The sequence below is a fragment of the Vibrio sp. S11_S32 genome (assembly GCF_014694465.1).
GTDB lineage: Bacteria > Pseudomonadota > Gammaproteobacteria > Enterobacterales > Vibrionaceae > Vibrio > Vibrio algicola.
In genome coordinates this window covers 57672-115342 of record NZ_JAAUWS010000003.1, presented here as the reverse complement: position 1 = coordinate 115342, position 57671 = coordinate 57672, and the positions used below count along the sequence as shown (strand labels likewise).

The 57671-nt window shown below is 42.9% G+C and carries 47 protein-coding genes and 1 pseudogene (2 of these 48 cut by a window edge); 34 read left to right on the top strand and 14 right to left on the bottom strand.

Annotated features, from left to right (window positions below; translation table 11 throughout):
* Positions 1–228: the 5' end (the start) of a methionine--tRNA ligase gene (metG, locus tag HC723_RS03315; RefSeq protein WP_153447375.1), read on the bottom strand. It extends 1836 nt beyond the left edge of the window; the window shows 228 of its 2064 coding nt (coding positions 1–228); the start codon lies at positions 226–228; the stop codon falls past the left edge of the window.
* Positions 229–475: 247 nt separating this feature from the next.
* On the opposite strand from metG, the gene apbC reads away from it, so the two are divergent.
* The 4 genes from apbC to HC723_RS03295 all read left to right on the top strand — a co-directional run bounded on the left by apbC (position 476) and on the right by HC723_RS03295 (position 5458).
* Positions 476–1576, top strand: a complete 1101-nt coding sequence (apbC, locus tag HC723_RS03310) for an iron-sulfur cluster carrier protein ApbC (protein WP_190338204.1) — start codon at positions 476–478, stop codon at positions 1574–1576.
* Between the two features lie 237 nt (positions 1577–1813).
* Positions 1814–2455, top strand: coding sequence for a uridine kinase (gene udk / locus HC723_RS03305; protein WP_153448181.1), 642 nt, complete (start codon positions 1814–1816; stop codon positions 2453–2455).
* A gap of 49 nt (positions 2456–2504) precedes the next feature.
* Positions 2505–3086 (top strand): dCTP deaminase, encoded by a 582-nt coding sequence (gene dcd / locus HC723_RS03300; protein ID WP_153447373.1) that lies wholly within the window; start codon positions 2505–2507, stop codon positions 3084–3086.
* A gap of 167 nt (positions 3087–3253) precedes the next feature.
* Entirely contained in the window at positions 3254–5458 is a 2205-nt protein-coding gene (locus HC723_RS03295; protein WP_190338203.1) for an AsmA family protein, read from the top strand.
* A gap of 249 nt (positions 5459–5707) precedes the next feature.
* Here HC723_RS03295 and cobO read toward each other — a convergent pair whose 3' ends face one another.
* The 3 genes from cobO to rne form a co-directional block, all read right to left on the bottom strand.
* The gene (cobO, locus tag HC723_RS03290) at positions 5708–6307 is read right to left on the bottom strand and encodes a cob(I)yrinic acid a,c-diamide adenosyltransferase (RefSeq protein ID WP_153447371.1); all 600 of its coding nucleotides are present in this window, start codon (positions 6305–6307) and stop codon (positions 5708–5710) included.
* Between the two features lie 128 nt (positions 6308–6435).
* A complete protein-coding gene (locus tag HC723_RS03285; protein WP_190338202.1) occupies positions 6436–7995 on the bottom strand; it encodes a SulP family inorganic anion transporter in 1560 nt (519 codons plus the stop codon).
* Between the two features lie 465 nt (positions 7996–8460).
* Positions 8461–11538 carry a ribonuclease E gene (gene rne / locus HC723_RS03280; RefSeq protein WP_190338201.1) on the bottom strand — a complete coding sequence of 1026 codons (3078 nt, stop codon included), beginning with the start codon at positions 11536–11538 and terminating at the stop codon, positions 8461–8463.
* A 595-nt stretch (positions 11539–12133) separates the two neighbouring features.
* On the opposite strand from rne, the gene rluC reads away from it, so the two are divergent.
* Positions 12134–13078 (top strand): 23S rRNA pseudouridine(955/2504/2580) synthase RluC, encoded by a 945-nt coding sequence (rluC, locus tag HC723_RS03275; protein ID WP_153447368.1) that lies wholly within the window; start codon positions 12134–12136, stop codon positions 13076–13078.
* Positions 13079–13088: 10 nt separating this feature from the next.
* Here rluC and HC723_RS03270 read toward each other — a convergent pair whose 3' ends face one another.
* A complete protein-coding gene (locus HC723_RS03270) occupies positions 13089–13676 on the bottom strand; it encodes a Maf family protein (RefSeq protein WP_190338200.1) in 588 nt (195 codons plus the stop codon).
* Between the two features lie 209 nt (positions 13677–13885).
* Here HC723_RS03270 and yceD point away from each other — a divergent pair, with 209 nt between their 5' ends.
* The 15 genes from yceD to HC723_RS03195 all read left to right on the top strand — a co-directional run bounded on the left by yceD (position 13886) and on the right by HC723_RS03195 (position 27079).
* Positions 13886–14410, top strand: coding sequence for a 23S rRNA accumulation protein YceD (gene yceD / locus HC723_RS03265; RefSeq protein WP_153447366.1), 525 nt, complete (start codon positions 13886–13888; stop codon positions 14408–14410).
* Positions 14411–14454: 44 nt separating this feature from the next.
* A complete protein-coding gene (gene rpmF / locus HC723_RS03260) occupies positions 14455–14625 on the top strand; it encodes a 50S ribosomal protein L32 (RefSeq protein WP_153447365.1) in 171 nt (56 codons plus the stop codon).
* 9 nt (positions 14626–14634) lie between these two features.
* A complete protein-coding gene (gene plsX, locus HC723_RS03255) occupies positions 14635–15660 on the top strand; it encodes a phosphate acyltransferase PlsX (RefSeq protein WP_153447364.1) in 1026 nt (341 codons plus the stop codon).
* Between the two features lie 5 nt (positions 15661–15665).
* Positions 15666–16616 (top strand): beta-ketoacyl-ACP synthase III, encoded by a 951-nt coding sequence (locus HC723_RS03250; RefSeq protein ID WP_153447363.1) that lies wholly within the window; start codon positions 15666–15668, stop codon positions 16614–16616.
* Between the two features lie 75 nt (positions 16617–16691).
* Complete coding sequence (gene fabD, locus HC723_RS03245; RefSeq protein WP_153447362.1) at positions 16692–17618, top strand: ACP S-malonyltransferase; 927 nt, start codon at positions 16692–16694, stop codon at positions 17616–17618.
* Between the two features lie 102 nt (positions 17619–17720).
* On the top strand, positions 17721–18455 hold the full coding sequence (gene fabG / locus HC723_RS03240; RefSeq protein WP_153447361.1) for a 3-oxoacyl-ACP reductase FabG: 735 nt from the start codon (positions 17721–17723) through the stop codon (positions 18453–18455).
* 181 nt (positions 18456–18636) lie between these two features.
* Positions 18637–18870: an acyl carrier protein gene (gene acpP / locus HC723_RS03235; RefSeq protein ID WP_153447360.1), complete on the top strand. Its 234-nt coding sequence runs from the start codon at positions 18637–18639 to the stop codon at positions 18868–18870.
* 106 nt (positions 18871–18976) lie between these two features.
* Entirely contained in the window at positions 18977–20221 is a 1245-nt protein-coding gene (fabF, locus tag HC723_RS03230; RefSeq protein WP_153447359.1) for a beta-ketoacyl-ACP synthase II, read from the top strand.
* A gap of 99 nt (positions 20222–20320) precedes the next feature.
* Entirely contained in the window at positions 20321–21187 is an 867-nt protein-coding gene (pabC, locus tag HC723_RS03225; RefSeq protein WP_190338199.1) for an aminodeoxychorismate lyase, read from the top strand.
* Positions 21184–22203, top strand: a complete 1020-nt coding sequence (gene mltG / locus HC723_RS03220) for an endolytic transglycosylase MltG (protein ID WP_190338198.1) — start codon at positions 21184–21186, stop codon at positions 22201–22203. Before pabC ends, mltG begins: the two co-directional genes overlap by 4 nt.
* Before the next feature lie 3 nt (positions 22204–22206).
* Positions 22207–22851, top strand: coding sequence for a dTMP kinase (tmk, locus tag HC723_RS03215; protein ID WP_190338197.1), 645 nt, complete (start codon positions 22207–22209; stop codon positions 22849–22851).
* A 12-nt stretch (positions 22852–22863) separates the two neighbouring features.
* A complete protein-coding gene (locus HC723_RS03210; protein WP_153447355.1) occupies positions 22864–23829 on the top strand; it encodes a DNA polymerase III subunit delta' C-terminal domain-containing protein in 966 nt (321 codons plus the stop codon).
* A gap of 129 nt (positions 23830–23958) precedes the next feature.
* Complete coding sequence (locus HC723_RS03205) at positions 23959–24732, top strand: TatD family hydrolase (RefSeq protein ID WP_153447354.1); 774 nt, start codon at positions 23959–23961, stop codon at positions 24730–24732.
* Positions 24733–24988: 256 nt separating this feature from the next.
* The gene (locus tag HC723_RS03200) at positions 24989–26608 is read left to right on the top strand and encodes a PTS transporter subunit EIIC (protein WP_153447353.1); all 1620 of its coding nucleotides are present in this window, start codon (positions 24989–24991) and stop codon (positions 26606–26608) included.
* A 3-nt stretch (positions 26609–26611) separates the two neighbouring features.
* Positions 26612–27079, top strand: coding sequence for an RDD family protein (locus HC723_RS03195; RefSeq protein WP_153447352.1), 468 nt, complete (start codon positions 26612–26614; stop codon positions 27077–27079).
* Between the two features lie 105 nt (positions 27080–27184).
* Here HC723_RS03195 and HC723_RS03190 read toward each other — a convergent pair whose 3' ends face one another.
* Entirely contained in the window at positions 27185–27286 is a 102-nt protein-coding gene (locus HC723_RS03190) for a MetS family NSS transporter small subunit (RefSeq protein WP_153447351.1), read from the bottom strand.
* A 1-nt stretch (position 27287) separates the two neighbouring features.
* Complete coding sequence (locus HC723_RS03185) at positions 27288–28760, bottom strand: sodium-dependent transporter (protein ID WP_190338196.1); 1473 nt, start codon at positions 28758–28760, stop codon at positions 27288–27290.
* Positions 28761–29401: 641 nt separating this feature from the next.
* On the opposite strand from HC723_RS03185, the gene HC723_RS03180 reads away from it, so the two are divergent.
* Together HC723_RS03180 and tagH are read left to right on the top strand one after the other, a co-directional pair.
* Positions 29402–30595: a patatin-like phospholipase family protein gene (locus HC723_RS03180; RefSeq protein ID WP_153447349.1), complete on the top strand. Its 1194-nt coding sequence runs from the start codon at positions 29402–29404 to the stop codon at positions 30593–30595.
* A gap of 239 nt (positions 30596–30834) precedes the next feature.
* Positions 30835–31965, top strand: a complete 1131-nt coding sequence (gene tagH, locus HC723_RS03175) for a type VI secretion system-associated FHA domain protein TagH (RefSeq protein WP_190338195.1) — start codon at positions 30835–30837, stop codon at positions 31963–31965.
* 101 nt (positions 31966–32066) lie between these two features.
* On the opposite strand, the gene pyk is transcribed toward tagH, so the two are convergent.
* Positions 32067–33512, bottom strand: coding sequence for a pyruvate kinase (gene pyk / locus HC723_RS03170; RefSeq protein WP_190338194.1), 1446 nt, complete (start codon positions 33510–33512; stop codon positions 32067–32069).
* A gap of 426 nt (positions 33513–33938) precedes the next feature.
* On the opposite strand from pyk, the gene mlc reads away from it, so the two are divergent.
* Positions 33939–35153: a sugar metabolism global transcriptional regulator Mlc gene (gene mlc, locus HC723_RS03165; protein WP_190338193.1), complete on the top strand. Its 1215-nt coding sequence runs from the start codon at positions 33939–33941 to the stop codon at positions 35151–35153.
* Between the two features lie 124 nt (positions 35154–35277).
* Here the strand turns inward: mlc and HC723_RS03160 are convergent, their stop codons facing one another.
* Positions 35278–36018: a YciK family oxidoreductase gene (locus tag HC723_RS03160; RefSeq protein WP_153447345.1), complete on the bottom strand. Its 741-nt coding sequence runs from the start codon at positions 36016–36018 to the stop codon at positions 35278–35280.
* Positions 36019–36199: 181 nt separating this feature from the next.
* On the opposite strand from HC723_RS03160, the gene sohB reads away from it, so the two are divergent.
* Positions 36200–37261 (top strand): protease SohB, encoded by a 1062-nt coding sequence (gene sohB / locus HC723_RS03155; RefSeq protein ID WP_153448180.1) that lies wholly within the window; start codon positions 36200–36202, stop codon positions 37259–37261.
* A 294-nt stretch (positions 37262–37555) separates the two neighbouring features.
* On the top strand, positions 37556–38404 hold the full coding sequence (gene focA / locus HC723_RS03150) for a formate transporter FocA (protein WP_153447344.1): 849 nt from the start codon (positions 37556–37558) through the stop codon (positions 38402–38404).
* A gap of 390 nt (positions 38405–38794) precedes the next feature.
* On the opposite strand, the gene HC723_RS03145 is transcribed toward focA, so the two are convergent.
* Entirely contained in the window at positions 38795–39052 is a 258-nt protein-coding gene (locus HC723_RS03145; protein WP_190338192.1) for a DUF2498 family protein, read from the bottom strand.
* Between the two features lie 372 nt (positions 39053–39424).
* Between HC723_RS03145 and topA the strand changes: the two genes are divergently transcribed.
* Positions 39425–42067, top strand: coding sequence for a type I DNA topoisomerase (gene topA, locus HC723_RS03140; protein WP_190338191.1), 2643 nt, complete (start codon positions 39425–39427; stop codon positions 42065–42067).
* A gap of 88 nt (positions 42068–42155) precedes the next feature.
* On the opposite strand, the gene HC723_RS03135 is transcribed toward topA, so the two are convergent.
* Both HC723_RS03135 and miaE read right to left on the bottom strand, forming a co-directional pair.
* Positions 42156–43124: a LysR substrate-binding domain-containing protein gene (locus HC723_RS03135; RefSeq protein ID WP_190338190.1), complete on the bottom strand. Its 969-nt coding sequence runs from the start codon at positions 43122–43124 to the stop codon at positions 42156–42158.
* 147 nt (positions 43125–43271) lie between these two features.
* Positions 43272–44030: a tRNA isopentenyl-2-thiomethyl-A-37 hydroxylase MiaE gene (gene miaE, locus HC723_RS03130; RefSeq protein ID WP_153448179.1), complete on the bottom strand. Its 759-nt coding sequence runs from the start codon at positions 44028–44030 to the stop codon at positions 43272–43274.
* Between the two features lie 232 nt (positions 44031–44262).
* Between miaE and HC723_RS03125 the strand changes: the two genes are divergently transcribed.
* The 6 genes from HC723_RS03125 (at position 44263) to serS (ending at position 53284) form a co-directional block, all read left to right on the top strand.
* Positions 44263–45501, top strand: a complete 1239-nt coding sequence (locus HC723_RS03125) for a methyltransferase (protein WP_407701699.1) — start codon at positions 44263–44265, stop codon at positions 45499–45501.
* 213 nt (positions 45502–45714) lie between these two features.
* Positions 45715–46209: a leucine-responsive transcriptional regulator Lrp gene (lrp, locus tag HC723_RS03120; protein ID WP_153447339.1), complete on the top strand. Its 495-nt coding sequence runs from the start codon at positions 45715–45717 to the stop codon at positions 46207–46209.
* A 192-nt stretch (positions 46210–46401) separates the two neighbouring features.
* On the top strand, positions 46402–49668 hold the full coding sequence (locus tag HC723_RS03115) for a DNA translocase FtsK 4TM domain-containing protein (protein ID WP_190338248.1): 3267 nt from the start codon (positions 46402–46404) through the stop codon (positions 49666–49668).
* Between the two features lie 121 nt (positions 49669–49789).
* Entirely contained in the window at positions 49790–50401 is a 612-nt protein-coding gene (gene lolA, locus HC723_RS03110; RefSeq protein ID WP_153447338.1) for an outer membrane lipoprotein chaperone LolA, read from the top strand.
* A 44-nt stretch (positions 50402–50445) separates the two neighbouring features.
* On the top strand, positions 50446–51795 hold the full coding sequence (locus HC723_RS03105) for a replication-associated recombination protein A (RefSeq protein WP_190338189.1): 1350 nt from the start codon (positions 50446–50448) through the stop codon (positions 51793–51795).
* A 178-nt stretch (positions 51796–51973) separates the two neighbouring features.
* Complete coding sequence (gene serS / locus HC723_RS03100; protein ID WP_153447336.1) at positions 51974–53284, top strand: serine--tRNA ligase; 1311 nt, start codon at positions 51974–51976, stop codon at positions 53282–53284.
* A gap of 84 nt (positions 53285–53368) precedes the next feature.
* On the opposite strand, the gene HC723_RS03095 is transcribed toward serS, so the two are convergent.
* The gene (locus tag HC723_RS03095; RefSeq protein WP_190338188.1) at positions 53369–53941 is read right to left on the bottom strand and encodes an ATP-dependent zinc protease family protein; all 573 of its coding nucleotides are present in this window, start codon (positions 53939–53941) and stop codon (positions 53369–53371) included.
* 235 nt (positions 53942–54176) lie between these two features.
* A complete protein-coding gene (gene bioA / locus HC723_RS03090; protein ID WP_190338247.1) occupies positions 54177–55499 on the bottom strand; it encodes an adenosylmethionine--8-amino-7-oxononanoate transaminase in 1323 nt (440 codons plus the stop codon).
* A 173-nt stretch (positions 55500–55672) separates the two neighbouring features.
* Between bioA and bioB the strand changes: the two genes are divergently transcribed.
* Entirely contained in the window at positions 55673–56719 is a 1047-nt protein-coding gene (bioB, locus tag HC723_RS03085; RefSeq protein WP_190338187.1) for a biotin synthase BioB, read from the top strand.
* Between the two features lie 31 nt (positions 56720–56750).
* Positions 56751–57671, top strand: a pseudogene (gene bioF / locus HC723_RS03080) (8-amino-7-oxononanoate synthase) (its annotated part continues 234 nt past the right edge of the window); the annotation flags it as partial.

Genomic DNA, 57671 nt, shown 5'->3' with positions numbered 1-57671 from the left:
TGCGGCGATCATTTCTTCTGGTTTAATACCCAGTTGTTGAGATTTCAACATGATTGGTGTGCCGTGGGCATCATCGGCGCAAATAAAGTTAATGGTGTTACCACGTAGGCGCTGATAGCGAACCCAAACATCCGCTTGAATATGTTCTAACATGTGGCCAAGGTGAATTGAGCCATTAGCATAAGGAAGGGCACAGGTTACGAGAATTTTTCTTGGGTCAGTCGCCATTATTATTCACTTCTTAATTCTTTGATAGGAGGCTATAAATTCGTATTTTAGGGTTAACTAAGTCGAACTCGCCATAAACTTGTTAAGATTCTACCTTATGCAAGCCATGACTCCAAGAAACCCGTCCGGTAAACGATGATATTTTTCTATTTTGGTAACGAATTTTATTGCGACTCAAACTGCAACTGGCGGTAACTTGGGTATATACTGCTAGGATATTCAATTCATCAACTGAGTTCGAGGTCGCATGTCTTTATTTTCTTCAAAGTCTTCATCAAGTGAGCCGTTATTGCCATCCGTATTAAGCCAATGGTTAAATCAATTTGAACATCCTCAACTTATACCTCAATGGGCTGATACGGCAGGTTTAATTGCGTTAAAACCCGATGAAAGTGTTGTGGTCACACTGCCTTTTTATGCTCAAGGGCTACAAAGCCAATTAAAAGCATGGATTGAAGAGCAAAAAGTACAACATGATGATTTGCCTGTGATCGAGGTGGTCACGAAAGTGAAAACCATGAAAGCCACCAATGCCACGCCAGTTAAAGGCGTTAAAAATATTATTGCGATCACATCGGGCAAAGGTGGGGTGGGTAAATCGACCACAGCGGTTAATTTTGCGCTGGCACTGCATAAATTGGGCGCAAAAGTTGGCTTGCTCGATGCTGATATTTACGGTCCATCGGTGCCATTAATGCTTGGCACGCAAGGCAAAAAACCGGCGGTTGTGGATAATAAATGGATGCAACCAGTAGAAGCGCATGGTTTATACACTAACTCGGTGGGGTATTTAGTGGCGCAAGATGATGCGGCAGTTTGGCGTGGCCCAATGGCGTCAAAAGCATTAGCCCAAATTTTAAATGAAACCCAATGGCCCGAGTTGGATTACTTAGTGATCGACATGCCACCAGGCACTGGTGATATCCAACTAACTCTCTCTCAACAGATACCTGTGACTTCTGCGTTAGTTGTTACCACTCCTCAAGATCTAGCATTAGCCGATGCCGTCAAAGGGGTCGCGATGTTTGATAAAGTCGGCGTTCCTGTGTTGGGCGTGATTGAGAATATGAGTTATCACATTTGCTCAAACTGTGGTCATCATGAAGCGTTATTTGGTCAAGATGGTGCCAAGAAAATGGCGCAAGATATGGATCTCGCGTTATTGGCACAAGTACCGCTGCATATTGATTTACGCAGTGATATCGATAATGGTTGCCCAACCGTTGCCGCCAAACCAAGCAGTGAACATGCGCAGATTTATATTGAATTGGCGGCGCAAGTGAGTTGTCGATTATTTTGGCAAGGCGATCCTGCGCCAGAAGCGATTTTATTCACCGAAGTAAAATAATAAACATAAAGAAATGAAAGCACCTAGATAGGTGCTTATTTTTTATTCTTTTTTCCCTCACTTAAACCATTTCGTCGTTAAAGAGGATATTTTGCGAGCATCGAGCTGGAGTTTTTTGCCAATACATGGCGAGCGACGCTGCCTTTTTAATGAAATCAGTATATAATCAAACGGTTTATTTGCCCTTAGGGGTTCCGTTATCATTGACCTTGGGTGCTTTACATGTCAGAACAACAAATACCTGAAACAAACAAATGTGTCATCGTCGGAATTGCCGGCGCGTCAGCTTCAGGGAAGAGCTTAATTGCTAGCACCATTTATAAAGAATTACGAGCCAAGGTTGGCGATCATCAAATTGGAGTGATCACAGAAGATTGCTACTACCGTGACCAAAGCCATTTGAGCATGGAAGAACGTGTTAAAACTAACTACGATCATCCCAGCGCGCTAGACCACGATTTGCTATGCGAACAATTACAACTATTGATGGCTGGTAGTGCAGTAGACATTCCAGAGTACAGCTATTCAGAGCATACTCGCACAAAAAACACCACTACCATGACACCTAAAAAAGTGATTATTTTAGAAGGAATTTTATTGCTGACTGAACCTCGTTTGCGTGACTTGATGCACGCGTCGGTATTTATGGATACGCCACTCGATATTTGTCTACTACGCCGCGTAAAACGTGATGTAGAAGAACGTGGCCGAACCATGGATTCAGTGTTAAAGCAATATCAAAAAACAGTCCGTCCGATGTTTATGCAATTTATCGAACCATCGAAACAACACGCGGATATCATCGTACCGCGCGGCGGAAAAAACCGTATCGCGATTGATGTTTTAAAAGCGCATATTGCCCGTTTATTAAAAGCTTAATTCATTATTTACGTCGTACCGATTGGCGTGAAACCAGGAGATAAAATCTGTGAGATTGTGTGATAGGGATATAAAGAAATACATGGCGGAAGGTAAAATCACCATGACGCCAGCCCCATCTGAAGATAGCATTAGTGGTTTAACAGTCGATGTTCGTTTAGGACATAAATTTAGAGTGTTTAATGACCATTGTGCGCCATACATTGATCTCTCAGGCAAGAAAGAACAAGTTACGGCTCAGCTTGAAAAAGTGATGAGTGATGAAATTGAAATCCCTGATGATGGTGAGTTCTTCTTGCACCCTGGCCAATTGGCACTTGCGGTGACTTATGAATCGGTCGATTTGCCGGCGAATATCGTGGGTTGGCTCGATGGTCGTTCTTCATTAGCTCGTTTAGGCTTAATGGTTCATGTGACGGCGCATCGGATTGATCCCGGTTGGTCTGGTCGTATTGTACTGGAATTTTACAACTCAGGCCGCTTGCCGTTAGCTTTAAAACCTATGATGCCAATCGGCGCATTGAGCTTTGAAGTATTATCAGGTGAAGCAGAAAAACCTTATAACAAGCGTGAAAATGCCAAATACAAGAATCAACAAGGCGCTGATGCGAGCCGTATCAACCAAGATTGATCCGAGTCCATTTAGAGTCACTTTAATTGTTTAAAAATTAATTGTTTAAAAATGGACTGCGGGATATGCAGCCATTTTGCTTAGCATTCATTATCATGCTCTGGCTTTCATCATGATAATGGACTGTCTTTGTCAGTCTTTTCATTTGTACTGTGTGAGGGATCTCCATGAAAAAAGTACTCATTTTCTTATCTGTTCCTATTATCGCCATTGGTATTGCCGTTCTGGCATTAGTTGTGTTCGTTAATCCTAATCAATTCAAACCTCTCATTATTGAACAGACCAAAGCGCAAACTGGTTTTGATCTTGTTATCGATGGTGATATTGAGTGGTCTTTCTTTCCGCATTTGGGTTTTACTATTGGCAAAACAGAATTACTTAATCCAAATGGCTTTAAGCGCCCGCAAATTGTCAAAATTGATTCAGTCGGTTTAGATGTATCTGTTCTACCATTGCTTGAACGCCGCTTAGATATTGGTGATATTAATCTTACTGGCGCTGATATTTTTATTCAGACTAAAAAAGATGGCAGTTCAAATCTTGATATCGCCAAGCAGTCTCTTGAACATAATGCTCAAGAAGAAAGTGGGCAACAAAATGAAACGCAGCAAGATTCGGAAAGTGGACCAACGCCAGACTCACCTGCCTCAGATCAAATAGGAAGTCAATGGACAGTAAGCCTCGCAGGTATTACGGTAAATAATGCAAAATTGGAAATGCTTGATCAACAAAAAGGCACCGAAATTGCGTTGTCTAATGTGAATTTTGCGTTATCGCAGTTTGCTTTTGATGAGTGGAGCCAAGCTGAATTTAGTTTGTCTGGCCGTAATAATAAGCAAACTTTTTCTGCGGCGGGCAAAACAGAATTCAAGCTTTCGCAAGACTTAAAAAATTATGAGCTACGCAATTTGGATACCCAGGCCTCGTTTAAAGACGGAGCGACCGATATCAAGAAGATTTCTTTACAACTGGCGACATTCAAATTTGATCAAGCCAATGAATTGAAGTTAGCGGTGCAAGGTAGCGCTTCTGGTATGAATATCGATATGACGCACAGTGCCAAATTGACGGTCAATAAAGCGATGTCGTTGGTTCGTTTAGATGATATGGATCTTAAAGCGAAGCTGGATGGAAAAACACTGCCACTAAGCCCGATGACGATTGCGATGAAATCATCACTCAGTTTTGATCTCAATAAGCAATATTTAGACTTGAAGTTAAATAAACTCACCGCCAATGATTTAGTCTTTGATGGTTCGACTCAAGTATCGTTAGCCGCCAGTATTCCTAAAATTGTGTTTGCTTTGCATAGCCCTGAGATTAATGTTGATGCATTATTAAAGCAAATGGAAGCGCCGCAACCAGCGGCAACAAAAACCGCTTCGGTTGATAGTAAAGACAAGACGTCTAAACAATCGACCTCTAAACAACAAGCACCTAAGCAACAGACAGCGACAAAATCGACATCGGCCACCGAACCCGATTTGAGTGCCACGCGGACGTTAGATGTCACAGGTAAAGTCACGATTGATAAATTGGTGGCCAGTAATGCAAAAATGCAAAATGTTGCCACTCAATTTAAAGTTAACCGTGGCGTGATTGACCTGCAACGCTTTGCAGCCAATTTATACCAAGGTTCTGTCTTAGCGACTGCGCACATTGATGCTCGTAAGTCGGTTGCCAGTTATAAAGTGCATAAGGTTGTTAAAGGTGTGCAAGTTCAACCGTTACTTGCCGATGTGTCAGAGATGGATTTTGTGTCAGGTACCGGCAATATCAATGTCGATGTGAGTGGTAAAAGCTTGATCCCCGACACCTTGAAAAAGAACCTTGCTGGCACAGTTAAAATAAGCTTCCAAGATGGTTCTTTATATGGTGTTAACTTACCGTATGAGTTCCGCAATGCCAAAGCGAAGCTAAAAGGTGAAACTATCGCAGCGGATAAAGTTAAGAAAACGGACTTTAGTGCATTAACTGCAACAATGAAGTTGTCAAAAGGGGTGATGACCACCAATAACCTGACGATGCAATCACCACTCTTACGTATTTTAGGCAGTGGACATGCCAACTATGTGAATGAGACGCTCGACTTCTTAGTCAAAACCTCGGTGGTTGGCAGCATGAAAGGTCAAGGCGGTAAAGATCTGGATGATCTTAAAGATCTGACTATTCCGGTCACGTTAAAAGGGTCGTGGGCCGCGCCAAGTGTCGGGATTGATCTTAAGTCTATGTTCAGTTCAGAGAGCAAACAAAAAGCGCAAAAAGAAATCAATAAAGGCATTGATAAGCTTTTAGGCTCTGATAAAGACTCCGATAAAAATAAAGAACTAAAAGAAGCCGCTGGTGGCTTGCTGAATAGCTTATTTAAATAAGCGGTAGTTGCCTTAGTTTAAAAGATAAAGCCCAGTTTGATCTTAATGAGCAAACTGGGCTTTTTATTGTTTATTAGTCCAATTCCATAAATTTAATGATCGTTCAAATTGAGTACAGAGAAAAGTGTCAAAGGCCATGGATGGCCTTTTCTCAAGCGACCAAGGACGGATCTGCGTCTTTTCGGCGTATTCAAACTGATCAAATATTAAATAGCATTGGTATTAGTATGATTTTAAGATACTGAACGCCTACCAATCTATCCCTTTACGAGCTTTAATGCCAGATTCGAAAGCATGTTTGACATTGCGCACCTCTGAGACGGTATCGGCAATTTCAATTAAGCGGCGATGGGCGGCGCGACCTGTGATGATCACCGATTGCATGGCAGGGCGGCTCTCAATCGCTGCGACAATCTCTTCAAGTTCAATATAACCATAAGTGACCATGTAGGTTATCTCATCTAATAACACCACATCTAGGAGGCTATCTTGCAGCATGCGTTGGCATTGTTTCCATATTTCTTGGGCGGCAAGTGTATCGGCGTTTTTATCTTGTGTTTCCCAGGTAAAACCGGTCGCCATTACATGAAATTCTACCCCTAGTTGTTCAAGTAGATTTTTTTCACCGTTATCCCAAGTGCCTTTAATAAACTGGGCAACGCCGCATTGTTGTTGATGGCCGACCGCGCGAGCCACCATTCCAAATCCAGACGTCGTTTTGCCTTTGCCGTTTCCTGTGATGACTAACACTAAGCCTTTTTCTTGTTTCGCGGCATCGATACGTGCATCCACCGCTTGTTTAAGCTTTTGTTGGCGCAGCTTATGTTGTTGGGTATTTTGATTAGGCATAAAGTCGTCCGTGAATAAATGATTGGGCAATGATAAAGCAAATCATCGTTTATAAAAATGTTTCAGCGATATAAAAATAAACCCAGCACAATGGCTGGGTTTGAATGAATTAGCAGAGATACCCGATATTAATCGGCGAGTAAATCAGTGATCACTTTATAAGTTGGATCTTCTTTTACGTTAATTTCCACTAAGCTGCCGGCTTTATGCAGCAAGGTGTGGCAATCTTGGCTTAGGTGACGTAAATGTAGAGTTTTACCTTGTTTAGAGTAACGCTCGGCAATGGTTTCAATCGCTTCAATTGCTGAATGATCCGCTACGCGTGACTGAGCAAAATCGACAATAACATCTTGTGGATCGTTTTGTGCGTCAAACAGATCGGTAAAATGTGAGGCAGAACCAAAGAAGATTGGACCGTTTATTTTATAAACTTTTGAGCCGTCTTTATCAATCGAAGAAACGGCATTGATGTGTTTCGCGTGTTGCCATGCAAACATTAATGCAGAAGCAACGACACCAACACCAACCGCAACCGCAAGGTCTGTCATCACGGTTACGGTAGTCACTAAGATAATGATAAAGAAATCTTGTTTTGGTACGCGACGAGCCAGTTTAAAGGTTGCCCATTCAAATGTGCCAATGACCACCATAAACATGACGCCAACTAATGCTGCTAATGGGATCATTTCAATCCACTTAGCAGTAAATAAAATAAAGCACAGTAGAGCAACCGCGCCAACAAAACCAGATAAACGACCACGTCCACCTGAGTTAATGTTGATCATCGATTGACCAATCATAGCGCAACCACCCATAGCGCCAAACACTGAACAAGTTAAGTTACCAATACCTTGACCGATACACTCACGGTTACCTTTACCACGAGTATTGGTCATTTCATCAACCACAGTTAATGTCAGTAGTGATTCAATCAGACCAATTGAGGCGATAATTAAGGCATAAGGGAAAATAATTTTCAGTGTTTCAAAAGTAAATGGTACAGCCGGAATGGCAAATTTCGGTAAATCACCCGCAAGTGTCGAGCTTGGATCGCCAGACATGGTACGTAAGAAATCGACCACAGTACGAGTATCAAAGTTAAACACTTGGGCAATCGCAGTTACCACAACAATCGCCACTAGGGACGAAGGGATAGCTTTGGTTAATTTAGGTAAAAAATGAATAATTGCCATAGTTAATGCAACAAGGCCCAACATGATCATCATTTGACCTTGTGGTAACCAAGTCATGATGCCATTGATATCAGGTGCTTTGAATTGACCTAATTGAGCGGTAAAGATCACAATCGCTAAGCCGTTAACAAACCCGATCATAACTGGGTGCGGTACGATACGGATAAATTTGCCCAGTTTTAAAATGCCGGCAGCAATTTGCAGTATGCCGACTAATAACACTGCGGCAAATAAATATTGTACGCCATGAACAGCGACTAAGCTGACCATAACAACAGCGGTTGCACCGGTTGCGCCTGAGATCATTCCAGGACGACCACCGAAGATGGATGTCATTAAACCCATAATGAAGGCGGCGTATAAACCAACCATAGGGTCAACGCCAGCAACAAAGGCGAAAGCGACAGCTTCAGGGACCAATGCTAAGGCGACGGTTAAACCAGATAGAACATCATTTTTGATAGATTGAGTAGAAATTTGTGGAAATTCGAACATGTATTCTCAGTTTTAGGTAAGGGAATAGCCACGTCATTAAACTGCAGAAACTGAGTGTTAAAAGATTACAGTTAACTCGGTGGGTGATTATACCAATCGTAGTAACTATCTGCTCATCCTTGCTGGTTAAAAATCTCGATAACTACGTTGTAAATTTTGATTGTAGAATACTACTAATCGAAAATTTACGCTTTGTTCTCAAGCTTTTTTCCTACGCAATATCTGATCATCTAATTACTTTAATTGGTATTAATTGCATGCGAATGTTACAGAATGGTTGAAATAACTGCAACATCTTCTGTAAGTGTGATCCTTATTTCCCATTAATGAAACAGATTGAAGAGGTTAATAATAGAGGTCAGTTTAAGTGTCAGTATCAATGATTGTGTTGTTTATATTCAATAATAAAAAAGACCACACGAGGTGGTCTTTATATTATTAATTTACCAAGTGGGTAATTAAGTATTACTCACTGAGTGTTTTCGACATTGCTGCTGATGCTTGTCCTGCCGCACTGTTACTACCGGCAACTTTGCCCGTGTAAGTTGAGGTGCGGAAAGGCGCTGCCACGACAGTGATGTCTTTTAGTTCACCAGAACCCGATGCTTTTGCCATTGGTGCGCTAATGTGAGTTTTCACTTTAACGTCGCTCGGCGCTGTCGCGGGTGCTTGAGCTGCTTTTGCAACTGGCTTGACTTCAGTTTCAACTTTAACCGCTGAAGTTTCGGCTGTAGCTTGTGCCATAACTTTATCTTCAACTGGCGTGGTAGCAACCGCAACAGGAGCTTCAACCACTGGTGTGACTTCTGGTGTGGTTACCACAGGCGCTGCAACTGGCTCGACTTTAGCCGTTGGTGCCGGCTTAGCTGTAGGCTCAATTGGCGCTTGAACTTGTTGCTCGATAGCTTTTGGACGGTAGATAACCACTTTGCCCATCGACATTTCAGGACAAGCAACGCCACCAAAGCTTACTTTAGCTTCAACGGTATTGGTTGTTTGAACGTCTGCTACTTGCTCTTGAGCTAGCGCGATATCTTGTACCACAGGTGTTTGTGCATGGTGTTGTGGTTTGTTTGGCGTATATTGCGGCCAAACTTTACCCATTGCCATCTCAGGAGAGGCAACACCACCAGAACGTAAGCGGTATGGATTAGGACGACGGTCACGAGTACGGCGACGACGTTGACCGCTAGCACGAAGGTGACGAGGTGAACGGCGATTACGACGTTGCTGACCGTCTTCTTTTTGCTCAACCTTCGCTTCGGTGTTGGTCGCAGTTGTTTCAGTCGAAACAGCTTCTGTCGATACGGTTTCAGTCGCTACAACAGCATTGGCATCAGAAGTTGCTACCGCAGTGACGGTTTCTTCTTCTTTGGCCGGTTGATTAACACGAACTTTTTTCTTCATCTGACGACGTTGACGACGCTGTTTCACTTGCGTGGTTTTTTCTTCGTGAGATGTGGTTACGTTCGCTTGAGCATCTGCCGCTATTTGCTGACCTTGTTCTGCCAGTTTACTGGTGTCTTTAGTCTGCGCTGCAGATTTTCTGTCTTGCTTAGGTTTGCGTTTTCTTTCTTGACGAACTTCTTGCTCAACTTTGGTATCAAGTGGTTGTACTTGTTCATCTTCACGAGGTTTACGACGCTTATTGCGCTGCTCGTTATTACGCGAATCATTATTGCGGTCGTTACGATTATTACGATCGTTACGGTCACGATAATTATTATTACGGTTACGGTTATTACCTTGCTCATTACGCTTGTTGCGTGGCTGAACTTTTGGTTTTTCCACTTCTTTCGGTGCTTCTTCTTTCGCGGGCTCACTTGAACCTAAGAAGAAGTTGGCAATGGCTTTAAAGAAACCGCCCGATTTTTCTGCTTTTGGCGCAGTGGTGGCAACGGGGGTTACTGGCGCAGCAGTTGGCGCTGGAGCCGGTTCCGATGCAGCAAAACCTTTTAGCACAGGTTCTTCAATACGACGAGGCTTAATGGTTGCCACAGGTTCACGGCTTTCTGCTTCTTTAATCGCTTCAACACGTTGAGGCAATAAGTAAGACAAAATCTTGTGTTCTTCGCCATCACGTAAACGAACGACATCAAAGTGTGGCGTTTCCATGTCTGCATTTGGCACAACAATAATGTTAACTTGCTGGTTTTTCTCGATATGTTGAATCGATTTGCGTTTTTCATTCAATAAGTAAGACGCAATAGGCACAGGGACAACCGCAAGCACTTGCGAACTGTTGTCTTTTAGCGATTCTTCTTCAATTAAACGTAATACCGATAATGCTAATGATTCATTGTCACGCACGACACCGGTACCGGTACAGCGAGGGCAAATATGATGGCTCGCTTCAGCAAGAGATGGACTCAAGCGTTGACGAGACATTTCAAGCAAACCGAAGCGAGAAATACGACCGATTTGAACACGAGCACGATCCATACGAACCGCGTCACGCATGCGAGTTTCTACTTCACGCTGATGACGAACTGGGGTCATATCGATAAAGTCGATCACCACTAAACCACCTAAGTCGCGTAGACGCAATTGACGAGCAATTTCATCTGCAGCTTCAAGGTTAGTATTTAATGCGGTTTCTTCGATGTCGCTGCCTTTGGTGGCGCGCGCTGAGTTGATATCAATCGAAGTCAATGCTTCAGTAGGATCAATAACGATTGAACCACCAGAAGGTAGACGAACTTCTCGTTGGAAAGCCGATTCGATTTGAGTTTCAATTTGGTAGTGAGTAAATAGAGGGATCTCACCATCGTATTTTTTGACACGAGAAACGAAATCTGGACGAACCACTTCGATATGTTCTTTAGCGCGTTCATAAATGGTGTTGCTATCGATAAGGATTTCACCGATATCACGACGTAGATAATCACGAATTGCGCGAACAATAACGTTACTTTCTTGGTGAATTAAGAACGGGGCAGGAGCGGTATCCGCTGCGCCTTTAACCGCAGTCCATTGCTTTAATAGGAATTTAAGATCCCATTCAAGCTCTTCTGCTGTTTTACCTACGCCAGCGGTACGAACAATCAGTCCCATGCCGTGTGGTAATTCTAAAGTGCTTAATGCGGCTTTTAATTGGGTGCGCTCATCACCTTCGATGCGACGAGAAATACCGCCGGCACGAGGGTTATTAGGCATAAGAACTAAATAGCTGCCTGCTAAAGAAATGAAGGTGGTTAAGGCTGCGCCTTTTTGACCGCGTTCTTCTTTCTCAACTTGTACAATTACTTCTTGACCTTCTTTTAGCACTTCTTTAATGCTAGGGCGGCCTTGGTAAGTGTAACCAGCAGGGAAATATTCTTTGGCAATTTCTTTAAGGGGAAGGAAACCGTGGCGATCTGCTCCGTAGTCTACAAATGCAGCCTCTAAGCTTGGTTCTACGCGTGTAATACGGCCTTTATAAATATTTGCTTTCTTAGATTCATGGCCTGGGCTTTCGATATCTAAATCAAATAGCTTTTGACCATCAACTAATGCGACGCGCAACTCTTCTTTTTGAGTTGCGTTGATCAACATTCTTTTCATTGTGTTTTTTCTCGTTGTTTTTCTTCGTGATAATTGCTTATCGCTTTAGTCGTCCAAAGGTGCCAGATCCCATGGCTTTGGCTTCAGCCTCACGGCTGTAAAGGGGATGCTCTGGGGCACAATAGTCACCAGACAATATAAGACTGCCTGGTCCGATTCGAGTCGGTATTACTTCTGCATTGGTTACGTGAGTAGGCGATAAGTTGATCTTCTTAGTGTTATGTCTTACGCCAAATGCAGCACGCACATAAGAAGCTTTCTACTCAAAATTGCAAATGAGCGGGATGAAATTGTATAGGAAATATTCAATCTACCATTTGCAGGTGTGAACTATAGCAGCGCCAAGAAATATCGGCAATCAGCTTTGTTGTAAAGTGAGTAAATAAATAGGAAAACCTGTGATTAACTTTAAACAATGCACTTAGGATAGTGATTTGTATTATGGATAATAACGTTATAAATCAGTTTTTTAGCCTGTATATGTGTTGTTTTTTGAACAATTACAGTGCAATGACTAGTCAACGGGATAAAATAGTAATAATGGTTTGGTTATTATTGTGACACATGTCGCCATTTGAGTGGTAGAATACGCGCTATGAACGAAATTAAAACTGAAATAAAATTTGTCGAGATTGATGCCGATATGGCAGGGCAAAGAATTGATAATTTTTTGCGCAATCAACTTAAACAAATCCCAAAAAGCATGATTTATCGAATTTTGCGTAAGGGAGAGGTCCGAGTAAATAAAAAACGGATTAAAGCCGAATATAAATTACAAGCGGGTGACTCGGTGCGCATTCCTCCGGTGAGGATCACGTTAGAAGAAGATGCTCCACAGTTGAGTACTAAGCTTGATAAAGTGTCGCAACTTGAAAACTGTATTATTTTTGAAGATGACAGCCTACTTATTCTAAATAAACCTTCTGGTACTGCGGTACATGGTGGGAGCGGTTTGAAATTTGGTGCAATTGAGGCATTACGTGCGTTGCGCCCCGATGCGCGCTTTTTAGAATTAGTCCACCGTATTGACCGTGATACGTCGGGCATATTGTTGGTGGCAAAAAAGCGTTCGGCGCTGCGTCATCTGCAAGCTCAGTTTCGCGAAAAGACGGTACAGAAATATTATTTCGCGTTGGTAATGGGGCAATGGAAGCCAAGCTGTAAATCAGTTAAAGCACCATTACTTAAAAACGAAGTCAATAGTATTGTACGTGTGAACCCAAATGGTAAGCCATCTGAAACTCGCTTTAAAGTATTAGAAAAATTTGAGCATGCGACCTTGGTTCAAGCGAGTCCTATTACTGGACGCACCCATCAGATCCGTGTGCATTGCCAATATGTTGGTCACCCGATTGCTTGGGATGATCGCTATGGTGATCGCCGTTTTGATGCTTACACCGCCAAAGTGGGCATGAAACGCTTATTTCTGCATGCGGCTAATATTAAATTTACGCATCCCGCGACGGAAGACAAATTTGAAATATCAGCGCCAATGGAAGCCAAGCTTGAAGCCGCGTTAACGAAATTACGCGGCCAATAAACAAGCTGGTTTAAAGTACGTCGAACCCTTGTCGCGCTAACATGTCGGTTAACGTGATAAGTGGCAGGCCGATTAAACTATTGGGATCGATGCCTTCTAAGCGTTGAAACAGGGCAATGCCTAAGCCTTCACTTTTAAAACTGCCGGCACAATAGAAAGGTTGTTCTTTATCGACATAGTTTTCGATTTGTTTGACGGTTAGTTGACGGAAATGAACGATAAAAGTATCTAGCTGTACCTCACATTCTGAGGTGGCAGAGTTATACAAAGCCACACCGGTATAAAAGGTAATAGCACGGCCATTGGCTTGGGATAATTGAGCAATAGCATTGTCACGATCAAGCGGTTTACCTATAATCTGGTCATCAATCACGCAAACTTGATCGGAACCAATAACTAAATGATGTTGGTTGGGGTTTAAATGGCAAGATTGCGCTTTTGCTTGTGCCAGTCGCCTCACCAATTGTTGCGCGCTTTCACCAGCCAGTGGGGTTTCATCACACTGAGGTTCGAGTGTGCTAAAGGATATCGATAATTTTTCTAGCAAGGCTTTTCGGTAAACGGAAGTAGAGGCTAGAATTAAGTTGGTATGCTGCATTATGGTTGTACCTAAAGTCAGTAACGCTAATAAAGGTTATAGCACTAAAGTGGTGACTAATGTTACGCGCTACGATAAAGCAATTAGCGGTTCGCGTCATATAGATTTGATTCGAGCTAAGATTTAAATAAAAAATTGGCAAGAATAAGTGTAAGTTTTTTACCTTTTTCTTTGACTAAATTTGTTTTGAAGGATAAGATTCGCGCCCTATGCAAAAGGTAAAAATACCGCGTACAGTAGACCCAGCAAAATCTGCTCAAAAACGCTTAGATTATCAAGGTATAATCCAAGTCAGTTTATTAAAGCAAATTGCCGAGTTAACTGAAGGCGTTAAACGTGACGCAGAAGTCACATTGAGTTTTGAGTTAGATGAACAGCGACTCACCGTTATCTCTGGTAAAGCTAACGTTGAAGTTGATTTAGAGTGTCAACGCTGTAATCAAAACTTCACCCATTTGTGTGAAGTAGAGTTCACTTGTACTCCTTATTATAATGAGAAAAGTGAACAAGACGCACCGGAAGAGTACGATTTGGTAGATCTAAACGAGTACGGTGAGTTGGATTTGATTAAATTAGTGGAAGACGAGTTCATTCTAGAATTACCTCAAATTGCAATGCATGACGAATCTGTTTGTAGCGTTAAATCAAACAATTTGGTATTTGGTCAACTTCCAGATGAACTTCTAGAAGACAAACCGAATCCATTCGATGTTTTAAAAAATTTGAAGCGTTAGTCCTTGATAAAAGCACCAACGTCTAAAAACAAAGGAGTAGGGTCATGGCCGTACAAAAAAGTAAAAAATCACGTTCAATGCGTGGCATGCGTCGTTCACACGATGCGCTAACTACAGCTTCATTATCTGTAGACGCAACTTCAGGTGAAACTCACCTACGTCACAACGTGACTGCTGACGGTTTTTACCGTGGCAAAAAGGTTATCAATAAGTAAGGTTAACCTTTGCAAACTATAACCGTTGCACTTGATGCAATGGGCGGGGATTTCGGTCCTCGCGTAACAGTGCCTGCCGCCGTGCAGGCATTGTCACATTTCCCAGAGCTGAAAGTTATTCTTGTCGGTGATCGTGAGCTTATCACGCAACAACTGACCACTATCGGATTTAGTCCGACCCATCGTCTCGTCATTAAACATAGTGACAGATGCATTTCTAATTGTGACAAACCTTCTCTTGCACTGCGAAATAGTGTAGGCAGCTCGATGCGTATTGCTTTGGATCTGGTTGCAGATGATGAAGCCAATGCTTGCGTGAGTTGCGGTAACACTGGTGCACTAATGGCGTTATCAAAATTTCGTCTAAAATTATTACCCGGTATCGATCGCCCTGCATTGGTCAGTGTTTTGCCGACCACCACTGGTAACAAAACCTGGATGCTCGATCTCGGTGCCAACGTATCGGTTGATGCCGACACCTTATTTCAATTTGCTGTTATGGGTAGCGCTTTAGCCGAAATTCATATTAATGAACGACCTAAAGTGGCGATCTTAAATATTGGTGAAGAAGAAATTAAAGGCAATGATTTGGTTAAACGCTGTTCAGAGCTTCTGACCCAAACCAAAGAAGTCAATTATTGTGGTTATATTGAAGGCAATCAACTGTTTCATAATGTAGCGGATGTGGTTGTTTGTGATGGATTTGTCGGCAATGTATGCTTAAAATCTTGTGAAGGTGTTGCGCATTTATTTCTTGATAAAGTCAAAAACCACTTTAGTTCGTCGAAGTTAAAGGGCTGGATTGCAAAAAAATTATTTTCTAGCTTGTTTAATGAGCTAAAAGTACTGAACCCCGACCAGTATAATGGTGCAAGTTTGCTAGGATTGCGGGGCACTGTTATTAAGAGTCATGGTCAAGCAGATACATCTGCTATTATCAATGCAATTGGTGAAGCGGTACATGAAGTCAAACAGCAAGTCCCAAGCCGTATCAGCGATCGTCTAGAAGCAGTATTACTCGAGAGGCATTATTAGTCTGCATGAATAGTAAAATTTTAGGAACGGGCAGCTACCTGCCACAACAGGTGCGTACTAACGCCGATTTAGAAAAAATGGTCGATACCAGTGATGAGTGGATTGTCACTCGCACCGGCATTCGTGAACGCCGTATCTCGGCGGTAGATGAATCGGTTGCAGATATGGCTTTTCAAGCATCATTAAATGCGATTGAAATGTCAGGTGTCGATAAAAATGATATCGACTTGATTATTTTAGCAACCAGTACCGCCAGTCATAAATTCCCATCTTCAGCCTGCCAAGTGCAAGCAATGCTAGGTATTACCGGTTGTCCAGCCTTCGATTTATCGGCCGCTTGCACTGGTTTTGTGTACGCATTATCGGTTGCCGACCAACATATTAAATCGGGTATGGCGAAAAATGTGTTAGTGATCGGCGCAGATGCGTTATCAAAAACCTGTGATCCAACCGATCGTGGCACCATTATTTTATTTGGTGATGCAGCGGGTGCTGTGGTACTGGGTGCTTCTGAAGAGCAAGGCATTATCTCAACGCATTTACATGCCGATGGTCGTTTTGGTGAGTTATTGAGCCTAGAAGAAGCAAAACGTGGTGAGCCTATCGATGCTTGGCTACACATGGCCGGTAATGAAGTGTTTAAAGTCGCCGTGACTCAATTATCAAGATTGGTAAAAGATACCTTAGAAGCGAATGGCATGGCCAAAACCGAACTCGATTGGTTAGTGCCGCATCAAGCGAACTTGCGTATTATTTCAGCCACAGCGAAAAAACTGGCAATGTCATTAGATCAAGTGGTGGTTACTCTTGATCGTCATGGCAATACTTCTGCTGCCACGGTCCCAACAGCGCTGGATGAAGCGGTGCGTGATGGTCGTATTCAACGTGGTCACATGCTATTGCTTGAAGCCTTTGGTGGTGGATTTACTTGGGGCTCAGCTCTGGTTAAGTTCTAGGGTTAAATTTTAATTTCTATTGGCAGATCATCTAAAGTGGTCTGCTCGTTTCATTTAAGTAAAAGGAAATTTGCAATGAGTAAGTTTGCTGTAGTATTCCCAGGACAAGGCTCACAAAGTGTCGCAATGTTGGCCGAACTTGGTGAGCAATACGATGTAGTCCAAAAAACATTTGCCCAAGCATCTGAAGCACTAGGTTACGATCTTTGGGCTTTGGTTCAAAATGGCCCGGTGGAAGATTTAAACGAAACTTTCCGTACTCAACCAGCATTACTTGCCGCTTCAGTAGCGATTTGGCGTGTTTGGCAGGAAGTGGGAGGGGAACAACCTCAACTGATCGCAGGACATAGCTTAGGAGAGTATTCTGCTTTGGTATGCGCGGGCGTGATTGATTTTCAACAAGCGATCAAGCTGGTGGCACTGCGCGGCGAACTGATGCAACAAGCGGTTCCTGCGGGTATTGGCGCAATGTATGCCATCATTGGTTTAGATGATGCAGCGATTGCCAAAGCCTGTGAAGAGGCTGCGCAAGGTGAAGTAGTTTCTCCGGTAAACTTTAATTCACCAGGTCAAGTGGTGATTGCGGGCAATAAAGCAGCGGTCGATCGTGCTGGGGTATTATGTAAAGAAGCGGGCGCGAAACGTGCCTTGTCACTACCAGTTTCAGTGCCTTCACATTGTGCATTGATGCAACCGGCGGCAGAGAAGCTTGCATTGGCATTAGCGGACATTGAATTTAGTGCGCCAATGATCCCGGTGATCAACAATGTTGATGTGATTGCACAAACCGATCCGGCTAAAATCAAAGATGCGCTTGTTCGTCAATTACATAGCCCGGTTCGTTGGACGGAAGGCGTGGTTAGCATGCATGAGCAAGGTATTGAAAACTTATTAGAGTTCGGCCCAGGCAAGGTTCTGACCGGCTTAACAAAACGCATTGTGAAGACGTTAACGGCACAAGCGGTAAATGATGTCGCATCACTGGATGCCGCGCGCGGATAATATTGAGTCTCAACCAGAGCAATTATCGGTACCGTTCATTCCTTTGGTTGGGATAATACAATTATTTAATGATGATTATTGTCGTGATAATAAGGACATAAAATGAAGCTTGAAGGTAAAATTGCACTGGTCACCGGTGCGAGTCGTGGTATTGGCCGAGCCATTGCTGAGTTATTAGTGGAGCGTGGCGCAACTGTAATTGGAACCGCGACCAGTGAATCTGGCGCACAAGCTATTAGTGATTATCTTGGTGATAAAGGTAAAGGCTTAGCGCTTAATGTGACTGATTCTGATTCTGTTGCTATCACTATCAAAACGATCAATGATGAATTTGGCGCTATTGATATTCTAGTTAACAATGCTGGTATTACTCGTGATAACTTGCTGATGCGTATGAAAGACGACGAATGGCAAGATATTATGGATACCAACCTAACTTCGATTTTCCGTTTATCAAAAGCGGTCCTTCGTGGCATGATGAAAAAACGTCACGGTCGTGTTATAAATGTAGGTTCTGTGGTCGGTACCATGGGTAATGCAGGTCAAGCAAACTATGCTGCGGCTAAAGCTGGTGTGATTGGTTTTACTAAATCAATGGCTCGTGAAGTGGCTTCTCGTGGTATAACTGTTAATACAGTTGCACCTGGTTTTATCGAAACCGATATGACAAAAGCACTGAATGATGACCAACGTGCTGCTACACTTGCACAAGTGCCAGCAGGTCGTTTAGGTGATCCGCGTGAAATTGCATCAGTTGTTGCCTTTTTAGCTTCAGATGATGCGGCTTACATGACTGGCGAAACGCTACATGTAAATGGTGGTATGTATATGGTTTAAGTCTATATGTTGGTTTTTTAATCGCCACATGTATGATTTAAGTCAAAAATATATTAATTTTCAGTAAAAAAGTGGAAAATTGTGGTTCGACCAGTAAGGTCAGGCTTGCAACTTTTCTAACTTTGCATAAACTACTGTCAACATCGCATTTAAGCGAACTCTCTGTAATAGGAAAAGAAAAATGAGCAACATCGAAGAACGCGTAAGAAAAATCATTATTGAACAACTAGGTGTAGATGAAGCAGAAGTGAAAAATGAAGCTTCTTTCGTTGATGATCTAGGTGCTGATTCATTAGATACAGTAGAGCTAGTAATGGCTTTAGAAGAGGAATTCGATACTGAAATTCCTGATGAAGAAGCAGAAAAAATTACTACTGTTCAAGCTGCGATCGACTACGTAAACAGCGCACAGTAATAATAACATCCCCAGGCGGTCTCCTAGACCGCCTGAGTTTTATCTATTGAACACCTCTCTTTTTATATCTCTCACATTCTCTCAATAATTCTCCGGAGAAAAAATCGTGTCCAAACGTCGTGTAGTAGTTACAGGCATGGGGATGTTATCACCGGTTGGTAATACCGTTGATTCTTCTTGGAAAGCCTTATTAGCCGGTCAAAGTGGTATTGTAAATATCGAACACTTTGATGCCACCAATTTCAGTACTCGTTTCGCAGGTCTAGTTAAAGATTTTAACTGTGAAGAGTACATGTCGAAAAAAGATGCGCGTAAAATGGATTTATTTATCCAATACGGTATCGCTGCGGGTATTCAAGCCTTTAAAGATTCAGGTCTAGTGGTAACAGAAGATAATAACGCCCGTGTTGGGGTGGCGATTGGTTCTGGTATTGGCGGCATTGGTATCATTGAACAAGCCGCCGTTGCTCTAGAGACTAAAGGTCCGCGTAAAATCAGTCCATTCTTTGTACCATCAACCATCGTCAATATGATTGCAGGGCACCTGTCTATCATTAACGGTCTACGAGGTCCAAATATTGCGATTTCAACCGCTTGTACCACAGGTTTACATAATATTGGTCACGCGGCACGTATGATCGCTTATGGCGACGCTGACGCAATGCTTGCTGGTGGCGCTGAAAAAGCTTCAACCCCACTTGCAATGGGTGGTTTTGCCGCGGCTAAAGCATTATCAAGTCGTAATGATGAACCACAACAAGCTTCTCGTCCTTGGGATAAAGACCGTGATGGTTTTGTGCTGGGTGATGGTGCTGGAATGATGATGGTTGAAGAATACGAACACGCGAAAGCTCGTGGCGCAAAAATTTACTGCGAAATTGTCGGTTTTGGTATGAGTGGCGATGCTTATCACATGACGTCACCAAGTGCTGATGGCTCTGGTGGTGCGCTGGCAATGGAAGCGGCGCTGCGCGATGCTGGCATTACCGGCGATAAAATCGGTTATGTCAATGCTCATGGTACTTCGACTCCTGCGGGCGATGTGGCCGAAACCCTTGGGATTAAACGTGCTCTTGGTGAAGAAGCGTGTAAAACTGTCTTGGTATCATCAACCAAATCTATGACGGGTCATTTACTTGGCGCGGCCGGTTCGGTTGAGTCGATCATTACTGCGATGAGTTTGGTCGATCAAATTGTACCGCCAACCATTAATCTCGATAACCCTGATGAAGGTTGTGATCTAGATTATGTTGCTCATACCGCGCGTAAAGTCGAAAATATGGAGTACGCTCTATGTAACTCATTTGGCTTTGGCGGTACTAACGGTTCATTGATCTTTAAACGACTGTAATATCTGTCGGGTATTTATTGTTTGATAAGATGAAAAAAACGGCTTAATGCGTTAGCATTAGGCCGTTTTTATTGAATTGTAAAATGGAATTGAAACTCAATGTTTTATGTCAATGGTAAGCCACAAACCGAGATCGCGATAAGCGACCGTTCATTTCAATATGGCGATGGTTGCTTTACCACTATGCTGGTGGTCAATGGACATATTCAGCATTGGGCTTTACACCAACAGCGTTTAGAACAAGCGCTATCAGTGCTGCAAATGCCACTCCCTGATTGGAAACAAGTCCAGCAGTGGCTAGCTATTGCGCTTGAACCTATTTTACAAGCCTCATTGGCATCATCAATTATACGAAGTGGGCTGAAATTACATATTAGCCGTGGATGTGGCGGACGAGGTTACAGTGCGATTGGTGCCGATACTCCTTTGATCACTATTCATACTTTTGATTACCCGCAACACTACCAAGCATGGCAGACAAATGGTATCAAACTTGGCATCAGTGATTTGTCGCTCGGTCTCAACCCGATGCTGGCTGGGATTAAACATAATAATCGTTTAGAGCAAGTGCTGATCAAGTCCAAATTTGCTCACACTTGTTATGATGATGTGGTGGTGTGTGATATCAATCAACAGGTGATCGAAACCAGCGCTTCCAATTTATTTTGGATAAAAAACAATCATCTGTACACGGCGGATTTGAGTTCTTGTGGTGTGACAGGTACGATGCGTCAGCAAGTTTTACAATTGGCCCAATCGTTCAACTTAAACGTTAACATGGCTAATTATGTGTTGGCGGATTTGCTCGGCGCTGACGAAGTCTTTATCTCCAATGCGCTGCATGGCATTGTACCAGTGGTGAAGATTGACACAGGCAATAGCCATTTAGCTAAAAAAGATAACCCGCAATATTGTTATCCCATTGGAAACCAAACACGTCAATTTCAGGAGAGACTAAATTCGTGATAAAGAAATTACTTATTTTACTTGTGCTATTAGCTGCAGCTGCAACCGCGGTGGTGTTCTATGCCAAAGCGCAAGTGCAACATTATATCGAACAGCCTGTTGCAGTGAGTTCGCCACAATTGTTAACCATCTCTCATGGCATGACGTTACGCATTGCATTGCGAACAATGGAGCAAGATAATTGGTTGCAATCAACGCCTTTTACTCGCTTATTGCCGCGTTTATATCCAAATTTGGTGCATCTGAAAGCGGGAACGTATCAAGTGATGCCAAAGCAATCATTACAGTCACTATTAACCACAATGGTTTCAGGCAAAGAACATCAATTCTCCATCACCTTTATTGAAGGCAGCCGCTTTAATGAGTGGCTCCCGTTACTGAAAAATGCGCCAGGCTTAATCCATAAAACTCAAAACATGAGTGAAGCTGAAATTGCGCAATATCTTGGCGAAGATAAAACCAAATTAGAAGGTTTATTGTTAGCTGAAACGTACCATTACACCGAAGGCATGAGCGATCTCGAAATTTTAAAACGTGCTCATCATGCGTTAAACCGCGAACTTGATTTGGCATGGAAAAACCGTGAGAAAAACTTGCCGCTGAAAACCCCATATCAAGCACTCACGTTGGCTTCTATTATAGAAAAAGAAACCGCGATTGAATCGGAGCGTAAACGTATTGCATCGGTTTTCATTAATCGATTAAACCGCCACATGCGATTACAAACTGATCCTACCGTGATCTATGGCATTGGCGATAAATATGACGGCAATATTACGCGTAAAGATTTGCGCACCCCAACGGCTTACAATACCTATGTGATTAATGGCTTGCCACCAACGCCAATCGCAATGCCAGGAGTGGAATCTATCCAAGCGGCGTTAAATCCAGAGAAAAGCCATTATCTGTATTTTGTCGCCAGTGGTAATGGCGGTCATGTATTTACCTCATCATTGGCTGAACATAATCGAGCTGTACGCAGTTATCTTAGAACCTTAAAAGCGAATAAGAATTAAATAATGAGTAATCCAAAATTTGTGGTAGTCGAAGGCTTAGAAGGGGCGGGTAAAAGTACCGCGATTAGTACCATTCTGGATGTATTTTCCGAGCAAGGTCTCAGTGATGTCGCCCAAACCCGCGAACCGGGTGGAACCGTGCTGGCAGAGAAAATGCGTAGCTTAGTTAAAGATGATCACGATGGTGAGCAACTGCAAGATATTAGTGAGCTATTACTCATATATGCAGCAAGAGTACAATTGGTTGAGAACGTGATTAAGCCTGCTCTGGCTCAAGGGCGCTGGGTATTGGGTGATCGCCATGATTTATCTTCTCAAGCTTATCAAGGTGGTGGTCGTAAGATCCCAGCTGACATCATGGCAAACTTGAAACAGATCACCTTAGGGGATTTTAAACCCGCTCTAACCTTGTATCTTGATATCGATCCAGAGCTTGGCTTACAACGCGCCAGAGGCCGAGGTGAACTTGACCGTATCGAAAAAATGGATCTGAGTTTTTTTGAGCGTGCCCGTGATCGTTACCTACAAGCGGCGCAACAAGATCCAACGATTATCACTATCAATGCCAATCAAGATTTAGAATCGGTGACGGCAGATATTCGCCATGCCTTAAATACTTGGTTTCAACACTCTATATCCGCTAACTAGGAGTACTTTTTGATGTCAGAATATCCTTGGTTAGTCTCTACATGGCAGCATTGGCAAGACCTTTTACAACAAGGCGCTTTGCCTAATGCCATATTATGCCAAGCCAAATCAGGCACTGGAATCGAGGATATTGTCGAAAAATTAGCAATGGCGGTGGTGTGCAAAAACAGCGAGCAACAAGCGTGTGGATTTTGTCATAGTTGTGAGTTGAGTAAAGGTGAAAATCATCCGGATATCCATTGGATCCGACCTGAGAAAGAAGGCAAAAATATCATCGTTGATCAAATTCGAGAAGCGAATCGATTAGCGTTAGAGTCGTCACAGTTGGGCGGTAAACGCATTATTATTATTTCACCGGCTGAAGCGATGAACGAGTCAGCGGCGAATGCATTATTAAAAACATTAGAAACCCCACCCGAGCAGTGTCATTTTGTTTTATTGACCACCGATAAATCCCGCTTATTAGCGACCATTACTAGCCGTTGCCAAACATGGTTGGTAGGTGCGTTGAATAAAGAGGCACTGTTGAGTTGGTTAAGCACTCAACCGACGCTCGACAATCAAATTCCGCCGGATTGGCAGCATATTAAAATGTACGCCGATTCCCCATTACTCGCGGTTGAGTTTATTAAACAAAAGAAAACTCAAGAATTTGAACAATTACAACGATTACTACTCAAGGTTGTACAAACCAAGCAAGTTAATATTACCGAGGCACAAACCTTATTCAAATTAGAACCGTTGGATAAAATTCGTTGGTTAACCTACATTTTGAGTGATGTGCAAAAATCTCATTTTGGAATATTAACCGAGATTAATAACTCCGATTTCATTCAACTATCTCAGCTTTTACCTTACCAATTGGCTTATGAGCAATATCATGCATTAGTGAAACTGCAGCAATTGCTTAGCACTTCCAGCGGGCTCAATACTGAATTGCTGATTGTCGATTGGCTGCTAAAGTTCACACTAGCTTAATGCTTAAACCTAGCTGATTTGAAAGGGTACGACTAAATGTACCGATTTTGCAGTGGCTAGGGTTTTGATTTAACGCGCCTCTTATTCTATTTTTACTTTTATTCATCTCTAATTTGGGAATGCACTCACATGTATATCGATTCACACTGCCATTTAGACAAACTTAATTATACCGATTTGCACCTTGATGTAGCCGATGTCATTGCCAAAGCAAAACAGGTTGGGGTAGAACAAATGCTGAGTGTTGGCGTGACCTTAGAAGCCTTTCCAAATATGCTTAACATGATCGAAGCGTTCGATAACGTGTATGCCTCTTGTGGTGTGCACCCACTCGATTGTGAAAGTGAATTTGATTACGCGCAATTTAAAGCATTTGCTGCCAATCCCAAGGTGGTAGCAATAGGTGAAACGGGGTTTGATTTTTTCTATCAACCTGAAACCGCTGTGCGCCAAACTGAATTATTTGAGCAGCATGTTGAATTAGCAGTAGAAGTCAATAAACCTCTGATCATCCATACACGTAATGCTCGGGCTGAAACCTTAGATCTGCTCAGAAATGGTCATGCTGAAAAATGTGGTGGGGTGATCCATTGTTTCACTGAAGACTTAGCCTTTGCAGAAGCAGCAATGGAACTCGGTTTTTATATTTCCTTGTCAGGCATTATCACCTTTAATCAAGCCAAAGAATTACAACAAGTGGTGAAACGTTTGCCTTTGGAGCGATTATTGATTGAAACTGACTCACCTTTCCTCGCACCGGTTCCGCATCGAGGCAAAGAAAACCAACCGGCTTATGTGGTCGATGTGGCTAAAAAGCTAGCAAAATTACAACAGTGTGATTTAGAAACTGTACAGCAAACAACCACGTTAAACTTTCAAGAATTATTTATTAATCGTCATTAATAACTGTTAAAAATTATAAATATCGTCTACTTTTTAGCCATCTATCTGGTTTTTAAAATATGTGATCATGGTCACCTTTATTGATATTTAAAGCTTTTTTTCGATACAAAAATTAAATGAGATCAAAAAAAACACAGTCTTTACGCTTACGAGGGTTGAATGGTTTGACAAGCTATACAAGGGCGAATAAGGTACGCCCACTAGGTGTTTTTGTAATATTTAGTAAACATAATTATAATTTAAGGAGTAAGGGGTTATGAAAGCCTTTTTTAGTAAATTATCGCAAGCTTTAATGCTTCCGATAGCGCTGTTGCCAGCAGCAGGTATTATGCTGGGTATCGGGGGAAGTTTCACCAATCAGAGTATGATTGATGCATACCAAATTTCAATTTTACAAAACGGTACGGTACTGAATAACTTCCTGCAAGTTATGACTGCTGCCGGTGATGTTGTTTTCGGTAACATTCCACTGCTATTTGCGCTTGCAATTGCCATTGGTTTTGCTCGTGCTGAGAAAGGTTCTGCCGCTCTTGCTGCTGCTATCTCTTACCTAGTAATGAACGTTGCTATTGCTAAGACACTTGCAGTATCTGGCATGGTAGATGGTAATACAGTGGTACTGATGGGGACCCATTATGCTGGTATTTTAGGTGATATTTTAGGTATCTCTAATACGTTAAGCATGGGTGTATTTGGCGGTCTTATTGCGGGTGGTTTCACCGTTCTACTGCATAATAAATACCATGATGTCGTTCTTCCAGATTACCTAGGCTTCTTTGCGGGTGCTCGTTTCGTTCCGATCATCTCTGCTTTTGCGGCATTGTTCTACGGTATCGCGCTTGTATTCATCTGGCCTTACATTGGCGCAGTATTCGGTTCTATCGGTGCTGCTCTTGGTGATATGACAGCTTCTGGCCACGGTTATATTGCTTCATTTATCTTTGGTATCGTTGAACGTTCTTTGATCCCTGTTGGTCTTCACCATGTATTCTACTTGCCACTATGGCAAACAGAGATTGGTGGCACTGCACACATTGCCGGTCACGTGGTTAAAGGTACGCAAAATATCTTCTTCGCTTCACTTGCAAGCGGCGATTACTCACAATTCTCTTCAACCAACTTTATGACGGGTAAATTCCCATTCATGATGTTTGGTCTTCCAGCAGCTGCGTACGCGATGTACACACTAGCCGATGATGCAAACAAGAAAGTAGCGGGTGGTTTACTATTCTCTATCGCATTAACCGCATTCTTGACAGGTATTACTGAACCAATTGAGTTCACATTCCTATTCTTGTCTGCACCACTTTACTACTTGATCCACGTGCCACTAGCGGGTATCTCGTTCATGCTTATGGACTTGTTAAACGTGAAAGTTGGTATGACATTTAGTGGTGGTTTCATTGACTTCAGCTTATTTGGTATGTTGCCAGGCTTAACGGGTACGGCAAACAATTGGTACTACATTCCAATCGTTGGTGCTTTTTATGCTCCAATCTACTTCTTCCTATTCCGTTGGTACATCGTGAAATTCGATGTTAAAACTCCAGGTCGTAAAGGTAGTGCGATTGCAGTGGTTTCTAAGAAAGATTTCCATGCAGCTAAAGCGGCAGAAAAATCAGGTAGCAGCGATACCCAAGTTGATGCCATGATTGAAGCTCTTGGTGGCGCAGACAACATCAACGATGTTGATGCTTGTATTACTCGTTTACGTATCAGCGTAAAAGATGGTAGTAAAGTATTAGGTAACGATCACTGGACACAAGAACTGGGCGCGAAAGGCTTAGTGAAAGTCGGTGATACGGCTATCCAAGCGATTTACGGCGCACAAGCTGCCAAATACAAAGCAGCGATTAACTCTAAGCTTGGTCGTTAATGAATGAGCTTTAAGCAAAAATATAAACGAACCGGTTCATTTGTCATCGATCTCGCTATTGTGCAGATGTTTGCCAAAATAGCGAGTGAGATCTACAGTGGGGTACTGGCGTATGCTTCCCAAGGTACAGGTGTCTCGGTTTCGTTTCATGATGCGATAGCCTTACCGGTTTTGCTGCTTATTATCATCAGCGTGTTGTTTATTACGATTGGCGTTTATATGGGGTATCACTGGCTGTGTTATCGATTGCTTGGCAATTCATTCTCACGATATTTTTTGCGTCTTTCGGTCGAGTCGTTAACCGATGAACCGATGACACAATCGCGCTACTTAAAGCGTGAATTTCAAAAGATATATTTAAGTGTGGCAACGTTAGGGGGCTATGTTTTATACAGTGGCGCTCAATACCTTACTCACTCAAATCCACCTTGGCATGATAAGAAGTTTTCGACCACAGTAGTTGAATATTGAGTTCGAATACTAAATCATTGCTATTGAGTTTATAAATAAAAAGCCCATTTCTTCAATTGAGGAAATGGGCTTTATTTTATCTCATGTACTCAGTTTGAGTACTCGCTATTGGTTACTACTATTCATTGCTCTGCGGATACAAAGAGCAGCGCCGCCCCAAGTAATACCAAGACCAATGATCATCATAATAATGGCACCTGTTGTCATATTAGGCCTCTTTCTTGTTGGTTACGTTAATGATAATGGCGATGACTAGCATGGCAGCTAATAAGCCCCAGCCGAGTAACATCAAATCGAATTGCCCATAACCGCCATAACCTTCATTAACGGTATCAATGACTTTACTGCCAAAGATATAAGCAATAATGACAGGGCTTAGGAAACGGATACATAAATCAAACCAAACCCCAATAGTCACTTCCGATATCTTATTGGCATAATCCCGGATGTCGGCAACTTTAAACAACCAACCGACCAAGATTAACTCAATTAAACAACTAGCCAATAGAGCAATATTGTTGATAAAGAAGTCGACTAAATCCAATAGAAGTAGACCCCCGTTAGTGGCAAATGAAAGCGAGACTAATAGCCCTGTACCACACACGATGGATACCGCTTTTTTACGTGATAACTTAAGCTTATCAATAATAGATGATGTCACCGCTTCCATAATTGAAATATGCGAACTCAGGCCAGCAACCACTAATGCTAAGAAGAACAGTGGGCCTAAGATATAAGGTGCTGGCAGTAGGTTGATAGCGGCAGGAATGGTCACAAAGGCTAAACCAACCCCAGCGGTGACCACTTCGGTTAACTCTTTGCCTTGTCCTTGTGCCATATAGCCAAGCACAGAGAAAATCAGAATACCGGATACGATAGAGAAACCACAGTTAATCAATACTGTCATCAAAGCATTATTGGTGATGTCTGATTTTTCTGGTAGATAACTTGAGTAAGCCAGCATAATGGCGAAACCAACAGAAAGGGTAAAGAATATTTGCCCATAGGCAGCGGCCCACACGGTTGGGTCGCTTAGCTTGCTAAAATCAGGCTCAAATAAGTAGTTAAGACCATCAAGCGCACCAGGAAGGAACACCATACGACCAATCAGCGCCAAGACCATGATAAATAGAACGGGCATCATGATCTTGCCGGCACGTTCAATCCCGCCTTTAACACCACTGAAAAGTGCCGCAAAGGTAATGCCCCAAGCTACAATCATAGGAATCGCAATATGCCATTGCACACTCCCCAGTTGGCTTGGACTGTTACCATCACCGAGTTGTAGATATTCACTAAAGAAATAAGCGTTAGGATCAGCGCCCCAACTTTGATCGACCGCTAAACCAACATAAGAAATAGCCCAGCCGATGATCGCAACATAGTACACACCAATTACGGCGGCGATCATTACTTGAAACCAACCCAGCCACTCAAATTTAGCGTGGATTTTGGCTAATGTTTTCGGCGCTGAACCACGGAATTTGTGTCCCATGGTGAATTCTAAAATCATAAAAGGAATACCAGCGGTGAGCATGGCAAAAAGGTAAGGAATAAAGAAAGCACCGCCACCATTTTCATACGCCATATATGGGAAGCGCCAAATATTGCCCAAGCCGATGGCAGAGCCAACCGCGGCTAGAATAAAGCCCGTACGTGAGCCCCATTGTTCTCGTTTCATATTTACATCCTCTGTAGCGGTATTTATCCAAGTCAGCCGCACCGAATACCGTCGGTTTTTTATTCTAATTGGCGACTAACAAATCAGGTTATTATTCTAAATATTGTCAGTAGTAGCAGGAAAAAGCGCTGTTATGCACTCTCAGAGTATCGACCGATAAAAAAGAACGCAATAGGTAACTGTTAAGGTGTATTAATAGCAGTATAAAGTATTTATCTTGATATTTTTATCATGATGTTACATACAACCAACTAATTGTTAATTTTTAGTGTTATAAACTGCTTTTGTCGAATAAAGCATAAGATAAATATTGTTTAAATTGTCAGATTTATTGATGAATAAATAGCCAATATTTGAACTGATACGATATTTTATGCCAATTTATACTGAGTTAGTCGCGTAATGACTAGATAGTGAGCAGGATAGAAAAGTTATTTTATTGTTGTGATTTGCTCACCTCTTACTTGTTGATTCGTGTTAGAATTTCAGTTGTTTTTACCTCTAGGAGTATTATTATGAGTCGTGATTTTAAAATTGCTTTATCTGTGATTGGTAGCATTATGGTTTTCTTGGCAATTTTTGTCGTGATCGTTGCTACACATCGCTAAGCGTTTCTTTAGTTGATGTAACATGGAGGTTGTGTGAATAACAGTGGCGTTGTAACGGATGTAGATATTTCTGTCGATCACACGATCCTTAATAAGTATGCCAACGGACGGCATGCTTTAATCGCCCAAGGTGGTGGTCAAAAAGGTATTTTTACCACTGGAGTATTAGACAGTTTATTAGCGGCAGCCATTGATCCATTTGATGTTTTTTATGGTACATCCGCTGGGGCATTAAATGTTGCATCTTTCCTTTCGCGTCAATCTGGTCTAGGTAAAGCTTTCATTACTGATTTAACGACTCGCCCTGAATTTTTCCGCTTATTTTCTCATATCCGTAATAAACAACGACTCGATCTTGATTGGGCTTTCGAGCTTCTGCATACGCCTCAATATTTACTTGATATGGATGTGGCGCGTTTTTCTCTAGGCGAGCGGCAGGCTTATGCGGCGGTCACTAATGTCGCCAGTTTACATGATGAATATTTACCGATAATGACCACCAACTGGCGGGATGTCTTGCGAGCCACTTGTGCGATCCCTGGCTTATATCGTAAAGAAGTACAAATTAATGGTCAGTGTTATGTTGATGGTGGCGTGTCGGCATCGATTCCCACGCAAGAAGCTTGGCGACAGGGTGCGCGTATGATAAGTGTGATCCGTACCGAACCAGTTGGCTTGCCAATAGATATGGAAGAGGAAAGTCACGAATCTTTTCTTAATCGAGTGGGCTTAAATAATCATTTTGAAGCGATTCAAACACGGATCGTCAATCGAACCGCGGGGTGGCGCAAAGATTTTAGTGGATTTCTCCAGCAACGCATTGCGAAATCCCTTGAAATCGTAACTGACAAGCCAAAGCCGTTATTAAATGGTGGGCGCTGGTTATTCGGCGGCAGTGATGTGTACCGTTTGTGTCATTTAATGGGTGATCAGTTTGATTCCGGTTTGATGGATATGTTGATGGTGCATCATCAAACCTATTCGATGACACATAACTTTATGCTCAATCCACCCGATGATTGTTATGTACTGCAGATTGCCCCTGAGCAACCATTAAGATCCTCATCTTTATTGAGCAAGTTAGATGATCTCGAGTTCGATTATCAACTCGGAATAGAAGCGGGAAAAAAATACGTTGAATTGCTGCTGAGCTTAGAGAGTAAACCGGATCTGATTCATTCATCTGCCTATATTCGAGACAATAAACGTTGGTTAGATAGCGAATAAATGTCGTTCAAAGATGATTTATTTTTGAGTTAAGTTAACCGTGTCGCAGAAACTAATCTGCTACTTTTCCCCGTCAGATTTTTATCCCACTATTAGCCCTATAACCTACTTAGTTAACTCTGAGTAGGAGGATGACATGCATCTAGAGGCCATTGAATACCAACCGTAGTAACTATCTAATTACTTTGATTGGGATAAGATCCAAGTTTTCCATCGCTAAGCGTAGTCAGGGAGTGAATATGGAAGAGCAACTTTTTTTAACCTTTGTTGTTATGAATACCCGTTTATTGAAGACCGGTGGGGCGGCTTCATTTCAATTTAAGCAACAGGGTGGTTTCATTGGTAACGATGATACTTGCCATTGGGTTTTACCGGATCCAAATAATGCTTTGATCACCCCATATTGTCAGATCACATTTAGCGATAAGCAGTATCATCTGGTGGACTTGCAAGGTGGTATTGGCATTAATAATCAAGAGCCTAAATTTGAGCAAAATAATACGACATTGATCCGAAATGGTGATGTTTTTCGCATTGGTTCTTACCAGATTAAAGCGCATGTCAAAATGGTTGAGGTCGAGGTAGAAATGATGCATGAATATCAGGCATCAAGTCAGCAATCCATTCAAACTCAACAGACAAGCCAAACAAGCACCACCCAATCTTATATCCCTCAATTGGATATGGAGGTGCCTGCAGCCAAAACAACGCCAATCCCGAGTGCCAAGGTAGAAGCCCCAACCGTTACTCAAGCGGCAGTATCTAACAGTGAGACACCACCCGAAACAGCGCCAACCACTTCTATTGAAGTAGAAGTACAGCAAAGTTCAGTGCACAAGGAGCAAAGCATGACGGCAACGGATAGCCAAACAGTCACCGATGTAAAAAAACAATCTTTACAGGCTTGTCTACAAGGCTTACTGGCCATACACCAAAGGCAAGATAGTCAATTTCATTTGTTAAACCGCAGTTTCCAACCGATCCAAGATAATCCGCTGCAAATGGGGTTAGGCTTAGAGGAAACAGAGGAAGTCATGTTTGGTGGCGAAAAGAGTCTATTTCATTTAGAACCAGCGCAAGCAATCAGTGAGAGTTTAAAATCGGTAGAGTCGCACAATGAGCGAGTCCATAAAGCCACTGCCACTGCACTGCAATATATCTTGAATGAATTGTCACCGGACACATTAAAAACCCGATTTGACACTTATCGTAAAAATGCACCCGCTAATGTCGATGCTGATGCGTGGGCTTGGAAGATGTATCAATCGTATTTTTCTGAATTGACATCAGGTCGCCAAAAGGGATTTGAAAAACAGTTCTGGGAAGTATTAGAGCAGTCTTATGATTCCTTGCAGCGTCAAGGCTCGTAAGCCATTTTAGTGCAGGTAACGCTAAAAAATTAAAAGTAAGAAAGGAGCTAATTTAGCTCCTTTTTGTTTGGTTTTACATTGAGTAATGTATTTTATTGGTATTATTCTACTTCAATAATACGCATACAGTTAGTTGAGCCAACCAGATCCATCACATCACCTTGAGTAATGATCACAATATCCCCTTTTACCAATAAATGCTTTTCTTTTAGGGTGTTAATCGCTTCGATAGCGCAAGGTAAACCGGAGCCTGCGTCGTTGTTGAAATATACGGGTGTAACACCACGATAAAGGGCGGCACGATTTAGGGTTCTTTCATTTCGAGACAAAGCGAAAATCGGTAAGCCTGAACTCAAACGAGACATCATCAATGCCGTGCGGCCAGATTCGGTTAATGAAATCATGGCGGTAATGCCTTGCATATGGTTGGCAGAGTACATGGTCGCCATCGCGATGGTTTCTTCTGCCGATTCAAACTTACGGTCTAATCGATAATTCGACACATTAATTGATGGCATTTTTTCAGCGCCAACACAAACTTCGGCCATTGATTTGACGGTTTCTATCGGAAATTGCCCTGCCGCAGTTTCAGCCGATAACATCACCGCATCAGTACCATCTAATACCGCATTGGCCACATCCATGACTTCCGCTCGAGTTGGCATAGGGCTGGTGATCATCGATTCCATCATTTGGGTCGCGGTGATCACGTTACGATTTAAGCTACGAGCGCGGCGGATCAGTTGTTTTTGCACACCGACTAACTCCGCGTCGCCAATTTCAACGCCGAGATCGCCACGTGCTACCATCACTACATCCGATGCTAAAATAATATCGTCCATCGTTGCTTCACTGACCACGGTTTCGGCGCGTTCAACCTTCGCTACCAATTTTGCTTCTAAGCCTGCGTCGCGTGCTAAACGGCGAGCGTAATGCATATCTTCGCCATTGCGAGGGAAAGACACCGCTAAGTAATCTACTTTGATTTGCGCGGCGGTTAAGATGTCTTGTTTGTCTTTTTCGGTCAGAGCATCAGCCGATAAGCCTCCGCCTTTTTTATTGATGCCTTTATTGTTGGATAGAGGGCCGGCAACGGTGACTTCGGTATTTACCTTGGAGCCTTCAACCGACAACACTTTAAGTTGTACCCGACCGTCATCAAGCAGCAATATATCTCCCGCAAACACATCATTTGGTAGCGCTTTATAGTCTACACCGACGGCATATTGGTCGCCGAGGCCTTTGGCCATTTCACTATCTAAAGTGAATTTATCACCAATAGTTAATTGAATTTTACCGTCTTTAAATGTCGAAACGCGAATTTTAGGGCCTTGTAAATCCCCCAAAATGGCGACATGAATGCCTAAATTAGCGGCAATTGAGCGCACTTTCTCTGCGCGAATAATATGATCTTCCGCCGAGCCATGGGAAAAGTTCATTCGTACCACGTTGGCGCCAGCTTTGATGACTTCCTCTAGTACATTCTCTTTATCGGTGGCAGGACCTAAAGTAGTGACAATTTTAGTACGTCTTAATTTTTTTGACATGAAAACTCCATTTTTGATTACAGCCCAAATGCCGATATGTTGGTTTAAAACATCGAGATAGACAGGTGAGCACACGAGTGAAATTATTCCCAAGTTATCATTAAACAAGCGTAATTTTGATGGGTAAATTATTATTTTGTGGCTTACATAGCATAGTTTATTTTAAAACAGCATAGTTTATTTTAATCGTGAAAATATGACTTTATCGTGAACATTTGTAACGGTTTAATCTGATGTAAACGATTCATTACCTTGTTTTAAACGCATGCTTGCATACATAAAATCAATGAGATTGAATATAAAAATGCTTATTTTAGGCTGAAAAAAAATTATAACGTGATACTTGTCACGCTCCGTTGCCTTTAGGCTTCACAATTAGTTCGCAGTGTAAAAAAATTAGCTATTGGATTTCATTTGGAGTGCGTTATGTACATGGCTCAGCCTGGTCATATTGATCAAATTAAGCAGATAAACAGCGGTCGTGTCTATAAGCTGATTGACCAATATGGGCCTATATCGCGTATTGACCTATCCAAATTGAGCGGCTTGGCTCCGGCGAGTATCACTAAAATTTCACGTGAATTAGTGGATGGTCATTTAATCCATGAAACAGTGGTGCAAGAGTCGATTAGCCGAGGTCGTCCTGCGGTTGGATTGCAAACTAATAACCAAGGTTGGCAGTTTTTATCTATTCGTTTAGGCAAAGGGTATCTGATCATTGCGCTGCATGATTTAGGCGCAAAGGTGTTGGTTGAGCATCGAGTAACAATTGAAGAGCGAGATCAAACCTCGTTATTAGTAAGAATATTAGCCGAAATCGAACATTTTTTTGCACACTATGCTGATAAACTTGAGCGAGTCACCAGCATTGCATTGACCTTACCGGCACTGGTTGATTTTGCGCAAGGCACGGTGATCCAAATGCCGTTTTATCATATCCATAAACTGGCGTTAGGACCTGAAATTTACGATAAAACAGGACTGCCAGTTTTTATTGCCAATGACATGAGCGCTTGGGCATTAGCTGAAATGTTATTTGGTAATGCTCAAGAAGTGGATAACTCATTGTTGATCAGTAACTTTCAAGGCGTAGGGGCAGGGGTTATTTTAAATGGCCGTTTGATCTATAACCGTTATGGTAATATTGGTGAGCTGGGTCATATTCAAATCGATCCCAATGGTGCGGTTTGTCAATGTGGCAAAACGGGCTGTTTAGATACAATTGCTTCGGCCGAATCAGTGTGCGCATCGGTGGTAACGCGGATTGCGAATGGTGAGCCTTCCTGTTTAGATATCAATAACATCAGCATGGAAACGATCTGTTCGGCTTCAATAAATGAAGATGCCTTAGCTAAGGGCGTGATTGAGCAATTGGGTCGAGATTTAGGCAAAGGCATTGCCATGATGGTGAACATCTTTAGCCCTGAGAAAATCTTACTTGGCGGCGCGCTTAATCATGCAAAGTCGATTTTGTATCCAGTGATTGTCGAGACCTTAAAGCAGCAAAGCTTGTACCCAGAACATAGGGAAGTACAATTGGCTGAAAGCCGTTTCTTTACCCAAACCACCATGCCAGGCGCAGCGTTAATCAAACAAGCTTTGTATAATGGCAGTTTATTACTCAAGGTAAGCGAAGGTTAAGAGTGTGTAATGGTAGGTGCTTTGGACGTAGCGCCGAGTTATTAAACAGAAATGCCAGCCTATCATCGGCTGGCATTTTGTTTCATTGACTCAGAAATAATAATGAGGCAAGTCTCGAGCTGATTTATTTAGGCTGAGCATCAATACATTGTCCGTGCACATCGCCACATTCATCACTGACTAAATAGAGATACAGCGGCATAATATCGGCCGCCGTTTTTAATAAATTTGTATCTTCTGCTGGGAAGGCAGAAGCGCGCATTTTAGTGCGAGTGGCACCTGGGTTAATCGCATTCACACGAACCTGAGTATCGGTTAACTCGTCGGCTAATGTCATCATCATGCCTTCGGTGGCAAATTTTGAAATCGCATAACTGGCCCAGTAAGCTTTGCCCACATGACCCACAGTGGATGAAGTAAACACAATACGACCATGCTCAGCCGCTAAGATCAAAGGTAAGACCGCTTGAGTCATCAACAATTGTGCTTTGACATTAATTTGCATCACTTCATCAAAGGTTGATTCTTCAATTTGTGCAAATGGGGTCAGGACACCTAACATTCCCGCATTATGTAATACCGCATCTAAACGACCAAATTGTTGCTTAATGGTCTCACTCATATCGATATAATGTTGCTTGGTCGCGCCTTGCATATCTAAAGGGATGATGGCGGCTTGCGGATAACCTTTGGCTTCAATTTCATCATACACAGAGGTTAATTTAGCCACGGTGCGGCCTAATAAAATCACGGTGGCGCCATGTTGAGCATAATGCAACGCGGCTTCTCTGCCGATCCCATCACCGGCTCCGGTGACTAAAATAACCTTATCTTCGAGTGCATTGGCGGGAATAGTGTAATTCACAACGTTTTCCTTATGGGCAGCCCGCAGAGCAGGCAGAGAAAAAATAGTAATAGAGACGAAAAAACACTCTATTTAATCGACGTTAAGTACAGAGCATAAATGGATAATTTGAGTCTAAAACTGCATCTTGACGTGCTTTCGGTATACAATACACCAATTGATTGGATATGAGGAAATGACATTGGAATTTTTGTTGGATTACGGATTGTTTTTAGCCAAGATCGTGACGTTTGTTGTCGCGGTTATTGCATTAATTGTTGGGATTAAACTGTTAGGCAGTAAAGGCTCTAGCGCCACTGGTGAGCTTAAAGTAACGGATTTATGCGAAAAATATAAAGATACCGTTGCTCAACTGGAAGATCATTTGCATGACGAAACCTATTTAAAAGCACGGGATAAAGCGCAAGCCAAAGCCGATAAAGCCAAACATAAACAACAAGCGAAACAAGCCAAAAAAGAAGCCAAATCGGGGGAGTTAACATCTGATCGTAAACCGCATTTATTTGTATTGGATTTTAATGGCAGTATTGATGCCAAAGAAGTGAGCAGTTTACGCGAAGAAATTACCGCTATTTTATCTGTCGCTAAGGCCGAAGATGAAGTGTTGCTTCGTTTAGAAACCGGTGGCGGCATGGTGCACGGTTATGGCTTGGCTTCATCACAATTGGATCGCTTGAAAAAGGCCAATATACCGCTCACGATTGCGGTAGATAAAGTTGCCGCTAGCGGTGGTTATATGATGGCGTGTGTGGCCGATAAGATTGTGTCGGCCCCGTTTGCAATAGTCGGTTCTATTGGCGTGATCGCGCAAATTCCAAACTTTCATAAAGTATTGAAGAAGAACGATATTGAGTTTGAACAACTCACCGCCGGCGAATACAAACGCACTTTGACCATGTTTGGTGAAAACAGCGATAAAGCACGCGATAAATTCAAACTCGAGTTAGAAGAAACGCATGTGCTATTTAAAGACTTTATTCATGAACATCGTCCAGCGTTAGATTTAGATAAAGTGGCGACAGGTGAACATTGGTTTGGTTCGAAAGCGTTCGAGCTTGGCTTGGTGGATGAGATCAAAACTTCAGATGATTTGATTATCGACGCGACCAAGCAAAAAGCCGTATTAGCATTGCACTATGTGAAGAAGAAGAAGCTGTCCGACAAATTTGCCGGTACCGCTGCCAAAACCGCAGACAATGTATTTTTAAAATTGTTATCGCGTGGTCAACGACCGATTGTTTAGAGACTGATTATTTAGCGGCGATCGCGAACGTTAAATCGCTCTATCTCGATTTAAATGGAATAAGCTCACAGATTTGTGGGCTTTTTTTTCATCAAAAAAGTCGCATTATTTAAGTTTTGTACCATTTTTATACTGTATCGTTTGTTTTCTTGAGTTAATGAAGATGTTTTAGCGCAAAAAAGCTTAAGGAAATAATTATTTTACCTGTTGATATAAAAACTTGAATTTTATCACAGTAACGTGCAATATCAGCCTCCCAAATTAATCCTGTACCTAAAATGTTACGAGAGAGCAATGGAACATAATCAATTCGAATCACTGATGCCAGCTGAAATGGCGCAGAAAGCGGCGGAAGCCGGAGCTTACAAAGTAAAGAAACCATTTTTTAAAACCTTTATGCTGGCGGTTACCGCAGGCATACATATTGGTATCGCGTTTATTTTTTACACCACCGTCACCAGTGGCACACAAGATGTCGCACCTGGCTTTTCACACTTTGTTGGTGGCCTTGCGTTTAGTTTAGGTCTGATTTTAGTTGTGGTCACTGGCAGTGAGTTGTTCACTAGCTCAACCTTGACCGTGGTGGCTAAAGCCAGCGGCCTTATCACTTGGGGCCAACTGGTTAAAAACTGGATTTATGTATACTTTGGTAACTTAGTCGGCTGTCTTATGCTGGTTGTTATTATGTTAATTGCTCAGCAATATATGAGCGATAACGGCGGTATCGGTATTAATGCGATGCATATCGCGCAGCATAAAATGCACCACAGTTTTTCCTCTGCTGTCGCACTTGGTACTATGGCTAACTTATTGGTTTGTATTGGTGTTTGGATGTCTTATGCCGGTCGTACAGTGACCGATAAAATGTTGATTTTGATCTTGCCGGTTGCCATGTTCGTATCATCTGGCTTTGAACATAGTATTGCCAATATGTTCCAAATTCCATTTGCGATTGGGATCAAAACCTTTGCTCCAGACAGTTTTTGGCAGATGACGGGCACAACGGCTAGTCAGTTCGCCGATTTAAATATGATGGATTTCATCACCAATAACCTTATTCCGGTGACGATTGGTAATATCATTGGTGGTAGCGTATTTGTGGGTGGTTGGTTCTGGTCAATATTCTTACGTAAATCGAAGTAAGATTGCAGTCTAAATTGCTAAAAAATGCCCTAGCTTATCACTAGGGCATTTTTGTATGTTTCTAGGTTGGGTATTAACCAATCGTGCTATTACCATTGGTTATCACTATCGAGCCGTCAACAGACTTAGGGGCTGTTGATCTTTCGTGATTAAATTTTGTTCGAGATAAAAGCCTTTTAATCGAGGCAAGTCGATTGAAGCCTAGTTATTCTAAGTAAATGAGACTTAACGAAGAGTAAAAGGCTTTTAGCCGAACCCTTCGGGCTGCGTTTGTTGGTCTTTTCTACTTCGTCATCGGCTTTTCGTGTAGCCAGCTACACCACAAAGCCTTTTCCCTGTATAAAAACCCAACAATTCGCAGCAAAAACAACCACGAAAGATTAACAGCCCCTAGTGAACCGTGTGTTCGAGAGTGAATTCTTTTGACAGGTGTAGTGCAAGGTATTTAAAGATATTAAACACCGCCATGGTTTTTTCGGTCGGAATGCCTTGCTCATCTAGAAAATAGTCACCTTTAAAGATCAAAACATCGTCTTTTTCGGTTACCGATGTGGCGCGCATACCTTCGATGTAGTTTTCATTTTCTTGGATCACCTGATTGGCAATAAGAAGAAGTTCGAATTCTGAAATGCTTTTTTTCTCAGTCATAATAAACCTGCTTGTGAATAGAAATTGGCGAGTTTGCAGTGCCAATAACCATAGTGTAAATCGAAAAAACGACTGAGGTAAATAAAAAAAGCCAACAAGATATATATAAGAGCGAAGTCTGGAGGGAAATTAATGACGAAGTCAGCCAAGATGGCGCGATTTGTATCCGAACCTTTATCTGCAAGCATCGCAATCGGTTAGCATATTGAAATAAAAGCGGGTTTTTTGTCTAGTTGTCGCTCATTTAGATAGAAATATGAAAAAATTGGTTGATCTTATTTAAAACTCACTCGATAGTAAAAAAAGAAGCAATTTTATAAAAGTGCATGCAGTTAGTACAAATGCAGCCGATGAGGATGTGTAAATTTAGTTATGGGTAAATCTCTAGTTATCGTGGAGTCACCAGCCAAAGCGAAGACGATCAACAAATATCTTGGTAAAGATTTTGTGGTTAAGTCGAGTGTTGGTCATGTACGTGACTTGCCCACTGCCGGTCAGAGCAGTGGCAAAAAAGCAACACCTATCTCAACCAAAGGGTTGAGCCCAGAAGAAAAAGCTCGCATCAAGAAAAAGAAAGATAAAGCCGCATTAATTAAAAAAATGGGGATTGATCCTTTCAATGGCTGGGAAGCGAACTATCAAATCCTACCGGGTAAAGAGAAGGTGGTTGCGGAATTACAAAAACTTGCTAAAGATGCAGACTGCATTTATCTCGCGACCGATTTGGACCGCGAAGGAGAAGCCATCGCGTGGCACCTTCGTGAGATCATCGGTGGTGATGATTCGCGATACAAACGTGTAGTGTTTAACGAAATTACTAAAAATGCCATTCAACAGGCGTTTGAAACACCGGGCGAACTGAACATTGATGGTGTGAACGCGCAGCAAACGCGTCGTTTCCTTGACCGTGTGGTTGGCTTTATGGTGTCACCGCTACTTTGGAAAAAAGTCGCGCGTGGATTATCTGCCGGTCGCGTTCAATCAGTTGCGGTAAAATTGCTGGTGGAACGTGAGCGTGAAATCAACGCATTTATTCCGGAAGAGTTTTGGGATATTCATGCCGATACTCAAACGCCAGATAACACAAATTTCCGTTTATTAGTCGCCCAACAAAATGGTTCGGCTTTTAAACCCGTCAACGAAGCGCAAGCAAAAGCGGCGTTAGCGGTATTAGATAAAGCCAAATACGAAGTGTGTAAGCGTGAAGATCGCCCAACCTCAAGTAAGCCATCTGCGCCTTATATTACTTCAACATTGCAACAAGCGGCCAGTACCCGTCTTGGTTATGGTGTGAAAAAGACCATGATGCTCGCTCAGAGGCTCTATGAGGGTGGTTACATCACTTATATGCGTACTGACTCAACTAACTTGAGTTCAGAGGCTGTAGAGGCTTGTCGTGGCCTTATTGAATCTGAGTTTGGTGACGCATATCTGCCTGCCAAAGCGTTAGTTTATGGCAGTAAAGCCGGCGCACAAGAAGCGCACGAAGCGATCCGACCATCCAGCGTCGAAGTTAAAACCGACGACTTGCAAGCAATGGAAGCCGACGCGCATAAGTTGTATAGCCTAATTTGGAATCAATTTGTCGCTTGTCAAATGACACCCGCTAAATACGATTCAACCACGGTGAGCGTCAAAGCCGAAGAGTTCACATTAAAAGCCAAAGGTCGCATCCTTAAATTTGATGGTTGGACTCGCGTGCAACGTCCAATGGGGAAAAATGAAGATCAACTTCTGCCAGCGGTAAGCGTAGGGGATACTTTATCTCTGCAACAACTGGACCCTAAACAGCACTTTACTAAACCGCCAGCGCGTTTCACTGAAGCGGCATTAGTAAAAGAGCTTGAGAAAAAAGGCATTGGTCGCCCATCGACCTACGCTTCCATTATCTCAACCATTCAAGATCGTGGTTACGTTAAAGTCGATCAACGTCGTTTTTACGCTGAAAAAATGGGCGAGATCGTAACCGACCGCCTAGATGGCAGCTTTAACGATTTAATGAACTACGACTTTACCGCTCGTATGGAGCAAAAACTTGACCAAATCGCCGAAGGTGAAGCCGGTTGGACGGATGTGCTGGATAACTTCTTTGACGATTTCACTACCGATATTGAAAAAGCGGATCTGGATGAATCGGAAGGTGGCATGACGCCAAATAAGATCGTCGAAACTGATATTCAGTGCCCAACCTGTTCGCGTCCAATGGGCATTCGCACCGCCTCAACGGGTGTGTTCTTAGGCTGTTCGGGTTATGCGTTGTCACCAAAAGAGCGTTGCAAAACCACCATCAACTTAGGTGATGAAGAAGGCATTATCAACGTACTGGAAGAAGACGTTGAAACCGCAGCATTGCGCGCCAAAAAACGTTGTCCGATTTGTGAAACCGCAATGGATGCTTACTTAATTGATGAAACTCGTAAAATGCACGTTTGTGGTAACAACCCAAATTGTGATGGTTATGTGGTTGAATTTGGTGAGTTTAAACCAAAAGGTTACGACGGTCCGTTAGTTGAGTGTGACAAATGTGGTTCAGACATGGTGCTGAAAAACGGTCGCTTTGGTAAATATATGGGCTGTACCAGTGAAGACTGTAAAAACACCCGTAAGATTTTACGCAATGGTGATGTTGCGCCGCCTAAAGAAGATCCGGTTCACTTGCCTGAATTACCTTGTTCGAATTCAGATGCGTATTTCGTCTTACGCGATGGCGCTTCTGGTCTGTTTATGGCAGCAAGCAACTTCCCGAAATCTCGCGAAACCCGTGCGCCATTAGTAGCGGAAATGGTGGAATACAAAGACCGTATCTCACCTAAGTTCCAATACTTAGCCACTGCGCCAGTTGCCGATCCAGACGGCTTGCCAACTGTAGTTCGCTTTAGCCGTAAATCGAAAGAGCATTACGTTCGTTCAGAAGTCGATGCAAAACCAACCGGTTGGACAGGTTTATACGTCAACGGCAAATGGGAAATTACCGACAAACGTAAAAAGCCTAAAAAAGAAACCAAAGCAGGCTAATTAATTCGTTAGTTCTTATATACCCCAGTCACTTCAATGTGGCTGGGGTTTTTGTTTTAAGCGAGCTGGATTTTTAACTGAAGTAGGATCAATACTGCGGCAGGCTAAAGCTTTGTGAGAGTTTCTTGATCTCTAAATCATTCATGGTGACAATTTTTTCCATGGTTTCACGGGTAAGGTGAGGGCAGAAATGCTCAATGAAATCGTAGGTGTGACGCTGCAAGAAAATATTGCGGCTAAAGCAGATCCAAGCGCTGCAAGATGGCAGTTCTTCAATATCAATGGTAACGATATTGTCATCATGAATGTTATTGGCGGCTACGGAGGCGACAATACCAACCCCGAAGTTCATATTGACGTATTTTAAGATCACGTCGACATCCATTACCGTCATAAAGTAATTGGGCGTTAAGCCTCTTTCTGAGAAAGCTTGCTCTTGCACAAGCTTGCCAGTCGAGCCCGCTTCGTAACTAATAATAGGGTAGTTGGCCACATCGGCTAAGGTGACTTTAGATTTAGCGGCCAGTGGGTGATCTTTTGGCACTACCAAAGACATGCGCCATAAATATGCGGGCAAAATGATGGCGTTTGATTCGGGTTTCACATCTTGCGCGATGATGGAAAAGTCTGAGTGACCTTTTTGAATTAAAGAGCCATTTTGATCCGGTTGTACTGCGCCAATATGGAAGGTGATTTGTGGGTAGCGTTTAACAAATTTATTCACGGTTGCTGGCAGGATAAATCGAGCAATAGTGTTGGTGGTGTAAATGTTAAGGCAGCCATTATCTGGATTGACGAAAGTTTTCGAGATCTCAAGTATTTTGCTCTCAATTTCGAGCATTTTCTCCACTTCATTTAAAATCAACTTCCCTTCTGGGGTAATGGAATTTAAATGCTTGCCTTTGCGCTCGAAAATCTTCAACCCTAATTCTGCTTCAAGCAAACCAATTTGTTTGCTCACGCCCGGTTGAGTGGTGTAGAGGCTTTGAGAGGCTAGCGAGATATTTAAGTCATTTTTTACGATGGCGCTTAAATACTTAAGCTGTTGTAATTTCATCCATCCTTCCTATGGTAAATTTATCCCTTAATATTTTTAAGATGCTTGATTATTGTGAATGTGGCAAGCGATTTTGATAAGTACAGCAATAAATACCATTTTCCTAGATTGTTATAGTAGCCTACGCACTTATCAATTTTGTAAAGGCTATTCGGTTGGGCTGCCACTGTGGAAGCGAAATGATGAGTCCGGCGCTTGAATAAGTTGCGCTTCATGTAAACCGATCAAAGTGACACGCTCACTAATATCTTCACCCGCAATTGCCGCAGCAAGGGATAAATAATCTTGGTAGTGACGAGCCTCTGAGCGTAATAATGAGACATAAAATTTATTCAATTCATCATCTAAAAATGGTGCTAATTTGGCGAATCGCTCACAAGAACGGGCCTCAATGTAAGCACCGATGATCAGCTTATCAATTAAAGCTTGTGGTTCATAAGTCCGCACCATTTTCATCATGCCTTTTGCATAAGTGCCAGCGGTCATATTTTGATATGCAATATCTCGGCTTTGCATAATATCGAGCACTTGCTCAAAATGATGAAACTCTTCTTTGATTAAACGCACCATTTTATCGACTAGATCTTGCCCGTGTGGGATGTTGTCTTTCACGGTTAAACTGGCCGACTGCATAATGCTTTTTTCTGGGAAGGCGACATCTCGAATGCAACGATAGACATAATCTTCATAAGGCTTAGCCCATTGCATTAATGTGGCGGTACTGTCTTTAGTAATGGCGTATTTTCTTACCACAAACATTGCCGTTTGCGCCGCTTTAAGCTCACAGTTACAATGATCAATTAATAATGACGTCAATTGCTGTGGTTGGCGTGCTTTTTCAATCCAAGCATCCGGCGTGGTACATTGTAAAAAAGCATCAATCGGTTCGAGCAGTTGTTGGATCATTGATTGTTGAGGCGTGGCCGTTATAGATTTAGCGGTTATAGGCTTGGCATTTATAGAATTGGCTGTTATAGACATAGCAATTATCAGATCGTTAAAATAATGATAAGTGCGATTTTATCATAGTGAGCATGCATTTGGGCATTTCACTTTCAAACCATACTGCGATTGACTCCGCGACACACAAGGCACTCCTTTTATAATGCAACCGCAACTTTCTCAATCATGTAAAGATTTGGCTCAATCATTTACAACCTTGGATGTTCAACTGCACCAGACCCAAGCGCTATGGCGTTTTGAACCGTTTCATCAAAGTCTATCGCCAGTTCTGCCTTGGTTAGATAGCCACCCGGAACTGTGTGAGTGTTTAAGCGCGCTAACCGATGACGACATTCTTGATCTAAAAGAGGATACGCCGCGATTAATTCAATTGTTATCGCCTTTTATTCCACAATTAAGCCAATTGACTCGTCTGTGTGAACTGCCATCAAATTTACCGGAAGAATTAGCGCTACCGCAAGGATTTGAGGTTGGGATCCCAGGGCGTAAGTGGCAACAAATTTGCGCGATGGGACAAGCGGCACTGACAAATAATAACAGCAGTGAGTGGTTAGAATGGTGTGCAGGAAAAGGTTACTTAGGTCAGATTTTAGCTCAGCAATCTCAATTGCCAGTCATTAGCTTTGAATGGCAGCAAAGTTTATGTGATGCCGGACAAATGATAGCCCAACAACGTCATTTACCGATGAGCTTTATTCAAGGTGATGCATTATCACAGGGCGCCAAACAGGTGTTAAAGCCCAATCAACACGCGGTTGCCTTGCATGCGTGTGGGGATTTACATGCTCATTTAATTGAAATGGCCGCAGAGGTGGGGTTATCGGCGTTGACCATTTCGCCTTGTTGTTATCATCTAACTCGCTCGGATGGTTATAAAGCGTTATCAAACTTAGGGCAGCAAGCCTTATTGCAGCTGACCAAACAAGAACTAAAAATCCCACTGCAAGAAACTGTCACCGGTGGACAAAGAGTTCAATTACATCGCCGCCAAGAAATGACTTATCGCTTAGCGGTGGACAGTTTATTGAGAGAAGGGCGGTGCGAGAAACATTATACGCGGTTGCCTAGCATCAAAAAGTCGCAATTAAGTTTAGGCTTTGAGCATTTTTGTCACTGGGCTAACCAGTACAAACCTCTCAATTTATTAGTGGATAATGACGAACAGAGTAATATGTCTAAATGGTTGTATCGCGCAGAACAGCGTTTTATGTTGATGGAGCGTATGAGCCTGGTGCAACAAGTATTTCGAAGAGCACTAGAAATGTGGTTAGTGTATGACAAAGCATTAAAGTTAGAAGAACAAGGCTACCAAGTAAGCCTAAGTACATTTTGCCCGCGATTGGTGACACCGAGAAATATTCTCATTCAAGCTCAAAGAGTTAACACTGAGTCGTACACCAGCTCCTTTTTATAGGGCGTTTTTCGAATCACAGCACTGTTTTTTGCTTCTAAAGCTTGTGTCTATCCTTATTTTGTCTTTAATATTGGGTTTTATACCTATTTTTAGGTTATTCATTGGATAAAAATGAAGTATAGTAGGGTTTCAGTGATATTTGCTACTAACTAATAAATCACTCAGTTAAAAAGAATATATTTTTTGCAAGGACGTAAAATAAGGTGGAAGTAAATGATAGATAACGAAAAGAGACCGTCCAAGGATTTGGATCGGATTGATCGCAATATTCTTAATGAACTACAAAAAGACGGACGTATTTCTAACGTCGAACTGTCTAAGCGAGTTGGTCTTTCTCCAACCCCATGTTTAGAGCGTGTGCGCCGTCTAGAACGCCAAGGCTATATTACTGGCTATACTGCACTACTTAATCCTCAGTACCTTGATGCCTCACTATTAGTGTTTGTGGAAATTACCCTAAACCGTGGCGCGCCAGATGTGTTTGAGCAATTTAATACCGCAGTGCAAAAACTGGATGATATTCAAGAATGTCACCTTGTTTCGGGCGATTTTGATTATCTATTAAAAACCCGAGTATCAGATATGGGTGCTTACCGTAAGCTACTTGGTGATACTTTATTGCGTCTTCCTGGGGTGAATGACACTCGCACTTATGTGGTGATGGAAGAAGTAAAACAATCCAGTCAACTTGTGATCCAAACACGATAGAACAAAATTCAACCTCATTGTTGCCAAGATGCGTTTAAATCTGCGTCTTGGCGGCGTTTTGGTGTAGGTTTTTTTCCTTGTTTCGGTTATTGTTAGCAGGTGTTGTCTACCGAGCGACTTAGGTCGCTCGTTGTATTTTAAGACCACTGAGCTCGGAGATAGGGGAACATTTTGTTTACGACCAGCAAAAACATTTTCAAACTAAATAAAGCGCAAGCCGTTACGGTTATTAAAGCCAAAGAAACGAAAGTAAGACCACGTTTGAATGGATCAGAACGCCTAAAAGAAGGCGGATTTATTGTGGGATTATTAGTGGCGATCTTGATGATGGTGGCGTTATTCTCTTTTAATCCAGCAGATCCTTCATGGTCCCAAACAGCATGGGGTGGGCCTGTACACAATGCTGGTGGCTATATTGGTGCATGGCTTGCCGATACTCTATTCTTCACCTTTGGCTCTTTTGCTTATCCACTTCCTTTTATTATCCTTGGCGCGAGCTGGGCTTTTTTCCGTTCTCGAGATGAAGATGAATCAATTGATTTATTATTGTGGGGCACGCGTCTGCTTGGCTTAACCATTATGTTGCTTACCAGCTGTGGTTTAGCTGATATTAACTTTGATGATATTTGGTATTTCTCATCCGGCGGGATTGTCGGTGACGTATTAACCTCATTATCGATGCCTGCGCTTAATAATCTCGGTTCAACTTTAGTGTTTATGTTTTTATGGGGCGCGGGTTTTACGCTGCTTACCGGTATTTCTTGGCTGTCGATTGTTGAGAACTTGGGTCAGTGGTCATTACGAGCTTGTCAGCGTATCTTTAACCGCAGTCGTGGTGAACAAACGCAAGTCCTGTCTTCGGCTGGTTTCCAACAACAAGAATTAGCGTCATTACAATTTGATGATGTTGAAGAAAAAGATCTGTCTTTATCATTAGATGCAGTAGACGATAGCAGTGAAGAGATTGAAGCGGCTCAAGAACCAGAGAAAAAAGCCCCCCGTTTTAATATTCACTTCCCACGCAAAGCGAAGAAAACGACGCATCAAGAACCGGTGATGTCTAGCAATGAATCGATCCAACCAAGTGAAGAGGATCTTAATGATCCGTTGTTTTCGGCTCCTGCGACAGCAACCCCAATTAGCTCTCATTCAGCGAGTCCAATAACAGATCCTCAACCTGTCACTCAAATGCTAACAACCAGCAGTGAGCACAGTGCCAATATTACCCAAACCGCTGACGTGATTAGTCAAAGTGAACAGCCAGCAGCGCCTGTGGCTCAAGAAACACAAGACCGATACCAGAATCTGAATGCGACCATTGCGGAACTTGATCATGACGCCGAATTGCATGGTGACTTTGCCTCGCAACAATCTGAAAATGAAAATAATGTGAGCCCTGATCCACAAGCAAACCAACAAGTGAGTGTTGCGCCTTCGACATTCAATATTGATCCTGTTGATGATATTACGCCATCATTAGGCAATATTGATATCGCAGTAGAACCAGAAAGCCCGATTGTGGTTAATACCGATTTAGTTGAAGATGACTCACAGCCATTGGTTGCGGCTAATACTGCGCAGGCGGTGACTCAAACCAATGAAAATCACAATAGTGAAAACCAGGCGATTGTTCAGCCAAATATTGAACCTCAAGCGCCAAGCACCAATGAACCGGTTACTCAGTCTGAAGCTGAGGCCGCGCCATCTGTGACGGCAAGTCATTCACAAAACCCGATTCCTGCTGCGACACAAGAGCAAAGCGTTCATTCTGAGGCTGTGGGAGTAGAAAGCGCAACGGCCACTGAGCAGGTGAGTACTGCGGCTATCGACACTGACACGGCTGTCCATACTGATGCGGATAGCGCCGCATTCCAAAATATGGTCGCAACCGCTCAGGCTCAACAAATGGCCTCGCAAAATCCATTTTTGATCCAGTCTGATCATAATTTGCCAGTACCTACTGCGCCAATGCCGACTCTTGAATTGCTTTACCATCCTGAAAAGCGTGAGAATCATATCGATCGTGATGCGCTTGAAGGGATTGCTCGTTTGGTTGAATCAAAACTTGCCGATTATAAAATCGAAGCGCGAGTAGTGGATATTTTCCCAGGTCCTGTGATCACCCGTTTTGAGCTCGATCTTGCGCCTGGCGTTAAGGTGAGTCGTATTTCGGGTTTATCAATGGATTTAGCTCGCTCATTATCAGCCATGGCAGTGCGCGTGGTTGAAGTCATTCCGGGTAAACCGTATGTCGGCCTTGAATTGCCGAATATGAGCCGCGAAACCGTGTATTTATCCGATGTAATTAGCTCTGATCAATTCCAACATAATAAATCCCCGACCGCTGTCGTGTTGGGACAAGATATTGCTGGTGAAGCGGTAGTAGCTGACCTAGCTAAAATGCCCCATGTTTTGGTCGCGGGTACCACTGGTTCGGGTAAGTCGGTTGGCGTGAACGTGATGATCTTAAGTATCTTATATAAAGCGACGCCAGAAGAAGTGCGCTTTATTATGATCGATCCGAAAATGCTAGAACTGTCTATTTACGAAGGCATTCCACATCTACTTTCCGAAGTCGTAACAGACATGAAAGATGCGTCAAATGCACTGCGTTGGTGTGTTGGCGAGATGGAACGCCGCTATAAATTGCTTTCAGCTGTCGGGGTACGAAATCTAAAAGGTTACAACGACAAACTTAAAATGGCTGCGGAAGCGGGGCATCCTATCCACGATCCATTATGGCAACCTGGTGATAGCATGGATGAAATGCCACCACTATTGGAAAAATTGCCGTCTATTGTGGTGATCGTAGATGAATTTGCGGATTTGATCATGGTAGTGGGTAAAAAAGTGGAAGAGCTTATCGCCCGTTTAGCGCAAAAGGCGCGTGCGGCTGGTATTCACTTGGTGCTTGCGACTCAACGCCCATCGGTGGACGTTATTACCGGTTTGATTAAAGCCAATATTCCCGCTCGCGTGGCATTTACTGTATCCACTAAGACCGATTCACGTACTATCTTAGACCAAGGTGGCGCAGAATCATTATTAGGTATGGGCGACATGTTGTATCTTCCTCCTGGTTCTAACCACCCAGTACGTGTGCACGGTGCCTTTGCTTCTGATGATGATGTCCATGCAGTTGTGAATGATTGGAAGGGACGTGGCAGACCGGTTTATATTGATGAAATTGTCCATGGTGAGCCGACGGCAGAAAGCTTGCTTCCAGGTGAGAAACTGGAAGATGAAGAAGAAATGGATCCATTGTATGACCAAGTGGTGGAGTTTGTGACCGATTCTCGTCGAGGTTCTGTATCAGGGGTTCAGCGCCGCTTTAAAATTGGTTATAACCGCGCGGCGCGTATTGTTGAACAGTTAGAAGCGCAAGGCATTGTGAGCACGCCAGGGCATAACGGCAATCGTGAAGTGATTGCGCCTCCTCCGGTGAAGCAGTTCGACTAATTTACCCTTCATATTTGAAATTACGGCATCGCTGTAACTCCAACAACTTTGGGTAGACTCTGCGTACTTGTCGCGATAAATATATAGTTAGCAAATATTGATGATTTTAAAGGATTCGACAATGAAAAAATGGTTAACGGTTTTGTTATTTGCTGCGGCATCTGTGTCGAGCACTGCCGCTTTTGCTAATGCGAAAGATGTCTTAAGTTCTCGCCTAAGTCTAAATGACGGTTTTAGCAGTGATTTCTCACAAAAAGTGACCAGCCCGGAAGGCGAAGTGTTAATGGATGGTAAGGGGAGCGCGCAGATCTCACGCCCAAGCCTTTTCCGTTGGGAAACCAAAACCCCCGATGAAACGATCTTAGTCTCTGATGGCAAAAGCGTTTGGTATTACAGCCCATTTGTTTCGCAAGTCACCATTTTGAGCCAAGCACAAGCCACTGCGCAAACGCCATTTGTGTTACTAACACGTAATAAAGCCAGTGATTGGGCACAGTATACTATCACTCAGAATCAAGATGTCTTCACTTTAAAACCAACCGCTAAAGACACCACTGTCGGTACATTCCAAATTGCCATTGATGCCAAAGGCGTGGTGAAAGCCTTCAATGTAATTGAGCAAGATGGACAAAAAAGTGAGTTCGAATTTAGCCACTTTAAAATGGAAGTCCCAAATAAAGCGCTGTTTAGCTTTAAAGTGCCAAAAGGGGTCGAAATCGACGATCAACGTTAATAGTTGATACCTGAATATCTGCGTGGATTAATGGGTTATAGAATATGAGCAATTTTAATTTAGACTTTACAGCTGATGAGGATTTTCGCCCATTAGCCGCGCGTATGCGACCAATGACAGTCGAACAATATTGCGGTCAACAACATATTCTAGGCCCGAATAAACCGCTGCGCCGCGCGCTAGAAGCCGGTCATATTCATTCTATGATTTTATGGGGCCCACCGGGTACCGGTAAAACCACCTTGGCAGAAGTGGCGGCTAATTACGCCAATGCAGAAGTAGAGCGTTTATCGGCGGTCACATCTGGAGTAAAAGATATTCGGCTGGCGATTGAAAAGGCGCGCGAGCATAAATTATCTGGCCGCAAAACCATTCTATTTGTCGACGAAGTACACCGCTTTAATAAAAGCCAACAAGATGCTTTTTTGCCACATATCGAAGATGGCACCGTAACCTTTATCGGTGCGACCACTGAAAACCCTTCTTTTGAACTCAATAACGCATTGTTATCGCGCGCGCGGGTATATAAATTAACCGCATTAGATTCAGCTGATATTTTGCATGTGGTGGATCAAGCGATCCAAGATAGCGAACGTGGTTTGGGTAATATTGCCGCCCAGTTTGAAGATGATGTCCTGGAGCGCTTAGTCGAGTTGGTCAACGGTGATGCGCGTATGTCGCTTAACTACCTTGAGCTTATTTACGATCTGGCCGAAGAAAATGAGCAAGGTATTAAAGTCATCACCTTGGCATTATTAGCGGAAGTGGCCGGGGAAAAAATTGCCCGTTTCGATAATAAAGGCGATATGTGGTACGACTTAATTTCAGCGGTGCATAAATCGATTCGAGGTTCCAATCCCGATGCCGCGTTATATTGGTCGGCGCGTATGATTGCCGCTGGTTGCGATCCTTTATACCTAGTGCGCAGATTACTTGCGATCGCATCAGAAGATATTGGTAATGCCGATCCCCGCGCTATGCAAGTGGCCGTTTCCGCTTGGGATTGCTTTACTCGTATAGGCCCTGCGGAAGGCGAACGCGCCATTGCTCAAGCGGTGGTATATTTAGCTTGTGCACCTAAAAGTAATGCGGTTTATACGGCTTGGAAGCAAGCGTTGCAAGATGCGCATAATCAACCTGATCATGATGTCCCTCATCACTTGCGTAATGCCCCAACCAACTTAATGAAAGATCTTGGTTATGGTGAAGAATACCGCTATGCCCATGATGAGCCTGGATCGTATGCCGCTGGTGAAAACTATTTTCCTCCCGAAATGGCACAAACTCGCTACTATCATCCCAGCGATCGAGGCTTAGAAGCTAAAATTAGCGCTAAACTAGAATATTTGGCTGATTTAGATTTAAAAAGCCCACAAAAGCGCTATCAAAAGTAGTGCTTTTTGGGTATTTTAGTAAGCAATAAATAACCTCATTATTTGACGTTACGTTCAGGTGACCGTTTGGTAAACATCCGATAAATCTGATTAACAAAAACGTCAAATAAAGCGGATACCTTTTCTTTAAAAGCAGATTTTGACTGCTTTATTCACACTTAGACCAACAGGATTAGCAATGCTTGATTCTAAATTATTTCGAACAGAGCTGGATGAAACAGCTGCCAAATTAGCCCGTCGTGGTTTTACTCTTGACGTAGAAACCATTCGCAACCTTGAAGAACAGCGTAAGACGTTACAAGTTAAGACTGAAGAGCTGCAAGCATTGCGTAATTCCCGTTCGAAATCCATAGGTCAAGCAAAGGCACAAGGCGATCACGAACAAGCTGAACGCATTATGCAAGAAGTCGGCACTTTAGGTGCCGATCTTGATAACGCCAAAGCGGCATTAGTTGAATTGCAAACCGAGCTTGATACTATTACTTCTGCGGTTCCAAACTTGGCAGATGATTCTGTACCGCAAGGTAAAGACGAAGAAGACAACGTCGAAATTTCGCGTTGGGGCGAGCCGAAAACGTACGATTTTGAATTAAAAGACCATGTTGATTTAGGCGAAATGGCGGACGGTCTTGATTTTGCTAGCGCGGTTAAAATTTCAGGTTCACGTTTTATCGTAATGAAAGGTCAGTTTGCGCGTCTGCATCGTGCCATTGCCCAGTTTATGCTCGACCTTCATACTCAAGAGCACGGCTACACAGAAATGTATGTTCCGTATCTTGTTAATACCGACAGTTTATTCGGTACGGGCCAAATGCCTAAATTTGCTGAGGATTTATTCCATACTAGTCCGTTGACTGAGCAAGTAAGTGAAGTGCCATTAAAAACGCTTTCATTGATCCCAACCGCTGAAGTGCCAGTAACCAACATGATGCGTGACACCATCAGTGATGAAGCGGATCTACCGATTAAAATGACCGCTCATACCCCATGTTTCCGTTCAGAAGCTGGCTCTTACGGGCGTGATACTCGTGGTCTTATCCGTATGCACCAATTTGATAAAGTTGAATTAGTGCAAATCGTAAAACCAGAAGATTCTATGGCGGCGTTAGAAGAGCTGACGACTCACGCAGAAAAAGTACTTAAATTGCTGGAATTGCCGTACCGAAAAGTCGTGCTATGTACTGGCGATATGGGCTTTGGCGCAACCAAAACTTACGATTTAGAAGTGTGGGTTCCTGCGCAAGAAACTTACCGTGAGATTTCATCTTGTTCAAACTGTGGTGACTTCCAAGCTCGTCGTATGCAAGCGCGCTTCCGTCGTAAAGGCGAGAAAAAACCAGAATTAGTCCACACTCTTAATGGCTCAGGCCTTGCCGTTGGCCGTACTATGGTGGCGATCTTAGAAAACTATCAACAAGCTGATGGTCGCATTGAGATCCCGCATGAGTTACGTTCATACATGAATGGCTTAACGCATATTGGTGGCTAGTAAACCCCAATAAAGAATCAATAAAAAACCGAAGCCTATTAAGCTTCGGTTTTTTTATGATTAATTTTTACTAAGTGAAATATATTACTTAGCCGTTTTAGTCTCGGCAGCGAGTTTTGTTTTTGGTTGCAGATAAGCATGGGACACATCGACAACCGCTTCTTTATCGATAAAAGTACGGCCAATCAATACTGGGAATTCTAATTGGCTACGATCGACTAAAGTGAAATCAGATTTAGTTTTATGATCGCCAATTTGGATATTAAGATCAATAACAGGACGAGAAGCGGAAGCTTTAGTTGTACTCGCTTGTTTTACTTCTACCCAACGTTTTACCGGCGCGGTAAACAGTTTTGAAGTCCAATCATCATGGGCCAATTTATAATCGACCATGTTCTTGCCATCTTTTTTGTAAAGACGAATGTTAACGGCGCTGATGGATGAGGTGGTGGCACCGGTATCAATACGCGCTTTGATATTGCGATTGATGTCGGAAATATAGACCCATTCCGTCTCGCCTAAAATCAAGTCACCATTTTTAAGATGAGTTGCGACAGGAATATCCTTTGCAGTAACGGTACTAACCGGTTGTGCTTTTTCTGCTGCAATTGCTGAAAATGAGCAAGAGAATAGTGCGATAATTAACCATTTAAACATATTAGGGAACCTTTTATTCCATCTGAAAAGAGCTGAACAAATACTAACATAAAGCGCGCTCTGCATGCAGGGTGTGCTGGGATTTTTCGTTAGATTTTACCTTGCTACGAGATAGGGCGTTTTTTGGCAACCAACCATATCCCTTCATTACTATCATGTTAGTATAGCGCTTGTTGTCCGCTAGTATTCATTTTTGTGATGTTTCGATTTTATTTATGTGTTGTGGAACTCAATTCTATTTTTGAAAACAAGCGTCATCACATAACGCACTCTCGATTGCTTGGATTAATTGCACAATATGATCCGCCGCTGAGATATAAGGAGGCATGATATAAATCAGCTTACCAAAAGGGCGGATCCAGACGCCGTGCTTAACAAAGTGAGCTTGGATGTTTTCCAAATTAACTGCAATATGAGTTTCAACCACTCCAATCGCGCCTAACCAACGAACGGATTTGACCTTATCGTTTTGCATAAGTTCTGGCAATTTCTGCTCAAAAATATGTTCAATACCCAACACCTGTTGTTGCCAAGCGCCCGTTTTAATCAAATCCAAACTGGCGGTGGCGACCGCGCAAGCTAATGGATTAGCCATAAAAGTAGGACCGTGCATAAAGCAACCTGCGTCACTGCTGCATACTCCATCCGCAACTTTGTTGCTGGTAATAGTGGCGGCTAAGGTCATGTAACCACTGGTGAGGGCTTTACCTATGCATAATATATCGGGCTGAATTTGAGCATGTTCACAAGCAAACAATTTACCGGTACGGCCAAAACCGGTCGCAATTTCATCCACGATCAGCAATACATCATAGTGGTCGCATAAACGCCGTACCGCTTGTAAAAACTGTGGGTGATAAATGCGCATTCCCCCCGCGCCTTGCACGATAGGCTCTAAAATCACCGCGGCCAATTGTTGATGATGTTGGATTATTTTTTGCTCAAAATCGAGAAGGTCGGCGGGATCAAACTCAGGCCAAACTCCATCTTGTATCTGATAATTTTGCGGTGAGGTGGCAAAAATATGCTCGGGCAGAAATCCTTTATACATCTGATGCATCGAATTGTTAGGATCGGTCACCGACATGGCCGCAAAGGTGTCGCCATGATACCCATGCTCTAGAGTCAAGAACTTGGAACGCAGCGGAGTATTGCTGGTCGCTCTTTGCTTTGCTTCTTTAGCATACCAATACTGCAACGCCATTTTTAAAGCCACTTCGACCGACACCGAGCCAGAATCGGCTAGAAAAACGTGTTCTAAGTTAGAGGGCACTAAATCCAAAATATTTTTGCATAACGCAATGGCGGGATCATGGGTTAAGCCGCCAAACATAATGTGCGACATTTTATCAATTTGTTGATGCGCTGCTTGATTGAGCTTGGGGTGGTTGTAGCCATGAATAGCCGACCACCATGAGGACATCCCATCGACGAGTTGTTGTCCATCTTCTAAATGGATCATCACACTATTGGCATGTGAGACCGGATAACAAGGCAAGGGGTTAATGGTTGAAGTGTAAGGATGCCATATATGGTGGCGGTCAAATTGGATATCTATCATTACTAGTGCTCGATAAGTGCGCGGCTGTAAACCTTTGCTATTATTTTGTGTTGACAGTGTATAGGCTGCGAGTAGACTAGCCAAGCTTTATCCCTCTCGCGGCTCTCTGAAAGGGAAGCGAATCAACTTTGGTCATCCCAATTGTTCAATCTAAATTTAAGGAATTTGCAGTGGAAGCTCGTCAAAACTGGACTGTTCAACAAGTACAAACATTACTCAATAAACCTTTTATGGACTTGTTGTTTGAAGCTCAGCAAATTCATCGCCAGTATCAGCAAGTCAATCAAGTTCAAGTCAGTACTTTACTGTCAATCAAAACCGGTGCCTGCCCAGAGGATTGCAAATATTGTCCGCAAAGTGCTCATTACCGTACTGATGTTGAAAAAGAGCGTTTAATGGAAGTGGAGCGAGTTTTAGAGGCGGCGCAAAAAGCTAAGCATTCTGGTTCGACGCGTTTTTGCATGGGGGCGGCGTGGAAAAACCCTAAGCAACGCGATATGCCTTATTTAACCGAGATGATCAAAGGCGTTAAAGAGCTAGGGTTAGAAACCTGTATGACGTTAGGGATGTTAACCCCAGATCAAGCCGATGAGTTATCCGATGCGGGTTTAGATTATTACAACCATAACCTTGATACCTCACCGGAGTTTTACGGCAAAATCATCACCACTCGTACCTATCAAGATAGATTGGATACCTTGTCACATGTTCGCGATGCAGGGATGAAAATCTGCTCTGGCGGCATTATCGGTATGGGCGAAAGTGTGTCGGATCGCGCCGGTTTATTGGTGGAGTTGGCAAATCTACCGACTCAACCAGAAAGTGTCCCGATTAATATGTTGGTCAAAGTAAAAGGCACACCGATGGAAAATGTCGATGATGTTGAGCCTTTTGACTTTATCCGTTTAATCGCCATTGCGCGAATTATGATGCCTCAATCGGCGGTGCGCTTGTCGGCTGGGCGCGAAAATATGAATGAGCAAATGCAAGCACTGTGCTTTATGGCGGGAGCCAACTCAATTTTTTACGGTTGTAAGTTATTAACGACACCCAACCCTGAAGAAGACACCGATCTGCAATTATTTCAAAAACTGGGCATTAATCGACAACCAGTGCAACAAAAGCCAGATCAACAACAAGAGAATGATTTACTTGAACAAGTGATTGAACAGACAGCGATCAGACCAAGCGCTAATGACCTATTTTATCCGGCTTAAATGCCGCTAATGAAAAAGAATGAATTTGAGAATGGTGATGTTCAGTCAACGTATTTCACAGCAACTACAACAACGTCAACAAGCGGGACTGTCGCGTCAATTACAGCCTGTGACACAGCTCAATAACGGCGAATTAATCGATCAGCAGCAACAGCGATTGGTGAATTTTTCCAGTAATGATTATTTAGGATTAGCGCAAGATCCCGAGTTGCAACAAGCATGGCAACTCGGCATAGCTAAGTTTGGCTGTGGCAGTGGGGCATCGCCTTTAGTGACTGGATTTAGTTCGGCCCACGCAGATCTTGAAGCTCAATTGTGTGAGTGGCTGGGGTTTGAACGAGCGATTTTATTTAGCTCTGGTTTTAGTGCCAACCAAGCGATGTTGTTTGGTTTGATGCAGGCGGGCGATGTGCTTATTCAAGATAAGTTAAATCATGCTTCGTTAATGGAAGCCGGTTCATTGTGCGCCGCAGAGATGCAACGGTTTAAACATAATGATATTGCGCATTTAGAGCAGCGTTTACCGTCACAGGATAATAAGCCTTGCTTAGTGGTGACAGAAGGGGTGTTTAGTATGGATGGCGATCAAGCGAGATTATCAGCGATTGAGTCCGTTTGTCATCAGCATCAAGCTTGGCTGGCGGTGGATGATGCCCATGGTATTGGGGTTTTAGGTGACAATGGCACGGGCAGTTGTGCGGCGGCGGGTATTAAGCCCAATATATTGGTGGTGACATTTGGTAAAGCGTTTGGTTTGTCGGGGGCCGCGATTTTATGCGACCGTAATACTGGCGATTATTTGACTCAATTTGCACGTCATCATGTTTATTCAACCGCGATCCCGCCTTCGCAAGCTTATGCTTTATCTCATGCGGTCAAGATGATCCAAACTCAGCAATGGCGACGCGATAAACTCAATGATCTTAACGAGTGCTATGCGGATCAATGCCAA

Bases quoted from the DNA above. Each gene is read 5' to 3' on its own strand.
- apbC (WP_190338204.1), top strand. From the start codon at position 476: ATGTCTTTATTTTCTTCAAAGTCTTCATCAAGTGAGCCGTTATTGCCA.
- HC723_RS03295 (WP_190338203.1), top strand. From the start codon at position 3,254: ATGAAAAAAGTACTCATTTTCTTATCTGTTCCTATTATCGCCATTGGT.
- cobO (WP_153447371.1), bottom strand. From the start codon at position 6,307: ATGCCTAATCAAAATACCCAACAACATAAGCTGCGCCAACAAAAGCTT.
- HC723_RS03285 (WP_190338202.1), bottom strand. From the start codon at position 7,995: ATGTTCGAATTTCCACAAATTTCTACTCAATCTATCAAAAATGATGTT.
- rne (WP_190338201.1), bottom strand. From the start codon at position 11,538: ATGAAAAGAATGTTGATCAACGCAACTCAAAAAGAAGAGTTGCGCGTC.
- rluC (WP_153447368.1), top strand. From the start codon at position 12,134: ATGAACGAAATTAAAACTGAAATAAAATTTGTCGAGATTGATGCCGAT.
- HC723_RS03270 (WP_190338200.1), bottom strand. From the start codon at position 13,676: ATGCAGCATACCAACTTAATTCTAGCCTCTACTTCCGTTTACCGAAAA.
- yceD (WP_153447366.1), top strand. From the start codon at position 13,886: ATGCAAAAGGTAAAAATACCGCGTACAGTAGACCCAGCAAAATCTGCT.
- rpmF (WP_153447365.1), top strand. From the start codon at position 14,455: ATGGCCGTACAAAAAAGTAAAAAATCACGTTCAATGCGTGGCATGCGT.
- HC723_RS03250 (WP_153447363.1), top strand. From the start codon at position 15,666: ATGAATAGTAAAATTTTAGGAACGGGCAGCTACCTGCCACAACAGGTG.
- fabD (WP_153447362.1), top strand. From the start codon at position 16,692: ATGAGTAAGTTTGCTGTAGTATTCCCAGGACAAGGCTCACAAAGTGTC.
- fabG (WP_153447361.1), top strand. From the start codon at position 17,721: ATGAAGCTTGAAGGTAAAATTGCACTGGTCACCGGTGCGAGTCGTGGT.
- acpP (WP_153447360.1), top strand. From the start codon at position 18,637: ATGAGCAACATCGAAGAACGCGTAAGAAAAATCATTATTGAACAACTA.
- pabC (WP_190338199.1), top strand. From the start codon at position 20,321: ATGTTTTATGTCAATGGTAAGCCACAAACCGAGATCGCGATAAGCGAC.
- tmk (WP_190338197.1), top strand. From the start codon at position 22,207: ATGAGTAATCCAAAATTTGTGGTAGTCGAAGGCTTAGAAGGGGCGGGT.
- HC723_RS03210 (WP_153447355.1), top strand. From the start codon at position 22,864: ATGTCAGAATATCCTTGGTTAGTCTCTACATGGCAGCATTGGCAAGAC.
- HC723_RS03205 (WP_153447354.1), top strand. From the start codon at position 23,959: ATGTATATCGATTCACACTGCCATTTAGACAAACTTAATTATACCGAT.
- HC723_RS03200 (WP_153447353.1), top strand. From the start codon at position 24,989: ATGAAAGCCTTTTTTAGTAAATTATCGCAAGCTTTAATGCTTCCGATA.
- HC723_RS03195 (WP_153447352.1), top strand. From the start codon at position 26,612: ATGAGCTTTAAGCAAAAATATAAACGAACCGGTTCATTTGTCATCGAT.
- HC723_RS03190 (WP_153447351.1), bottom strand. From the start codon at position 27,286: ATGACAACAGGTGCCATTATTATGATGATCATTGGTCTTGGTATTACT.
- HC723_RS03185 (WP_190338196.1), bottom strand. From the start codon at position 28,760: ATGAAACGAGAACAATGGGGCTCACGTACGGGCTTTATTCTAGCCGCG.
- tagH (WP_190338195.1), top strand. From the start codon at position 30,835: ATGGAAGAGCAACTTTTTTTAACCTTTGTTGTTATGAATACCCGTTTA.
- pyk (WP_190338194.1), bottom strand. From the start codon at position 33,512: ATGTCAAAAAAATTAAGACGTACTAAAATTGTCACTACTTTAGGTCCT.
- mlc (WP_190338193.1), top strand. From the start codon at position 33,939: ATGTACATGGCTCAGCCTGGTCATATTGATCAAATTAAGCAGATAAAC.
- focA (WP_153447344.1), top strand. From the start codon at position 37,556: ATGGAACATAATCAATTCGAATCACTGATGCCAGCTGAAATGGCGCAG.
- HC723_RS03145 (WP_190338192.1), bottom strand. From the start codon at position 39,052: ATGACTGAGAAAAAAAGCATTTCAGAATTCGAACTTCTTCTTATTGCC.
- topA (WP_190338191.1), top strand. From the start codon at position 39,425: ATGGGTAAATCTCTAGTTATCGTGGAGTCACCAGCCAAAGCGAAGACG.
- HC723_RS03135 (WP_190338190.1), bottom strand. From the start codon at position 43,124: ATGAAATTACAACAGCTTAAGTATTTAAGCGCCATCGTAAAAAATGAC.
- miaE (WP_153448179.1), bottom strand. From the start codon at position 44,030: ATGATCCAACAACTGCTCGAACCGATTGATGCTTTTTTACAATGTACC.
- lrp (WP_153447339.1), top strand. From the start codon at position 45,715: ATGATAGATAACGAAAAGAGACCGTCCAAGGATTTGGATCGGATTGAT.
- lolA (WP_153447338.1), top strand. From the start codon at position 49,790: ATGAAAAAATGGTTAACGGTTTTGTTATTTGCTGCGGCATCTGTGTCG.
- HC723_RS03105 (WP_190338189.1), top strand. From the start codon at position 50,446: ATGAGCAATTTTAATTTAGACTTTACAGCTGATGAGGATTTTCGCCCA.
- serS (WP_153447336.1), top strand. From the start codon at position 51,974: ATGCTTGATTCTAAATTATTTCGAACAGAGCTGGATGAAACAGCTGCC.
- HC723_RS03095 (WP_190338188.1), bottom strand. From the start codon at position 53,941: ATGTTTAAATGGTTAATTATCGCACTATTCTCTTGCTCATTTTCAGCA.